Here is a 56,789-nt window from a genome sequence, read left to right on the forward strand (position 1 = left end):
ACGCTCACACAGGCCCGCACCGCCATCACCGCATGGAAGGAGGACTACAACCACCACAGACCACACTCGGCCCTCGGCAATATGCCGCCAGTCGAGTTCGCAATCAAATCCACGCTGGAAAAACAGGCCGCATGAGGCCTAAATCGAAACCCAGGACTCTCCCTCAAGCCGGAGGAGATTGGGGTCTCACGTCACCATCCGTACCGTGCCCATGCCCAAACACTGTTTGGATCGAGTGAGACCGCCCTATCGATGAAGGCCTTGGCGCGACCCTGGTCCCCACACATACTAACCGCTGCGCCTGCCGCAGTGAGGGCCGTGGGATCATCGCCGATCGATCCGGCTGCATCGACGGCACTTAGCGCGTTACTCAACTCCCGCTCCGGGTCGTGGGTCCATAGATAGGCGACGTTCGAATCATGGCACCAGGCCAATGGCTATCGCCTTCCTCAACAGATCGATTGCTTACCTGTTAGCGTCCGTCCGGTGTCCCCAGAGATTGGGATAGGCGCGTATGACGAAATCATATGCTCTGTGGCTGGTCGGCGGTTTCCCCTTCGCGAACTTGATTTCGACACCGCGGATCGTAGGGTGGATGGCGCCTGCGACCTGCGCTGCGATCCGATCCTGAAACTCAATAATGTTTTCCAATGCGCCTTCATGGCGCTCCGACCACAGCTGTGCCAGCGTTTCGGTTTCCACCAATTGAACCGAAATGCGACGCCTGTTCCCTCCTCACCGAACTGTGCACTCCACCACATAGGTCACACCCAATTCTTTGCCGACCTCGCGGACATCGACAAACCGTCCCTTGTAGGTGAAAGCGGATTGTTGTGCGATAACGAAGAAATCCCGTACGCGAGACAGTGCAGCGGTGATTTCCTCCACGACGCCGTCGGCGAAATATTCGTCGTCCGAACCTCCGATATTGTCGAACGACATCACAGCGACGGAGGGTTGATCGTGGCGTTGTTCGCTCGAACCGATGGCCGGAGGCTTCTGCGCCAGCGGCGCCGAGGGACCGGCAAAATGCACGTGCCCAGGGCGTTGATGGCAAAACGGTTGCCTCATATCTGGACCTACTGGTCGATTTACCCTTGGTCCGCCGGCCTTAGCCTTGGCACCAAAACGTAGGAAAACGCCTCGTCAAGTCGCCGCGCGTCTATGTGCGGGACAGCGGTCTCACTCATGCATTGTTGGGTGTGACTACGTTTGAAGATCTTCTCGCCCATCCCGTGGTCGGAGCGAGTTGGGAGGGGTTCGTCATTGAGATGCTCATCTCCGCTGCACCATTTGCAACGAGCACCAACTTCTACCGCACAGCGTCCGTGGGCGATCGAAATCAAACACAGCCTAACGCCAAAGATCGAGAAGGGATTTCACATGGCATGCGCTGACATCGAGACGGTGCGCCGCATTGTCGTCTATCCCGGATCGGACTCCTTTCCCCTCAAGCAGGATATTGAGACAATGCGTCCGCGCATGCTCGCACGAAGATTAGAGCTGGGCTAATCGACGGCCCGTCCTTTGCTTGCCTGCGGTTCCCAGGAATCCTCTCAAAAAGGGCGGTGGCGAGTTCTCCTCCATGTACGTGAGCGAAGACGTCTGCCCAATGGCTCTATCCCGACGCGACGCATCCTGAACTAAAGCCTTTCTATCTTCGTGTCTGGCAAGAATCGTCGATGCTGGGAACAAAACTTCAGGTCTGTGTGGGCGCGGGGGTGTAAGACACGGGGTCTCCAATTACCTCCCGACGGGAATCAACAGGCCGTTTGACATGGGTACACCTACAGCATTAAAACGGCATGCTGGTATAAAAGGTATGCCAAGTGATTGGGGTCCTAATCAAGCAGCGGAAGCTTTCAGACGAGGTTGCAAAACACCTCGAACGGATGATCCGTGACGGTGAGTTGGGTGAAGCCGACCGGTTGCCGCCCGAGCGCGAACTCATGCGGCAGTATGGCGTTGGGCGCCCATCGATCCGCGAGGCGCTCCTGCACCTCAGCAAGATGGGGCTCGTCGAAGTGAAATCGGGCGAGCGTGCCCGGGTTACCCGCCCCACGCCGCAATTCGTGATCGACGCGCTCGCGGGGACTGCGCGCCACATGATCTCCGCGCCGGGCGGCGTCCACGAGTTTCAGGCTGCGCGCATCTTCTTCGAAACAGGGCTGGCGCGAAACGCGGCGCTGAATGCAACCAAAGATGACATCGACGCGCTTGCCGAAGCGCTGGAGGCCAACCGACAGTCGATCGGCGACCTGCAGCGCTTCGAACGGACCGACGTGGACTTCCACTACGTGCTGGCGCTGATGATGCGCAATTCGATCTTCACTGCGATCCATGCCGCGCTCGCCGAGTGGCTGCTGGAACAGCGCCGCACGACTCTTGCCGAAGGCGAGGACGTGAAGGCCTACGAGGCACACAGACTGATCTTCGACGCCATCGCCGCTCGAGATCCGGATCGCGCTGAACGGGCCATGCGCGACCATCTCGACTACGTGGCGCGCCGCTACACGGCCGTTGTGGAGGCGGGTGGTTGAGCGGTTTCGTGATCATCGTGGATTTCCGCCTTAAGGCGGGCGCGCGGGGTGCGTTTCGGCCGCTCATGGACGCCAACGCGATCGCTTCGGTGCGCGATGAGCCGGGATGCCGGCGCTTCGACGTGGTCGAGCCGCACGGCCAATCGGATCGCGTCCTGCTCTACGAAATCTACGACGATGCGGCGGCCTTCGACGCGCATTGCCGCTCGCCGCATTTCCTGAGCTTCGATGCGGCAAGCGCGCCCCTTGTCGACGACAAGAGGATCATCCGCGCGGAGTTGGTCTGCGAGGGATAGGGCTGGACTGTTGGATCGCGTACGACGGAGGAGCGACGCGACCCGGGGGAGGAAAATCGATGGCGGCAAACGCCCTCAGAGACATGGCCACACATCGACGGGTCAAACTTGGCACGCTCGTCGCTGAATTCGCCACGCCGGGGATCGGGCATATCCTGAAATCGGCAGGCTGCGACTTCGTATTCTTCGACATGGAGCATTCCGGCTTCGGCATGGAGACGCTGAAAAGCGCTATGCGCTACTTCGAGGCTGCTGACCTGCCGATGATGGTGCGTGTCCCTTCGCAGGACTACCATTTCCTCGCTCGCGCCATGGACATGGGTGCGGAGGGTCTCATAGCGCCGATGGTCAGCACGGTCGAACAGGCACAGCACATCATCAACTCGATGAAGTACCATCCGGCAGGCACGCGCGGCGTTGCGTTGCAGATTGCGCACGACCGTTACCGGCCAGGATCGGTTGCCGACAAGTTCGATGCCGCAAACAAGCGCTCGGCATTCATCTGCCTGATCGAGACTGCCGATGGCGTCAAGAACGTCGACGGCATCGCCGCGCTGGAGGGGGTCGACTGCCTGTGGGTCGGGCATTTCGACCTGTCGGTGTCGCTCGGCATTCCTGGCGATTTCGCCCATCCAACATTCACGGCTGCAATGGACAAGATCATCGCGGCGGCCAAGAAGCACGGCAAGTCGCTCGGTCGCCTCGTGCCGAACGTGCAGCAAGGCCAGGAATGGTACGGACAAGGCTTCGATTTCATCTGTTACTCCGGCGATGTCTGGGTCTTTCACGATGCGATGGCCGATGCGGTGTCCAAGATCCGCAGCGGGTGCAAGTGAGGACGCGGATCAATGAAGAACGCAAAGTTCAAGGTCGCGCTCTCCGGCGACTTCCGTAAGCCGGACGGGTCTTTCACCTATCCCGACTTCGACATCGAGCCCCTGCGCAACGCGCCGGGCATCGAAATGTCTTTCCTGGAAGCGAGCGATCCGCTGCGTGCGGAGCAGCTCGAGGATTTCGATGCGCTGATCCTGCTTTCACATCGCTTCAACGCCGCGAGCGTGCCGAAAAGTGGCCGATTGGGCGTCGTCGCCCGCTTCGGCGTCGGCTATGACACCGTCGATGTCGACGCCTGCACGAGGGCGGGTATCGCGCTGGTCATCACCCCTGATGGCGTCAGGCGACCCGTCGCCGTCTCCGTCATCACGCTTATGCTGGCTTTGACCGGCAAGCTGATGGTCAAGGACCAGCTGACACGCCAGGGCCAGGACGGATTCAGCCAGCGCGGGCAGCACATGGGCATTGGCCTGGTAGGCCGCACGCTGGGCTCTCTCGGCATAGGCAATATCGGCGCCGAGGTGTTCCGCATGGCAAAGCCCTTCGACATGACGTTCATTGCCCATGACCCTTTCGCGGACAAAGCCGTCGCCGCCGAACTCGGCATCGAACTGGTCAGCCTGGAAGACCTGTTCCGACGCGCCGACATTCTCTCGGTAAGCTGTCCGCTGACGCCTGAGACGCGCCACATGGTCAACGCCGACCGGCTCGCGCTGATGAAGCCGACGGCCTACCTCATCAACACCGCGCGCGGCCCCATCGTCGACCAGAAGGCGCTGACCAAAGTGCTGCAGAAGCGCCGCATTGCCGGCGCGGGGCTGGACGTTCTGGAGCAGGAGCCGCCGGACACCGACGATCCCATCCTGAAGCTCGACAATGTGATCCTCGCGCCGCACGCTCTCTGCTGGACCGATCAGTGCTTTGCCGGCAACGGGGCGGCCGACGTGAAGGCCGTGATCGACTTGCAGCACGGTCGGGAGCCGCGCGGCGTGGTCAATCGCGAAGTGCTTTCGAGCGAGGCCTGGAAAAATCGGCTGGCTGGTATAGCAGCCCGCACAGGCACTTGAGAGGATGGGAATTCGGCGCGCCGCCGCGAGGTTTCGCGACGGCTACGGGAGGACGGCTCGGACGCCGCGCCGCGGACGGGCGTAGATGAGTAGGTGAACGGAAACGGCTGCCGCGTCGAACGGCGGCCATCGGTCGGGAGGACCTATACGATGAATGAAACTGAAAGACGGGATTTTCAGGCCGGCCTCGAAGCGGAGGTCGATGCCTTCATGCGCGGAGAGAACACCCGCCGCGACTTCATCAGGAAGTTCGGCATGGCGACCGGAATGATCGCTGCGTCCGGGCCGATCCTCGGCATGATGACCGACTGGGCGGTGGCGCAGCAGAAGGCCGAAATGGCCGATCCGTCCTCGCCGCTGGGCAAGGCACAACTCGCGGCACTTGAAGCCTCGACCAAAGGACCGGCGGATGGTTCCGCGTTCAGGGCCGTGGAGGCTGCCAAGCAGTTTTCCGGCGTGACGCTCAACCTCACCTCAGAAGCCGGCCTGCAGGCACTCGATCCGCGCAACTTCTCCGGCCCGATGTGGCACGAATTGACGGGCATCAACGTCAACGCGGTCGAGCTAGCCTGGCCCGACCTCTATTCGAAGTCGGTTGCCGAGCACATCGCGACCTCGGGCGCCTATGACGTTCTCGACGTCGCGCCCATGTGGACGCCGTCTCTCGCCGACGGCGGCGTCATTCAGCCGCTCGACGACTACATCGACAAGTACATGAACAAGGCGGACCTCGAGGATTTTCACCCGCTGTACAAGGCGCTGCCGACCTACAAGGGCAAGATCTGGGGGTTCTTCGACGACGGCGATGTGTTCGCCCTCTACTACCGCAAGGACATCTTCGAGGATCCGAAGATGATGGAGGCCTACCAGGCAAAGTTCAACGCCAAGCTTGAGCCGCCGAAGACCTGGAAGGAATACAACCAGATCGCGCAGTTCATCACCGACCAGATGGCGCCCAACACCTATGGCGCCGGTCACTTCCGCAAGGCGGGCAGCCCCGGCAACCAATTCGACTTCCTGCAGCAGTTCCGCGGCAATGGCGGCAAGCTGTTCGACGACAATATGAAGGCGGCGTTGGCGTCCGACGCGGGCGTTGCCACGCTGCGGAGCATGCTGGAATCGAACAAGGCGTCAATCCCCGGCAACAACGAACTGGACGCGGTTTCGCTGTGGGCGGCGTTCCTCACTGGCAAGGTGGCGATGATCTACTCCTGGCCGCCGTCGGGCCGCATGGCGGGCAACTACTCGCAAAGCGCCGCCGCCATCAACTTCATCCCGAAGTCGGAAATCGCGGGCAAGGTCGGCTATGCGGTCGTCCCGGGCAATCCGGAACTGGCAACGGGATTTAACAAGGCGTTGGCTGCCGACTCTGCGAACCCGGAAGCTGCATACCTTCTCATGCAGTGGATGGTATCGCCGCCTGTGTCTCTGGCGCGTGTCATGCTGCCCTACGCGCTGCGCGATCCATACCGGCTCTCGCACTTCAAGTCGGACCTTTACGCGTCGCTCTTCCCGGGGGCGAAAGATTACCTCGTCAATCTCAGCAACTCGGCCAACGTCGCGGTGCTCGACCCGATCATGCCCGGCGCGCAGGACTACTTCCAGTCGATCGACCGTATGTGCACCGCGGTCTGGGCCGGTGCCGATCCCAAGGCCTCGCTGGAAACGGCAGCGGCGGAATGGGATGCGACGACCGACCAACTCGGTATCGACTCTCAGAAGGCGTTCTACGCCGAATACCTGAAGCTGCCCGGCGCGACTGCCGACAACACGGTCGAGAAGCTCGGCATGGCGGTGAAGATGTAACCGAAAGGGCTCTGGCCGGCGTTTATGGCGCCGGCCAGTCGTCTTCGAGGTGGTGCATAAGGCCCGCCTCGCGCCGTCCCCGAGGGAAAGTCTAATTCATGACAGACGTCGTCAGGATCGCCCCGATGCAGGCAGCCGGCAGCCCAAAGCCGCTGTCGCGCCTCGATGCGTGGGCGGACCGGCACTTCAAATGGCTGCTGGTTGCGCCGGCCGTGCTGCTGATCCTGGCGCTATCGATCTACCCGTTGCTGTTCTCGCTGGTGGTGTCTTTCATCAACTATGACTTCCAGATCCCCGGCCACGCCTTTGTCGGGCTGAAGAATTTCGAGCGTGTGGTGTTCGATCCGGTCGCCCGCTGGTCGCTTTTCCTGACCGCGGCGTTGTCCGGGGTCAGTGTCGCCATCGAGTTCGCGCTCGGACTTGCCGTGGCGCTGAGCATGGTCCGCAATTTCCCCGGGCGCGCATTGATCATGTCGATCCTGATCGTGCCGCTCTTCATAAGTCCGGTGATTGTCGGCCAGGCCTGGACGCTGTTGCTGCAGCGGCCATTTGGTCCGACCAACTACGTGCTCAGCCAGTTGCTAGGCTACGACGTCACCATTGGCTGGCTGACCGAGAGTCCCTGGCTCTACATCTCGCTGATCATCGCCGACGTCTGGCAGTGGATGCCGTTCATGTTCGTCATCCTGCTGGCCGGCCTGACGTCGATCCCGCCCAACCTCTACGAGGCAGCCGAGCTGGATGGCGTCAACGCCTGGCAGGCGTTCTGGGCGATCACCCTGCCGCACCTTGCGCCGATGATGCTGCTTGCGATCACTTTCCGGCTGCTCGACGCGATCCGGATGTTCGACACCATCTTCATCATGACCGGCGGCGGGCCGGGTACGAAAACATACACCGCCTCCTACTATCTCTACACGGTGGGCTTCACGCAGTTCCATATCTCGCAGGCAACCGCCGGCAGCTGGCTGTTCCTGATCTTCACGGCGATCGTGGTGACCCTGCTCGTGCGCAGGCTTCTCAAGGTGGAGGCCGTCTGATGGCTGCCGCAGTCCGCTCCGCCCGCCGACCCAAGCGCCGCTCCGTACCGATCGCGCGCATCCTGCTGCTCGGCTTCTTCCTGATCTTCGTACTGTTCCCACTCTACTGGATGTTCAACACGTCGATCAAACCGAGCGACGACTATCTCGCAGTCCCGCCGATCTGGTGGCCGGACGAGCCGACGATGATCCACTATGAGGCCGCGCTCTTCACCTATCGCGGTTTTGAAGGCCTGGTTAACAGCCTGATCGTCTCGATCTCCGCGACGATCCTGTCGGCGCTGCTGGGCACGCTGATGGCCTACAGCCTGGCGCGCTACAATACAGGCGGACAGCATCTTTCATTCTGGGTGCTCTCGCAGCGTTTCCTGCCACCGATCGGTATCGTGCTCCCTGTCTTCCTGATCTACCGCAACATCGGCATCTACGACACGCGCTTCGGTCTGGTCATCGCCTACACGGTATTCACCCTGCCGGTCTCTGTGTGGATGATGTTCGCCTATTTCCGCCAGATGCCGAAATCGATGGAGGAGGCCGCCCTCGTCGATGGCTGGACCCGCTGGCAGGCATTCTGGCGGGTAGCCGTGCCACTCGCCGCACCCGGGATCGTAGCGGCGGCGGTATTCGCCTTCATCGCCTGCTGGACCGAGTTCTTCTTCGCGTTGCTGCTCACCAGCCGGAACGCCTTCACGCTGCCGACTGTCTTCCGGTCCTTCATCGGCTTCCAGGGTGCTCAATACGGCGAGGCGGCTGCGTTGGCGATTGTTTCGCTCGTTCCGTCGATCGCGCTCGGCGTGCTCGCCCAGAAACATCTCGTGCGCGGGCTGACGCTTGGAGCCGTGCGCGGCTAGGAAAGCTTAAGGATATGGCCGAAGTCAGGATAACCGAACTGCACAAGCGCTACGGCGCCTTCCATGCGGTCAAAGGCATAGACCTTCACATTTCAGACGGCGAGTTCACGGTGCTCGTCGGGCCCTCGGGCTGCGGCAAGAGCACGCTGCTGCGCACGATCGCCGGTCTCGAGCAGGCATCGGACGGCACGATCGAGATCGGTGGCGAGGTGGTGAACGACATGCGCCCGCGCGACCGCGACGTGGCTATGGTGTTCCAGGACTATGCGCTCTACCCGCACATGACCGTCGCCAACAATATCGGCTTCGGCCTCAAGGCCCGAAAGATGCCGAAGCCCGAGATCGACCGCCGTGTGTCCGAAGCGGCCCGCATGCTCGGCATCACGCCGTTGCTCGAACGTCTTCCGCGCCAACTTTCGGGCGGCCAGCGCCAGCGTGTCGCAATCGGTCGCGCGATCGTTCGCAACCCGCGCATTTTCCTGTTCGACGAGCCGCTCAGCAATCTCGACGCGCAGCTTCGAGACGAGATGCGCGGCGAGATCAAGCGCCTCCACCAGGCGATCTCGACGACGATGATCTACGTCACCCACGACCAGATCGAAGCGATGACGCTCGCCGACCGCATCGTTCTCATGCGCGACGGCCTGATCGAGCAGCAGGGCGCTCCGCTCGACCTGTTCGAAAGGCCAGCTTCGACGTTCGTCGCCGGCTTCCTTGGTTCGCCGCGCATGAGCTTTCTACCGGGTGTACTCGCGTTGAGCGGTGAAATCCCGGCAATCAGGCTTGGCGAGATGCTGTTGCCGCTGCCCAGGAGCCGCACGCTGAGCGGCGCGTCCGAGGGAATGCCGGTGCTTCTCGGGTTGCGTCCGGAACATCTGACCCGTGCGCGCGACGGTGCGCCGGCACAAGGGTCGCTCCGCTACAATGCGACGATCGACCTGCTGCAGCCAACAGGGTCGCGCAGTTTCGCGACATTCCGCCTTGCCGGTGCGCCGGTCATGGCCGAGCTGCAGGCGCACGATGTCAGCCGTCCCGGCGAAGAATTGCCGATTGACGTCAACATGAACAGGGCGTCGATTTTCGACGCCCTGACCGAGCGGGCGATATGATAGAGGAATTGAGTAGATTGGCTCGCCACCGACGATCGAATCCACAAAACAGATCACGAACGCAATTTGGTAGAACGTTTCTTCAACAATCTCGAGCAGTTCAGAGCCATCACCACTCGCTACGACAAGCTCGCCAGCACCTTTCTCGGCGCGATGCAACTCGTCGCAGCCTTCATAAGCCTCAACTGACGACACGCCCAGCGGACCCATAGTTCTTGTCGCCCAGAATTGCAGAAACAGATATGCGATGGGTATCTCGCTGCCGTCTGCAAACAATCTGTTGTCACACCTCGAATATCACACCTCGGGTATATTTTCCTTGAGAACCAGATGCAGTCGCGGTGGGTGACTTTCATAGGGGAGCCCGCGGATCGCGTGAGTGAGCAGGTTAAGCGCCTCGCGCGCCTCCACCCTGGGGTTCTGATCGATCACCGCATCCATGGTGCCGTCGAGAAGCAGGCGTTTTGCTCCTTCAGTCAGTTCATGGCCGACAAAAAGCGTCGAGTGTTCGCGACCGCGTTCCCGCATCGCCGCAGCGATGCCCTGGTTTCCCGCGCCGATGTTGTAGATCCCTGCCAGGTCGGGGTGCTGGTCCAAAATCGATGACGCCTCGGAATAGGCACGCTCCCGGTCATCCAGCATCTCGCGCAGTTCGACGATCGACAAGTTCGGGAATTCCTCGCCGAGAACGTGGCGGAAGCCCATCTCACGCTCTTGATGTCCACGGTAAGACAGGGAGCCTGCGAACAGCGCAATTTTCTTAGGCGCGTCCGTCCCGAGCAACCGTCCCAGCAGATAGCCGGCCAGCCGCCCCGCCTGCCGATTGTCGATGCCTACATATGCAATCCGGGGCACGTGGAGAACATCGGTCGCCAGGGTCACGACTTTTATGTCTTTTGTCGAAAGCGCGCGGATCGCTTCCCGAACGGTCGGATGGTCTAGCGCCACCACTCCGACACCAAGCGTCTTCTCGCCCAAATCCCGCAACGTAGTGGCCAGCGTATCAGGGTTGAAGCCCTCTATCGCATGGACGTGGACATCGAGCCCGGGACGTGCCGCCCCTTGCGTGCCCAGCTGGTCTAGAAGCATCCGAATGAAGGAGTTCGTCCCGATAGGCAGGACAAAGTCCAGCCGTATCCGTTCCCCGGAAATGGTCTCGGCATTGGCGTGTTCAGCAGGCAGGTAACCTACCTTGCGTGCTACGTCGAAGACGATCTCACGCGTACGCGCCTTCACTCCAGGACGGTTGTTCAGCACACGATCTACGGTCGCGGCCGACACGCCGGCCTGTCTCGCAACCTCCAAAATAGTAGCGCGCATACAATGCCTTCATCGCGATTCTGATGGGAAATGATGTAACGGCGTTTGCTTTGCGAGCAAGCGCACACCCAGTGCCGTCTGCGCTAAGGGAACCTCAAAAAACATCATGTGCGATGCACGCAATTGATATTGCTGTGCGGTAGTGATTTGAGTTTGCATGGTTTTCCTGTTTGGCTGCCAATTTTGATGATTATTGATTGGAAATGATGTTGACATCATCATTTTGCGCCGTCAATCTTCCTCATAGGGGCGACGTACCCCCGAGGGAGGAAATCGATGTCATCTGTGATGCGCATGTCACGGCGCAGTCTGCTCACGTCCGGTGGCAAGGCGGCGCTGTATGTCGGCGCCATTGGAATTGCGCCAAAGTTCATTCGTCCAGGCCGCGCTTTCGCGGCCGACGCTCTTGCGGCAGGCATGATCGGGGGGCCGACCGGCTTCGACGGCGCAGAGCGCTATCAGTACGGCGCCGATACGCCCGAAGGCCGCGCGATAGAAGCCGCCAAGGCCTTCAAGGCCGCCGGCGTCGACAAGATCGTGCTTGGCCTTTCCGATGGGTCGATCGGCCAGCTGACGCAGCCATTCCCCGCCGGCGCCCCCGCGATCAAGGATCTCTGGGAGAAGGAAACCGGGATCACGCTCGAGATCGTCGGCGTGCCGAACGGCCAGGAATTCACCAAGACGATGCAGGACATCTCCACTAAGGGTGGGGCCTATGACATCTACGCCGTTGAGTGGAACCGCCTGGGCGACCTCGCCGAGACGGGCGGCATCCTGAAGCTCGACGACTTTGTCGCCAAGCACAAGCCCGAGTGGGATAATCCCGAGAACGGCTATGTCGGTGGCGCCAAGGGCGTCTCGCTGCTGAACCAGTATCGCGGCTCGACCTACGGCGTGTCGCTCGACGGCGACTTCCAGACCTGGGTCTACCGCACCGACCTGTTCGGCGACCCCGCCGAGCAGAAGGCCTTCAAGGACAAGCACGGCTACGATCTCGCGCCGCCGACCACGTGGAAGCAGCTCGACGAGATCTCGATGTTCTTCCATCGCCCCGACAAGGGAATGCTCGGCTCCACCGACCTGCGCAACCAGGGCTGGGGCTACACCAACTGGTACCAGCGCTATGTCTCGATGGGCTCGCCCAACCAGTTCCTGTTCGCCGATGACGGCAAGGCGCTGATCAATTCCGAGGCGGGCATAAAGGCGACGCAGGAATACATCGACTCGCTCACCTACAAGTCGCCGGACGCGATCTCGTGGGGCTGGCCCGAGCAGTATGGCAACTTCGCCAAGGGCGGCGCTGCCATGACCTGCGCCTTCTCCAACCTGCCCAAGTTCCTCGACAACGCCGCCAACAAGGACTCGGCTGTCACCGGCAAGATCGGCACGATGCTGCCGCCCGGCCGCGAGGTCGACGGCGGGCTGGTTCGCCGCTCTGTGCTCTGGCTCAACCTGTCGGCATCCGTATCGTCGCAGGCAAAGAACCCGGAGGCCTGTTACGTCTTCCTGCAGTGGCTCGGTTCGGCCCGCATCTACGCCTGGATGACGGCAAACCCCGGCGGCTATTTCGATCCGTTCCGCCTGTCGGACTTCTCCGATCCGCTGGTGCGCCAGACCTATCATGCCTACCACATGGATGTGGTGCGCGAGACGGTCGCCCGCACGGTGCCTTCCATCAACTATCCAGGCGCCACGGCCTTCCACAACGCGCTGGACGAGAATCTCATGGCCGCGCTTACCAAGACCAAGACGGCCGAACAGGCGATGGCGGACACCGAGCGCGAATGGAGCCGCATCGCCCGCCGCACCGGCGAGGACAAGCTGCTCGAGGCGATCAAGACCAACAAGGAAGCCTGGCCGACGATCATCGATCCCGTCAGCTAAACCCTGCAAGCCAGCCTTGGGGGAGGGGCGACCAATGTCCCTCCCTTTTTTTGAAGAGCCAGCGTCGCCATCATGCAGCGTTCCATACCCTTCGAGATCTTTCGCTACGCTGCGATCCTCGCCGCGCTCGCGCTCACGCTGATCCCCATCCTGTGGACGGCGTCGATGGCGTTCAAGCCGATCGGCGAGTGGTCCGCCACCGGCGTCGACCTCACCTGGTGGCCGAAGGAGCCGACCCTGTCGAACTTCCGTTTCATCTTCGGCCAGTCGGACTCCAGCCTGATCGTCGCGCTGGACCGCACCGCGATGAAGCCGATCCTGTCGTCCCTGCTTTCAGCGAGCTTCGGCACGCTGATCGCTATGTCGGCCGGCACCGCGGCTGCCTATGGGCTGTCGCGCTTCGGCTCCGGGCAGAACCTGCCTCTGGCCCTGACGCAGCTCAGGTTGTTCCCGCCGATGGCGGTGATGATTCCAGTCATGATCATGTGGGCCTTCCTCAACCTGACGGACACCTGGTGGGGCCTGGCGCTGGTCTACGGCATCGTGACGCTGCCTTTCGCCTTCTGGCTTATGAAGACCTTCTTCGACGACATGCCGCGCGAGATCGAGGAAGCGGGGCTGGTCGAAGGTTGTTCGCGCTGGCGCGTCTTCACGAAGATCACCCTGCCGATGATGCGCGCGCCGCTCGCGTCCGCCGCCCTCTTCGTCTTCATCCTCAATTGGTCCGACTATCTGATCGCGTTGCTGCTGACGACACGCGAATGGGTCACGGTGCCGGTCTACATGGCTTCGCTCTCGTCCTCGATGACCGGCCAACTCTACGGCGCCAAGGCGGCTCTTGGCCTGATCGCCGCCGTGCCGCCCGTCATCATGGGCATCGCGATCCAGCGCCATCTCGTGCGCGGGCTGACGTTCGGGGCGCTGAAGCAATGAGCGTCGCCTCGCTAACGGAGACCGCAATGGCCGCGCAGACCGCAGAGAGCCATGACCCGCAGCGCGAGGAAGCCGCTCGTCTCGGCTTCCGCCTGACGCTGCCGGCTCAGATACTCGTGCTTTTCATCGCGGTCTTCCCGCTGCTCATGCAGCTCTACATCAGTCTCACTGATTGGTCACCGCTCGACGGCACCGGCTGGTGGATGGCCTGGGAAAGCTGGAACGACTTCTTCAACTACAGGGATCTCGTGGCGGACAACCGCTTCTGGGGCGCGTTGTGGCGAACTTTCCTGGTGATGATCGTCTGCGTCCCGGTCGAGTTCCTGCTCGGCCTTGGCCTCGCAACGCTGTTCGCCGACGACTTTCCGGGCAAACGGATCTTCTACTCCATCCTGCTGATGCCGATGATGGTGGTGCCGGCGGTCGCCGGCTATATGTTCTTCATGCTGTTTCAGTCGGGTGGACCGGTCAACGACGTGCTCTCGACGCTGCTCGGCACGCGCGTCGCCATCGCCTGGCTGTCCGATCCGACGCTTGCGCTGGTCGCCGTGATGATCGCCGACATCTGGCAGTGGACGCCGCTGATGTTCCTCATCCTGCTCGCCGGCCTCGTCGGCGTGCCGCAGGACCAGATCAAGGCTGCGACCCTGCTCGGCGCCAATCCCTGGCAGCGTTTCGTGACGATCGTGCTGCCGAAGATGAAGACCATCATCATCATCGCGCTGGCAATCCGCGTCATCGAGAACTTCAAGATCTTCGACACGCTCTACATCATGACCGGCGGCGGCCCGGGCGTCGCGACCGAAACGATCTCCGTCTACATCTACAAGCTCACCACGCAGGACCTGATCTGGGGTTATGTCGCAGCCATCGCGCTGGCGATCCTTATCGTGCTGTCGATCGCGACCGTGTTCGCCATGAAGCGCATGGCCGCCGCCAGGGAGGTGCGGGTATGAGCGAGATCCACCTCCGCAGCCTGGTCAAGAAGTTCGGCAACTTCACCGCGCTCAAGTCGATGGATTTGAGGATCGGCGACGGCGAGTTCATGGCTCTGCTCGGGCCGTCGGGTTGCGGCAAGTCGACGACGATGAACATGATCGCCGGCATGGAGGTACCGACCGAAGGCAATATCCTGTTCGGCGAACGCGACATGGCCGGTGTGCCGATGGGCAGACGCGGCGTCGGCTTCGTCTTCCAGAACTATGCGATCTTCACTCACATGACCGTCAGGCAGAATCTTGCCTATGGGCCAAAAATGCACGGCCGCCCGCCGGCGGAGATCGACAAGCGCGTCGGCGCCATCGCCGAACTGCTGCAACTGACGCCGCTTCTCGACCGCCGGGCGGCAGGCTTGTCGGTGAACATCCTGCAGCGCGTCGCCATCGGCCGCTCGGCGATCCTGGAGCCGGCCATTTTCCTGCTCGACGAGCCGCTTTCCAACGTCGACGCGGCGTTCCGGGCGGTCATGCGCACCGAACTGAAGCACCTGCAGCGGCAGTTCCGCCAGACCATGGTCTATGTCACCCACGACCAGCTCGAAGCCATGACTATGGCCGACCGCATCGCGGTCATGGATCACGGCGTGCTGCAGCAGGTCGGAACGCCGATCGAGGTCTACAACAACCCGGCCAACGTCTTCGTGGCGAAGTTCATCGGCTCGCCGGGCATGAACCTGCTGCCGGGCAGGCCGGCGGAGAGCGACCGCGGGCTGGTCGTCGACCTCGGACCGCTGGGCGTCACTGCTCCCCTGCCTGACCGGTTGGCCAGCACACTGCGCGGCCGTCCCGGCGAGGTGTTGTTCGGATTCCGTCCGGAACAGGCTATGCTGGCAGCCGAAGGCCGCGGCATCGCGGCACCCGTCACCGCGGTCGAGCGCATCGGCGCGCGCACCATCGTCCATCTCGGCCAAGGCGAGATGGCAATGAAGGTCGTGGTCGAGAACGATCAGCACGCCAGCTTCGGCGCGTCCGCGACGGTGGTTCCGAACATGGAAGCCGTCCGCGTATTCGATCGCGTCAGCGGAGCGGCAATCGCCGGGTCGACATATGGCTGAGATCGCTTTCCGCAATGTGAGCAAGCGCTACGGGGATACGGTCGCCGTTTGGGATGCCAGCTTCACCGTGCGCGACAACGAGTTCTTCTGCTTCTTCGGTCCGCCGCTGTCCGGCAAGTCAACGATCCTGCGGCTGGTCCTCGGCCTGGAGATGCCCGACGCCGGCGAGGTGCTGATCGGCGGCCGGCCAGTGAACCGGGTGTCTCCCACCGAGCGCAATGTGGCGATGGTGTTCCAGAACCTTGCGCTCTTTCCGCATATGAGCGCGCGTGAAAACATCCGCTTCCCGCTGGTCGAGCGCAGGACGCCCGAAGTCGAGATCGAGCGCAAGCTCGCCGACGTGGCGGCCAAGCTGCATATCGGTCACATCCTGCACAAGCCGCCGGCGCAGCTTTCCGGCGGCGAGCGCCAGCGCGTGGCGATCGCCCGCGCGCTGGTGCGTGATCCCGCCGCCTATCTGATGGATGATCCGATCTCCGCACTCGACGCGCGGCTGCGCGAGGAAACCCGCGTCGAGTTGAAGCGCATCCAGCGCGAACTCGGCAAGACCCTGATCTATGTGACGCATGACCAGGAGGAGGCCATGTCGGTCGCCGACCGCATGGCGATCCTCGAACAGGGCGCGATCCGTCAGGTCGGCACGCCGCTGGAGATCTACGACCGTCCGGCAAGCACCTATGTCGCGCGGCTGCTCGGCTCACCCATGATGAACATTCTGCCGCTGACAGGCGGCGCGGGAGAAGCGCGCATTGCCGATGGCTCCATCGCCGTTGCAGGCCTTGCCCTCGGCGACGTCGCCGAAGTCGGCCTGCGGCCTGAGGACATCAGGGTGTCACCATGGGATCAGGGCGGCGCGGGACGTCCGGCCAAGGTCTACGAGGTCGAACCGCTCGGCGGCTACACGGTGATCACGCTCGACGCGGGTGCTGCGCGCGTGCGCGCCATGGTGCGCGGGCAACCGGAGATTCGGCCGGACACGCTCGTGGCCTTGAGCTGCGAGGCCTCGCGCGTGCATCGTTTCGCAAGGAACGGCTCGGCGATCAGCCAGCCCGCCGAAACAGTCTAGAGGGAGGATAGGATGGCTGATGCCAACGGGTTCGAGCCCGACGTCAAGATTCGCACGAACAGCTTGAAGATCGGCTGCATCGGCGCCGGCATGATCATGGCCGAGTGCCATCTGGCGGCCTACAAGGAAGCTGGCTTCCCGGTCGCGGCGATTGCCTCGCGGACCAGAGCGAATGCGCAGAAGGTCGCGGAACGCTGGGGCATTCCCAAGGTTCACGACACGCCGGAACAACTGATCGAGGATCCCGAAATCGAGATCATCGACCTGGCCTTCCCGCCGGACCAGCAGCCGGCACTCATCCGCCACGCGCTCAGGCAGAAGCATGTGAAGGGCGTCCTCGCCCAGAAGCCTCTGGCCCTGTCGCTGGAAGAAGCGAAGAAGCTGCGCGACGAGGCCAAGGCCGCCGGCAAGATCCTCTCCGTCAACCAGAACATGCGCTACGACCAGTCGATGCGCGTTCTGAAGCATATCATGGACTCCGGCGCGCTCGGCGAGATCGTGTTCGCCCAGATCGATATGCATGCCATTCCACACTGGCAGACCTTTCTCGAGGGCTATGATCGCCTCACCCTGTCGAACATGAGCGTGCACCACCTCGACGTGCTCCGCTTCCTATTCGGCGATCCCGACGAGATCACCACCCTGACGCGCAAGGACCCGCGCACCAAGTTCGACCATTCGGATGGTATCGTCGTCTCGACGTTGCGGTTCCCGTCCGGCGTGCTCGCGGTTTCGCTGGAGGACGTTTGGTCCGGCCCGCGGCAGGAAGGCTACAAGGACGACCAGCACATCACCTGGCGTGTCGAAGGCACCGCGGGTACGGCGAAGGGCACGATCGGCTGGCCGACGGGCGCGGCCTCGACGCTATCTTACGCCTCGTCGAAGACGACCGGCGGCGAATGGGTTTCGCCGAGCTGGGAAACCATGTGGTTCCCCCACGCCTTCATCGGCGTGATGGAGCAGCTCCAGCATGCCGTCGCCACTGGCACTGAACCTACGCTGCATGTCGCCGACAACGTCAAGACCATGGCGCTCATCGAGGCCGCCTATCGGTCGATCGACGAGGGCCGCACCGTCAAGCTGTCCGAAATTTCCATTAACTGACCAATCCGGGAGGAGACTTAGACCATGATGCAAGCTGGCATTTTCACGGGGTATTTCCCCTACAGCCTCGAAGAGACCGCCAAGAAGATACGCGGGCTCAATTTCAACACCGTGCAGCTCGACCTGCACTTCAAGGATCTCGACCTCGGCGCCGGCCAGATCACCAAGGACAAAGCCAAGAAGGTGCGCGACACCTTCCGCGACCACAACCTGCCGATCTGCTGCATCTCCGGCTACACCAACATCATCCACCCGGACGAGGCGGAGCGCGACAAGCGCGTCGGCTATCTCAAGGAGATCATCCGCAACGCGCGCAACTTCGGCAGCCGCTACGTCATCTCCGAGACCGGCACCTACAACACCGAGTCCGACTGGGTCCATCATCCGAAGAACAAGACGGAAGAGGGTTTTGAGGAATGCCGCAAGGTGATCGCCGATCTTGCACAGACTGCCTATGACCACGGCGCGGTCTTCCTGCTCGAGACCTATGTGAACAATGTCGTCGGCTCGGTCGAGGAGACGGTTAAGATGTTCGCCCAGGTCGACCATCCCGGCCTCGGCCTGCTGATGGACCCGACCAACTATTTCGAGACCCACAACATCGACAGGATGGACCAGATCCTGAACCAGGTCTTCGACACGCTGACCCAGCACATCAAGATCGCGCATGCGAAGGACGTGAAGCGCTCGGGCGACGACAAGACCGAAAAGCACGCCGACATCGGCGACGAGGACGCGCTGGAGAGCCACACCTTCCGCGGTGTCGGGGAAATCGAACTGCCGGCGCCCGGCCTCGGCTCCCTCAACTATGACCTCTACCTGAAGCGCCTGGCGGACAAGCATCCGAACATCGAGGTAATCATTGAGCACCTCAGCGAAGATGACGTGCCGCGCGCCAAGACGTTCCTCGACGGCAAGTTCCGCGCGAACGGGCTCTGAGCGCGGATCGATGACTGCATTGGCAAGGCCAGGCAACTGGGCGAAAGCGGCTCTCAGCCAGCGCGAGGCATCCGTCGCGCTAATGATCCTTGCGCTCGTCATCTTCCTTGCCTTTGCCAATGAGTTCTTCCTGACGCCCCGTAATCTCCTCAATGTGGGGCGTCAGGCTTCTGTCGTGGCGATCGTCGCGCTCGGTCAGGCGCTCGTCATCATCGCGCGCGGCCTCGACCTTTCCGTCGGCTCGGTCCTCGGCCTCTCCGCCGTCGCGTCGGCCTTTGTCGCGCAGGCGACCGGTAACCAGTTGCTGGCGCTACTTTCCGGTCTCGGCACTGGTGCTGTTGTCGGTCTCGTCAACGGCGGGCTGTTCACCGGACTAAATATCAATCCGTTCATCGCCACGCTCGGCACACTGTCGATCGCGCGTGGCCTCGCGCTGCTCATCACCGGCGGCATCCCGATCCCGTTCAACGCGGATTTCGCGAATTTCCTCGGCGCCGGCCGCATCTACACGGTGCCGATCTCGCTGATCCTCATGCTGCTCTTGGCAGTGGCGTTCCATATCTTCGCTTCGCGAACGCGGATCGGCCGCAACATCTACGCCATCGGCGACAGCCCGACCGCGGCACGGCTTGCTGGCATCAACGTCGAGGGCACCCGCCTGCTGGTCTTCATTCTGTGCGGCACGCTCGCCGGGCTGGGCGGAATGATCCTCGGCGGTAACCTTGCCAGCGCAAACCCGGACCTTGGCCGCGGCTACGAGCTCGACGTCATCGCCGCGGTCATCCTCGGCGGCACCGCGCTGTCCGGCGGTCGCGGGTCGATCCTCGGCGTCGTGCTCGGCGCGCTGCTGATGGCGCTGCTCAGCAACGCATTCGTGCTGCTTGGAATGTCGGCCCATTGGCAGGTCGTTTCCAAGGGGCTCGTCATCATCTTTGCGGTCGGCATCGACGGTGTCCGCCGCGGACGGGAAGATTAGAAACAGGGAAGGAGAAAACCATGCTGACAAGAAGACTTCTGCTTGCCGCCGTCGCGCTGGCAGGCCTGACCGCGGGGACTTTGAACCTGACTGCCGCCGAACTGCCTGCAGGCGGGACGGTTGCAGCCGTCGAGAACACCAAGGGACCGCTCAAGATCGCGTTCCTATCGTTCCAGAACAATCCGTTCTGGATTCCGGTGACGGAAGGCGCCAAGGCAGCGGCCGACTATCTCAAGGACAAGAACGTGCAGGTCGACTACGTCGATCTCGGCGATAATCTCAACGCCGAGGTGGTGATCGCCGGCATCGAGAGCGCGGTCGCGCAGAACTACAACGGCATCGTCACCGTGCCCATCTTCGACGGCACCGAGCGCGCCATCAACGAGGCGGTCGACGCGGGCGTGCCCGTCTTCAACATCATCGCCGAAGGCTCGATCGAGTCGAAGCGGCTGGCCTTCATCGGCCAGGACGCCACGGCTGCCGGCCGGCAGCTCGGCGAGTTTATTGCCAAGAAGCTCGACGGCAAGGGCAAGGTCGGCGTCATCACCGGCTACTTCGGCGCGGTGCAGCACACCAACCGCATGAACGGCGCCATCGACTACCTCAAGGCGAACGCCCCGGACATCCAGATCCTCGGCCCGTTCGAGAACCAGGACAAGGCCGAGAGCGCCTATTCGATCGTCCAGGATATGTACACGGCAAACCCGGATCTCGCTCTGGTCTACGTCACGGCGGGCGGCCCGTTCGGCGCCGCCAAGGCTATCAAGGACCTCGGCCTGACCGGCAAGGTCGGCGTCGTCGGCTTCGACCATACGCCGGACAACATGGAGTACATCAAGACCGGCGAGATGTACGCACTGATCGACCAGGCGCCCTTCCAGCAGGCATTCGATTCCACCGTAATGCTCTACAACTACCTGGTGGACGGCACGGCGCCTGAGAAGGTGATCACCGTCAAGGGCAACGTCGTCACGCCCGAAGGCGCCAAATAAGGGAAAGCGCTGCGCCGCGGGGCCGCCCGCGGCGCAGCCGGGAAACAGCATGACCGCGCCCATCGTTGAAATCACCGGCATCCGGAAGAGGTTCGCCGACGTGCCCGTGCTGCACGGCGTCGATCTGACGATCATGCCGGGCGAGATCATCGGCCTCGTCGGCGAGAACGGCGCGGGCAAGTCGACACTGATGAACATCATCGCCGGCAAGCTGAAGCCTTCTTCCGGCACTATCGCGTTCGACGGCCAGCCGGTCGAGCTCGACTCGATCCGGCAGGGCCAGGCTCTCGGTGTCCGCTTCGTCCATCAGGAACTTTCGACGGCGGGTGCGCTCAGCGTGGCCGAGAACATCTTCCTCGGCCGTTACCTCGCCAATCGGGCCGGGTTCATCGATCGCCGCAAGCTGAACGCCGAAGCGCGCAAGGTTCTGGAGCGCGTCGGGGTCGGCCACATCGATCCACGCACGCCGCTCGGCAGCCTGCGCAGCGGCGAGCAGCAACTGGTCGAATTGGCCAAGGCGATCGCCGACGAGCCGCGCCTCCTCATCCTCGACGAACCGACATCGTCGCTGACCCCCGCCGAAGGCAAGCGTCTGTTTGAGCTGGCGCACGAACTCGCCAGCCGGAAGGTCGGCATGATCTTCATCACGCACCGCCTGGAAGAGGCGCTGGAGCATTGCGACCGCATCGTCGTGCTGCGCGACGGCCGGCTGATCGTGGATCTTCCCGCGAAGGGCACGACGAAATCCGACCTCATCCTCCACATGGTCGGCAAGCCGGCGACCTTCGCCTACCGCCCGCACGGCTCGATTTCGGACAACGTCCGCATCAAGGTCGAGAACCTTGCCGACCAGTCGCATCTCGCCGGCATCGACCTTTCGGCGCGCGGCGGCGAGATAGTCGGCCTATTCGGCTTGGTCGGCGCCGGGCGCACCGAATTCCTGGAGACGCTCTACGGCTACCGCGCCGCCCGCTCGGGCACGGTCGAGATCGATGGCTCGCCGGTCAAGTTGGGCAGTGTCACGCACACGGTGCGCGCGGGCCTGTTCATGCTGCCCGAAGGGCGCAAGACGCGCGGCATCCTGCCCACCCACTCCGTACGCCGCAACATCAGCATCAGCGGCCTGATGGACCTCACGCGCTTCGGTTTCGTCGATCGGCTGGAGGAAGATGGACGTACGGGTCGCTTCGCAGATACGCTCAACATCCGCATGGCAAATATTCGCCAGCCCATCACCTCGCTGTCGGGCGGCAACCAGCAGAAAGCGCTGTTCGCTCGCGCGCTCCTGGCTCGCCCCAAGGTGTTGTTGCTCGACGAGCCGACCCACGGCGTCGACGTCGGCGCCAAGGCGGAGATTTACGACATCATCAGCAGGCTGGCGCGTGACGGCACGGCGATCATCGTCGCCTCGTCGGAACTGCCGGAGATCATCGCAATCGCTGACCGCTGCGTCGTCTTCGCGGGCGGCAGTGTCGTCGCGGATCTCGGACGCGCGGATATGACGGAGGGAAACATCCTGGCCCACGCTTTCGCGCTGCAGTCGGCCCACGCCGGAGAGACTCGCACCCATGGCTGAACTTTATGGCCGCAACCTCACTCGTCGCCAGATCGCCGAGCGCGCCGGCACACTTTCGCAATTCGCCGGCGTGCGATTGATGACGCTGGGCGATGGCGTCGAGCGCGGCATCCGTATGCTGGAATTCCGCACCGGCTCCGGTCTGCGCTTCACGCTTCTCGTCGACCGCGCCATGGACATCGCCGATTGCGAGCACAATGGCCGCGCGATCGGCTGGCATTCGGCGAGCGGCTTCCGTCATCCGGCACTGCACGACTATGAGGGTGAGGCCGGGCTCGGCTTCATGCGCTCCTTCTCCGGCCTGCTGGTGACCTGCGGCCTCGACCACACGCTCGGTCCGCAGGTAGTGGCCGCCGACACCTACGACTATCCCGGCCGATCTTCAGTGCGCCATTCGCTGCATGGCCGCGTCAGCTTCATCCCCGCACGTCTAACGGGTTATGGTGAAAGCTGGGACGGCGACCGCTGCGTGCTCTGGGCCGAGGGCATCGTCCAGCAGGCGGCCGTTTTCGGCGAGAACCTGCATCTTGTGCGCCGCGTCGAGGCCGACCTCGGCGGCGACGAGATCCGCATCAGCGACCGCGTTGTCAACAACGGCTTCTCGCGCACGCCGCACATGTTCTTCTACCACATCAATGTCGGTCATCCGGTGCTGGACAAAGGCGCTCGCTATCTCGCGCCGATCGACCATGTCGTGTGGGCCGCACATGGCGAGACCTATCAGGCACAGGGCGTCGGCTACCGCACCGTCCCAGCTCCCGCGACCTCGTTCCGCGAACAAGTCTGGCAGCATGAACTAAAGGCTTCGCCGCGTGGCGAATGTCCGGTGGCGATCGTGAACGACCGCATCGGGCTCGGCTTCGAGGTCACCACCCGCAAGGACGAACTGCCTTGTCTCTACCAATGGCAGAATTTCCATGCCGGCAGCTATGTCATGGGCATCGAGCCTTCGACCCACAATGTGCTGGGCGATATCGCTGCGCGCGAGCGCGGTGAGATGATCTGGCTCGATCACGGCGATAGCCGGTCCTACAGGGCGACTTTCCGCGTCCTCGACGGCAGCGCGGCCATCGCGGCGGCGGAAAAGCGGATTGCCGGTATCGCGCGGCAGCCCGAAGACGATTTCCCGACGCCCTCGGGACGCTTCCCTATCCTCGGAGGACGGTCATGACAGCGACGGAGCAGGCGCAGATGACCTCGGCCAAAACGAAGCGCGACTACAGCCTCGTCGGCGAGGGCACGAAGCGAGCGATCGAGACGGGGCTGGCATCGGCGGAATGGTATCATACCGATGTGGCGCGCAAGGCCATGAAGGAACTCATGCAGCGCAGCGACGGCCCGGCGATCCGCGACACGCTGCTGTGGCTGGCGCTGATCCTGGGTTCGGCAGCAGGTGCGATCTATTTCTGGGGCACGTGGTGGTGCGCCCCGTTCTTCGCGGTCTACGGCGTGCTCTACGGCTCGTCGAGCGACTCGCGCTGGCATGAATGCGGGCATGGCACGGCGTTCCGGACGGGCTGGATGAACGATTTCGTCTACCAGATCGCCTCCTTCATGCTGATGCGCAACCCGGTACAGTGGCGCTGGAGCCATGCCCGCCATCACACCGACACCATCATCGTCGGACGCGACGCCGAGATCGCCGTCATGCGCCCGCCGGACCTGCTGCGTGCGGCTCTTGCCTTCACCGGCCTCCTCGACTTCCGCTATTCGCTGCCCGGCCTCTTCCGCCAGGCCGTCGCCGGGCTGAACGCCGAGGAGAAGAGCTACGTGCCCGAGATGGAATGGAAGAAGGCGGTCGTCGCCGCGCGCTGGCACATGGCGATCTACGTCGCGACGGTGGCGCTAGCGCTCTACAACTGGTCGTTCCTGCCGCTGATGCTGATCGGGCTGCCGCGCCTCTACGGCACCTGGCACATGGTGCTGACCGGGCTGTTGCAGCATATCGGGCTGGCCGACAACGTCACCGACCACCGGCTCAACACGCGCACCGTCTACATGAACCCGGTCAGCCGCTGGATCTACTGGAACATGAACTACCATGTGGAGCATCACATGTTCCCGATGGTGCCCTATCACGCGCTGCCGAAGCTGCATGAGTTGATCAAGCACGATCTGCCGGAACCCAATCCGTCGATGTGGCACGCCTACAAAGAGGTGTGGCCGGTGCTGCTCAGGCAGCTTCGCTATGAGGATTTCTATCTGAAACGCGAACTGCCGCCGACCGCCCGTCCGTACAGGGATGAGTTCCACAAGCTGACGGTCCCGGTCGCAGCCGAGTAAGGCGGCACGTTTTACAGCGCCTTGGTGATGTTCCGAGCTCAAGCGAAATCTGTGGTGAATAACAAAAGACAGGCTTTGAGGTCTGGATACTCACCTCGGCCCGGTCGCCCGTACTCCGCTGCTTCGATCGTCGCAAGCGTGTCGCCGTCGCGTTCGCCGATCTTGAGAACTTCACGTTCCGTTCGCTTGAGGCGCTCGAAATGCTCAAGTTCAGGTGTGGAGAGATGGGCTGCTACCCTCAGGGTTCTGACAAGACGGAGCATGACACTCAAGGCCAAGGCGAGGCGGACGGACACGTTTCTGCAACACGATCTGGCGCTTCCAATAGAAGCGCGGAGCCGCCGTTACCAGCACAACATCAGAACGATCCGCGCCCTCCGCCTTGTCCTGCCGGCGACGCCCTTGCCCGACTCCGTGGGCCAGATGAACGTGCGGCACTCCACGAGAAGGGCAGGCCCGCGCGGATATCGAAGAGAGCCTCGTCAAACAATTCAAGCGCGCCGCCCTGCGTGCGAGAAAGAACTCAGCGCAACTATCGATTGATCGTCAGATCGACGCTGAAGCATTCTTGCTCAAACTAGTCCGCACGACTTAGACGCGATGCGGAAGCGCTCCCTCTTTCGAGCCGCATGATGCCCGGACAATCAGATCGGTCTGCAGGACTATGCGCCGGGTGCGTGGGCCGGCCTTGCCGGAAATCCGCTCGAGCAGAAGCTGGGCTCCCAGACTGCCAAATGTCTCGGCCGGCTGGTCTATTACCGTCAGGAAGGGCGACAGCACGGCGAGGTGCTCGACATCGTCGAAGCAGGCCAAGGCCATGTCTTTTGGAACGATCATATTGCGTTCCCGAAGCGCCTGCATCGCACCCACCACCGTCATGTTGTTGACGGCAAAGATCGCCGTCGGCAGCGGGTCGAGCGAAAGTACCTGCTGGGTCGCGCGATAGCCGCCGATGCGGTCGACGGTCGTGCGCAGTACGTATTCGGACCGATAGGGAATTCCCGCGGCTTCGAGCGCGTCCCTGTAGCCCCGCAGGCGCTCCCGGCCGGTCGATGTGTCCTCGGCGTCAGTGACGTGCGCGATCTCGCGATGGCCGACCGCGATCAGATGCTCAACCAGCCTGCGCGCTCCCGTCGCGCTGTCGCTGACGATCAGGTCGCAGTCGAGATCAGGCAGTGCCCGGTCGATGAGGACCACGGGAAATCCGCGCCGCAGCAGCGGGAAGACACTATGGCGGGAATTGTCGCTGGCTGGCGCGATCAGCAATCCCTCGACCCGATGCGATACCAGGTCGTCGATGTATTCGCGCTCGAGCCGCAGGTCCCCTTCGCTGTTGCATAGGAGCAGCCGGTAGCCCGCCTTGCGCGCTGTGGTCTCCGCGCCGCGCACCACAGGCGAGAAGAACGGGTTGACGACATCCGGGACGATGAGGCCGAGGGTTGCGGTCTTCTGAGAGATCAGGCCGCGCGCGACCCGGTTCGGCACGTAGTCGAGCGCCTCGATGGCGTCCTCGACCTTGCGCTGCGTTTCCGCATCGACGCCAGCGCGGCCGTTGATGACCCGCGACACGGTCATGGCGGATACGCCAGCTCTATTGGCGACATCGCGAAGCGTTATCGGCAATCTCGTCTCCTGTTAGGTAACACTACTTCCCTGTTACATACCTTCATCAGACTTGCAATATTCAATTGCCGCCGCACACTTGACAGCTACTGTTACACATTGTTATCGATAACAGACAATATCAAAAAACGCGAAATCGGGAGGATTTCATGAGAGTCAGTTCGGACACTTTATGATGGATTACAAAGCCTTCTGATCATAAGTCGGATGGAGGCGAGTTTGAGGAAGGCAAGCGCCTTTGCGTTGAGGCATTCCCAGTCCTTGGCCAGGCGCCGACAGCGGTTAAACCATGCGAAGCTGCGCTCCACGACCCAACGTTTCGGCAGCACGACAAAGCCCTTGGCCTGATCGCAGCGCTTGACGATCTCGACGTTCAATTTCTTGATCGCCTTCTCTGCCCCCTCGCGGAACACCGCTCCCTGATAGCCGCCGTCGGCATAGAGCTTGAGCAGGAAGGGAAACAGTCCGAACAGGCTCGCCATCACCAGCACGCCGCCGTCACGGTCCTGGACATCGGCGGCATGGACGAGCGCGTGCATCAGGAAGCCTTGGGTATCGACGAGAATGTGCCGCTTCTTGCCCTTGATCTTCTTGCCCGCATCGTAGCCATGCCGGTCGTGCGGCCCCCCTTTTCCGCGCTTTTGACGCTCTGGCTGTCGATGACGGCGGCGGTCGGGGAAACATCCCGCTCCGCCTGTTCCCGACAGGCGGCGTAAAGGGCGTGATGGATGCGGTCGAGCGTGCGATCCCAGGTCCACAGGTCGAAATAGTCGTAGACCGTCGAGCGCGGTGGCAGATCCTTCGGGATCGCCCGCCACTGGCAACCGGTCGACAGCACATACATCAGCCCGTTGACCACCTCGCGCAGCTTCACGCTCCGCCTGCCGCCGCCCGGCTTGCCCGGCGGGATCAGCGGCTCGATCACAGCCCACTCTTCGTCCGTAAGGTCGCTCGGATAACGCAGGTGATCGCGGTTGTAGCGAGCCCGGTTTTCAACCGTCCACATCGGCGCTTCCTTTCGAATCAGCGCCAATCAGGGAATCATAGCAGACTCAAACCCTACAACCCCAAATCAGCTAACCGATTCCACCGATTCACAAAGCTCCCGGACGGACACTGAGACATCTGAAAAGCTGGATAGTGCTGACCCAAACCCTGGCGCTTTCCGCGGGCATCGCGCTTGGCGTCGACGCGTCGTCGGCACAGGGGTCGTGTACACCCGGCAAGACGAAGAAAATTGCCTTTATGCTGAAGCAGCAGACGGCGTTCCGTTATCTGAACGCCGATATTCCCTTCTTCAAGAAGACCGCCGAGGCTGCCGGTTACGAAGTATTGGTGCAGTCGGCAGAGAATGACGCGCAGGCACAAATCGGCCAGGCGGAGAACATCATCACCCAGGGCGTCGACGCCATCGTCATCCAGCCGGTCGACTTTAATGTCGCCGCCGGCATCGCGGAGATGGCGACGAAGGCTGGCATACCGCTTGCCTCCTACGACGACATGATCCTGGGCGCGGAGCAGGCCGGTTTCATTGGCCGAGATCCCAAGGATGGTGGCGCGGAAGCCGCAAAGGCCGTCCTGGCCAAGGCACCCAAGGGCAACTACGTGCTGATCGGTGGCGACGCCGGGCAGACTGGCTCCACCCTGATGCAGGAAGGCTATCACGTCACGCTCGATCCGGTGGTGGCCAAGGGCGACATCAAGATCGTGATGGATCAGTTCACGCCGGGATGGAAAACCGAGCCGGCGCAAGGCAACGCCGAGAATGCCTTGACCGCCAACAACAATGACGTTCAAGCCTTCCTCGTATCCTATGACGGCATGTCGCTCGGCGTTCTCCAGGCCATCGAGGCCGCCAACATCGAACCCGGCAAGATTCTGGTGACCGGCCAGGACATGGAGATGTCGGCGGCGCAGGCAATTGTCGAAGGCCGCCAGTTCGGCAGCCTGTGGCCGGCCCCGGACGAGATGGCGGTCGCAGGCGCGAATGCGGCAATTGCGATGGCCGAATGCAAGGACATAGGCGCCACCGCCAAAGCGGACAACGGCGCCGGCCAAATACCCTGGGTGAAGACGCCGATCTATCTCGTCAGCCAGGAGGAGATGCCTGATTTCGTCTGCAAGCATCAGTTCTGGCTGAAGATCGACGAGGTCTACAAGAACGTGCCGGAAAAGAAGCCAGTCTGCGAATGACGCCGTCGCGGCTCAGCGGGAGGTCGGCCCGCCGCTGGAAGCAACCCCAATGCATTTGCTCGAGGTCCGCTCGCTGACGAAAGTCTTTCCGGGGGTGGTCGCGGTCGACAATGTCGATCTCGACATTGCCCCCGGCGAGATCGTCGCGTTGCTCGGCCAGAACGGCGCGGGCAAATCCACGCTGATCCAGGTGCTCTCAGGCCTGTACCCGTTCGGCACCTATTCGGGCGACATCATCTTCGCCGGGGCGCCGTTGCGCTGCCGCTCGGTCGCCGATGCCGAGGCTGCGGGCGTGGCGTTCCTGGCGCAGGAGGTCAATGTCGCCCCGGACCTTACGGTCGCCGAAGGCTTGTTCCTCAATAACGAACCTTCGCGCTTCGGCCTTGTCGACGCGCAGTTCCGAATGGCGCGCGCCAAGCTGGCGCTAAAGAATTTCGGCGTCGACATCGACCCGGCACTGCCGCTCGGCGATCTGGATCTGGCGACACAGCAACTTGTGCTTATCGTCCGCGCCCTATCCAAAAATGCGCGGCTGCTGATCCTAGACGAGCCCACCGCCGCCCTGACCGACCGCGAGACGGTGCGGCTCTTCGAGCGCATGCGGGCGCTCAGCGCGCGAGGGGTCGCCATCATCTTCGTCTCGCACAGGCTGGCCGAGGTGTTCGAAATCTCGAACCGTATCGTGATCATGCGGGACGGCCGGATCAGCGGTGCGTTCCGGACATCCGAGACGTCCCGCGACGCCGTGGTGGACCAGATGATCGGGGCCACCCCCACGCATCGGCACGCCAACCGCAAGCCAAGGACAGGCGGCACGGCACTCGAGGCACACGATCTTTCCGTGTTCGACGCAAGCGGGCGCGAAGTCGCCAACCGGCTTGCTCTCGCCATTGGCCGCGGTGAGATACTCGGCCTGTTCGGGCTTCTCGGCTCGGGGGTAAACGAAGCGACCATGGCGCTGTTCGGGGCTTGGCGCGGGGCGGTTTCGGGATCGATTTCCATCGATGGTGTACCGGCGAAGATCGCCTCACCGGTGGACGCCGTCGGGCACGGCGTTGGTCTGATCGCTCAGGATCGGCGAGATGGCCTGTCTGGCGAGCACTCCATCTACGATAATGCGATCCTCGCCAACCTCGATGAACTGAGCCGATACGGCTTTGTCGATGCCGTAAAAGCGCGTCGAAAGGTGATGGATCTGTTCGACCGGCTGAAGATCAAGGCCGGTGATGTCGACATGACCGTCGGCACGCTGAGCGGCGGAAATCAGCAAAAGGTCCAGGTCGTCCGCTGGCTGGCCGCCGGCGCGAAAATCCTGTTGCTGATCGATCCGACGCGCGGTGTCGATGTCGGCGCCCGCGCCGAGATCAAGCGCATCTGGACAGAACTCGCTGACGCCGGCTGCGCGATCCTTCTCGTATCTTCGGACGCCGAGGAGATCGTCGAGATCTGCGATCGCGCGGTCGTGCTGTGCAACGGTCGCATCGCCGGCACCATCGATGGCGCCGATCTCAGCGAGACACGCCTGCTGAAACTCGCCGCCGGCGTTTGACCTCCACGGACAAGAGAGAAAGATGAGCCAAACCTCTGAAATCGCTGCCGTGGATACCGCCGCGCCGGTGATGGTGCAGTCGCCCGTCGCACGGCTGCTTGCGAACCGCTCGATGCGCGACTCGACACTTCTGCTGGTGCTTGCCGCCATCTGGATCTTTTTCTACTTCGCCACCAACGGCACCTTCCTGACGCAACGCAACCTGATCCTGCTTGCGCTTCAGACGGCCATCGTCGGTCTTGCGGCCATCAGTGCCGTGATGCTCATCGTCACCCGCAACTTCGACCTGTCGGTCGGCTCCGCCGTGGCGCTTGTCGGCGTCGTGGTCGCCGTGCTGACGGTCAAGATGCAGGTCAATGCGTTCGTTGCCGTTCTTGTCTGCCTCGTTGTCGGCGTGCTGATGGGGGTCTGGCAAGGCTGGTGGGTGACGAGGATGAAAGTGTCGTCGTTCATCGTCACCCTCGCCGGCATGCTCTATTTCCGAGGCATCTCGATGATCGTCACCAATGGCGCGACCGTTGCGCCGTTGCCGGCGAGTCTCAAGCAGGTTGCGACCGGATTTCTCCCGCCGATCTGGTCCATCCTGCTGATCTCGTTGGCATTCTGTCTGTTTGCCGCTTTCCGCGCATTCGAACTGAAACGTGGGGCCGAGCTTGGCACCGTCGGCAATTTCAAGGCCGCGCTCACCCGAGCGCTGCTGCCGTCACTGGCGGCGGCGGTGGCGGCTATCTGGCTCGCGTCGTCGAAGGGTGTTCCCTACCTCATCGTGCTCGTCGCCATCTGCGCCATTGCGGCCGACATCCTGATGCGGCGGACCCGGTTCGGCGTTCAGCTTTATGCCATCGGCGGCAATCCGGAGGCGGCGCGGCTGTCAGGCATTGATGTCGACCGCGTGATATTCATCAACTTCGTGATCGCCGGCCTGGCCTACGGCATTACCGGCGTCGCGCTGACCGCCCGCGTCAGTGGTGCCATTGCAGGCAGCGCCGGCCTGTTCCTCGAACTCGACGCGATCGCGGCCGCGATCATCGGCGGCACCTCCCTGTCAGGAGGCCGCGGCCGGGTATTCGGAGCCCTGCTTGGCGCCCTGCTGATGGGCAGCCTCAACAATGGCATGAGCCTGATGAACGTGCCCACCTTCTATCAGGATACCGCGCGCGGCGCCGTGCTGTTGCTGGCCGTGGCCATCGACCAGTTCAGCCGCCGCCGGATTGCCACCAGTCGAGCGAGAATCCGATGAACTAGCTGGCGCTGCATCCCGAATTGAAGGAGAACAGCACCACCAGCGCGATCGGCGCGTAGAGGAACAGGTATATGGCGAAGACGAGTGCGCGCATCAGACGAGATCGACCCGACACGTGCCGGCGAACCGCCATGCGATGCGCATGGCGACGGTGAGCACCACCACCACGACCAGCACCAGCGTGACGGCGATGGCCGATCCGAACGGCCAGTTGCGCGATTGCAGGAAGAGGTCGACGAGCGCGTTGCCGATGAAGAACACCTTGCCGCCGCCCAGAAGCTGCGGGATCAGGTATTCGGCGAGCGGTAGGATCGTCACCAGCGCGGTTCCGGTCACTACCACCGGGCATGGAGAGCGGCAGCGTGATGCCGAAAAATGTCGCGACCGGGCGCGCGCCCAGATCGGCGGAACCGTCGAGGAGCCGGCGGTCCAGCTTCTCCAGCGATACGTAGATCGGCATGATCATCAGCGGCAGGTAGCCGTAGACAATGCCGACCAGCACCGCGCCGCGTGTTGAGCATGCGTATGTCGGGCAGGCCGATGGTTTCCAGCAGGTTGGGCAGCCCGTGAGCCCAGAATGTATATCCATGCATAGGTGCGCACTAGGAGACTGGTCCAGAACGGCACCACGATCAGCGACACCAGCACCAGGCGATGGAGTGGGCTCGCGCGCAACGCCAGATAATCGGCGAAGGGATAGGCGACGAGCAGGCAGGGCAGAGCGCCCACGGGGGCGAGCATCAGCGTGTTGCCGAAGGCGATGGCGCGCCGGGAGATTCAGGAACTGCTCGAAGGTGAAGGCGGGCAGATAGCCGCCTTCGGGCGCGCGGCGTCCGAAGGCGAAGACCAGCATGGCGATGAAGGGGAGCACCAGGAAGATCAGCAACCACAGCGCCGCCGTCACGGGGCTCCGTCTCCGTGCCCCCGCCGCTGCCATTCCGCTCAGGCCGACTTGAAGCGGGCCATAACCTCGGCACGTGCCGGATCGGTCAGCGTCACCGCGGCGCCGAATTCGAACGCCGTGAGCGAGGCTTCATCGGGATAGATGATCTTGTTGCCGGTGACTTCCGCCGGCAGCAGAGCCAGCACGCGGCTGTCGGTGGTCGGCGCGCCATTGGCGATATGCTTCTTCGCCGCGCCTCCGGCGTCATCAGATAGTCCAGCAATGCGTAGCCGGCCGCCGTGTTCGCCGCGCTCGCCGCGAACGCCGGAATGGCATAGAAGTCCGACCAGATCTCACCTCCGTCCTTGCCAAGCACGAATGCGATCTCGGGCATGTCGCGGTTGAATTGCGCGCCATCATTCGTCCAGCACATCGTCATCCAGGCATCGGTGGCGCGCATGCCGGGTTGATAATCGCTGTTGATGTCAAACAAGTGCCGCTTCACCTTTATCAGCAGTTCCTCCGCCTTGGCGAACTCGGCCGGGCCAAGGCGCAACGGGTTGCAATAGGAGACCAGAAGCATACAGCACACGGCTGAACATTGGCTGTTGAACGCAACGTGACGGTCGGCCACGCCAGTCCCTGTTAGAAATCGGATAAGAGACTCTCTGCGAAGAAAATCCGGTGTGAGTTGCGATGACAGCGCAGATTGATTTTGAAACTCTATGGTACGCTTCTGAGTGGTTGATCAGGTTCGGCGCGCTTGCAACTGTCCCGCTACGGCGTTCGCCGTCCGCGGCGACGAGTTGGCTATTGCTGATCTTTTTCTTTCCGGCGCTTGGGCTGCTTCTATACCTTTTCATAGGCCGTCCGCGGGTTCCCGTCGCACGCCAGAAACGCGCCCGCGAACTGCGCACCTTCCAGCTTGACGTCGCCCGTAGGCTTAAGAACGACTCATGCGGAGATCGCAGTGAAGCAGCCGACTTCGCCCAAAAGCTGGGGCGAATGCCGTGTGTCGACGGCAATTCGATCGAGCTGATCAGTGACTACGACGCGGTTGTCGAACGGCTGCTCGCGGACATCCGATCAGCGAAGTATGCAGTGGATTTGCTGGTATACATCTTCGCGGATGATGTCGTTGGTAAACGCATCGCGGCGGAACTAGGTGAGGCAGTGCAACGTGGTGTGCGATGCCGTGTGATGTTCGATCCGATTGGGTCACACCGCTGGCGCCGCGGCACGCTGTCTTTGCTTAGAGACGCAGGGGTTGAGACCCGGGAAGCGTTGCCAGTGCATCTGATCTTGCGCCGCACCCGTGCTGATATGCGCAATCATCGCAAGCTTTTTGTGATCGACGGCCTAATCGGCTACGCAGGGTCGCAAAACCTAGTCGCCAAGGATTTCCGGCCGGGCGTCGTCAATCGGGAACTGGTGGCCAGGATGAGTGGCCCCGTCGTTGCGAGCCTCGCTTCCACCATCTCAAGTGACTGGGCGATGGAGGCCCTTGATCGTCCCGATCCGTTTCCCGTTGCGATCCCCGCTGGATCGGGAGAACTGCGAGCGCAGTTGTTGCCGAGCGGAGCCGACTACCCGTTCGAGGGTTTCGAGACTCTGCTGGTTTGGCAACTCCACCGCGCACGACAGCGAGCAGTTTTAGTGACTCCTTATTTTATTCCTGATGAAAGTATCATTGGCGCGATGTGCAGTGCCGCCTCCCGTGGCGTAATGATCGACCTTGTTGTGTCCTCGGTCGTTGATCAACGCATCGTGCATCTCGCTCAATGCTCCTATTTCGAACAGTTACTTGCTGCAGGAATCCGCATCCACCTCTATCGAGAACTCTTGCTCCATGCCAAGAACGCCAGCATCGATAGAGACCTTGGTATCGTCGGGTCAAGCAACGTTGATTTCCGGTCGTTCCAGCTCAACGAGGAAGCGAGCTTACTACTTTACGATCGCTCCATCATCGATCGGCTCATCGAGATTCAGGACGGATACATTCTGGCAAGCGACTCGCTCGCCCTGGATTCTTGGCGATCTCGTCCACGGCTGCAACAGCTGTCCGAAAACATCGCGCGGATTATGAGCCCATTGCTCTAAAGTTGGCAATGTCGACAACAGATCAGTGTCGTAGGACATTAAAGATACCCATAACGCATGCAATACTAAAGCGTCGGGTGAGGAGAGTGAATCGCGGGTTTCGCAGGCATTGAAGTCTCTGATTCCATGGCGGCGGGAGGTGCTTGCCATGGGAAAGCCGATTTCATAGGACTTGAGGGAACGGATCGTACACGGGGTGGAGGCTGGCCAGTTGCGCCGTGCCTTGGCGGCGCGCTTCGAGCTTGCGCCTTCGACGGCGGTGCGTCTTCAGGCGCGCTTCGCGGCGACCAGTTCGGTCGCGCCGGCCAGGCAAGGCCGTCCCGAAGGCTCTGGCAAACCTGGTCCTTCGCGAGGTCATCGTTGGCAAGGTGACGGACAAGCCGGACATCACCATGCCGGACCTCGCTCTCTGGCTGGAGGCCGCACATGGATCAGCTCGACCCGTCGAACCTGTTCAAGTTCCTGTACCGGGAAGGCTTCACATACAAAAAAGCAGCTGCTGGCGCCGAAAAAAAGAACGCAGTTATTTGAAGGCGGCGCGTCGGGAATGGCTGGATCGCCGCCAGCACTTCATGCGCACAGCCATCCTGGCTTGTCTTTATCGATGGTGAGGCAGGGACGCAGCCTGCGGCCAACGACTGTCGGCCGACGCCCTGCTCGGCAAATGGCAGATCCAGACTTTCGTTGCCGGCTTGCGATGCAACGAACCCATCGCCCCCTGCAGCCCTCGGGCAGCCTTCGGGCAGCCCAAGATCCGCCAGCTTGACATCTGCCCTCGATTGTAGACAAAGTTAAGAACACCTGTCATACAGGTTAGGGGCATATCGAGTGACATTGATGAGGAACCACCCGCCGTCGGAGGACACTGGCAACGCCGGATTGGTGAGCACCGCCATCCAGGCCATCACCCAGCATATCCGCGCCGAGAACCTGGGGCCGGGCGACCTTCTGCCAAGCGAAGGGGACATGACGCGCCGGCTCAATGTGTCCAGAACGGTCGTCAGGGAGGCGTTTCGCGCGCTGTCGGCGATGCGCCTCATCGACATGAACGTGGGCCGGCGCGCGAGCGTCGCCAAGCTCGATACCGGCGCCATGTCGATGGTAATCGAGCATGGCGTGACGACGGAACAGATCAGTGTCCAGCAGATCTATGACGTGCGCCGGACCATCGAGATGCGCACCGCGGCGCTTGCGGCGCTCCGACGCACCGATGCCGAAGCTGCCGAGTTGGAGGACCGGGCCCGCCAGATGCGCGAGAATCACCGGATGCCCGCCGTCGTCATGGAACACGACATCGCCTTTCACGAAATGCTCGCCAAGGCTTCTCACAATCCGGTGTTTTCACTCATCGTCAACGCGTTCAGCGGGGTTACGCGCCGCACCTGGGTCATCGGCTGGCGCTCGCGCGCTTCCGAAGAGGCACAGATGGAGATGATCGACGGGCACATGGACATCGCGGCGGCGGTGCGCGCCGGCGACCCGCGCAGCGCCACGGAATCCATGGCAAAACATTTCGACAAGAGCCTCAAGGCACTGATCGAGGCGGGGATCGCCTGAGATGAAGATCCACGCCATCGAGACCATCCGCATTGCGGAGCGGCCCAATTTGATCTGGGTCGTAGTTCACACAGACGAAGGCATCACCGGGCTTGGTGAGACATTCTTCCTCTCGCGCACTGTGGAGGAGTATCTGCACGAATACGTCGCGCCGCGGGTGATCGGCCGCGATCCTTTGCAGATCGACCGTCTTTCGTCCGATCTTGTAGGCTATCTCGGCTTCCGCTCCACAGGCGTCGAGATGCGCGGCAATTCCGCATTCGACATCGCCTTGTGGGATATTTTCGGCAAGACCACCGGCCAGCCCGTCGCGCAGCTTCTCGGCGGGTTCTCGCGACAGTCGATCCGCACATACAACACCTGCGCCGGCACTGACTACATCAAGGACGACAAGGGCCAGAACACTGCGAATTGGGGCTTGGCGGCAAAAACGGGGTACGACGACCTCAATGGTTTCCTGCACCGGGCGGGCGAGCTTGCGCGGGAACTGCTCGAAGACGGCATCACGGCCATGAAGATCTGGCCGTTCGACCATGCCGCCGAAAAATCGCGAGGGCTCGACATCGACTCGGCCGATTTGAAGGCCGCTCTGCAACCATTCGACAAGATCCGGAAAGCCGTCGGCGACCAGATGGAAATCATGGTTGAATTCCACTCGATGTGGCAGCTCCTGCCGGCCATGAAGATCGCCAAGGCATTGGCGCCTTACCGCACCTACTGGCACGAAGATCCAATTCGCATGGACAGCCTCAGCGATCTGAAACGCTATGAGGCGGTCAGCCCGGCGCCGATCTCTGCATCGGAGACGCTGGGCAGCCGCTCGGCCTTCCGAGAACTGCTGGAGACCGGCGCGGCTGGAATCGTCATGCTCGACATTTCCTGGTGCGGCGGGCTTTCGGAGGCGCGCAAGATCGCCGCCATGGCCGAAGCCTGGAAGCTTCCGGTCGCGCCGCATGACTGCACCGGGCCGGTGGTGCTCACTGCCTCAACGCACCTGTCGCTCAACGCGCCCAATGCAATAGTCCAGGAGAGCGTGCGGGCATTTTATCGCACTTGGTATCGGGACCTCGTGACCGCGCTGCCGGAAGTCAGGGACGGCATGATCACCGTGCCGCCCGGGCCGGGTCTCGGGCTCGAACTGAGCCCCGACCTCGGCCGCGCCTACACCGTTCACCGCCGCGTCTCCAACGCGGCTTCCATCTGAAATTTCAACCGGGAGGACGACTTATGAAACGAATGACGGCAAAGTTTATTCTTGGCGCGGCCCTGCTCGCTATGCCCCTGGCGGCGAGCGCACAGGAACCGATGAACATCGTCTTCACACACCATTCCTCGGCCTCAAACCCGTTCTGGCAGGCGGTCAAGAAGGGATTTGACGACGCCTGCGCGAAAATCCAGGCGAACTGCCAGATGGTCTTCACTCAGACCGAAGGTTCGATCGAGCAGCAGTCCGCAAACATGCAGGCCGCGCTTGCGGCAAACCCCGACGCGCTGATCACGTCGATCGTCGACAACAATGCCTTCGACCAGATCATCGCCGACGCGCGCGCCGCCGGCGTCACTGTGATTGCGTCCAATGTCGACGACACCGAAGGTGCGGCGGGCAACGCTCGGCAAGCCTTCATCGGCCAGGGTTTTATCCCCGCCGGTTACGAACTCGGCAAGAAGATGTCCGAGTTCTTCCCCAAGGACGGCAAGATTAAGGCGCTCGTCGGCGTCTCGGCTCCCGGCCAGAACTGGTCGGAGCAGCGCGCGGCCGGCGTGATGAAGTTTTTGGAGGAGTTCAAGTCGGCCAATCCAGGCCGCGAAGTCGTGATCGAGCGGCTCGATACCGGCACCGACGGCGCCGTGGTTGCCGACCGCGTCGGCGCCTATCTGTCGGCCAACCCCGACACCACGGTCTATTTCGATACCGGCCTATGGCATGCCTATGTCGCGCAGGTGCTTGTCGATCGCGGCGTCGAACCGGGCAAGGTGCTGATGGGCGGCTTCGACATCGTTTCGGAGGTCCTTCAGCAGATGGAGGCCGGCTACATCCAGGTCCAGGTCGACCAACAACCCTACATGCAGGGTTTCATGCCGGTCATGGAAGCCTACCTCGCGAAGAATATCGGGCTTCTGCCGGCCGACATCGATACCGGCAAGGGCATCATCGTCAAGGAGGACGTGCCGAAACTGAAGGAACTCGCCGCGCAAGGTGTGCGGTAGGGCGGCGGGAACGTCCCGGCCATCGATCTTCTTCCCGTCCGGACGGTAAGAAGTTCCGGCACGTCCGCAGGTCGGCAGCGCCGGCGTGGCAAGGTAGGCGCCGCCCCTCTGACCGTTACCTCCTCCGGTGAAAAGCAGGAGATGGGTCTTCACCCCGCTGTCAAAGGTCATCCGAAGCATGTCGCAGCCGGAGTGTTCATGAAGCGCCTAATGAAAATCTATCTGGAGAAGCCGGAACTCGCGGCGGTCGTTTTCTTGCTTCTCCTCCTTGTCGTCTTCCAGGTCCGCTCGAACGGCGTATTCCTCAATCCCCAGAACCTGCGTGGAATGCTCGGCCTACTGCCTGAAATGGGGCTGGTTGCCATCGGCGTGACGCTTCTGATGATCTGCGGCGAGTTCGACCTCTCGGTCGGCTCGGTCTTCGCGCTGACGCCGATGACCATGGCAGTGATGCTGGCGGCCGGCGTGCCGTTCGCGCCGGCCTTCGCGGCCGGCTTGGCGCTCGCCGCCCTGATCGGATTCTTCAACGGCTTCATCACGATCAGATTCGCCATACCGAGTTTCATCACCACGCTCGGCATGCTGTTCATAGCGCGGTCGCTGACGGTTGTGATCTCCGGCGGCTTTCCGCCGGTTCTCCCCGCCAATTCGTTGCCGAAATGGCTGTTCACTGTCTATGTCGGCCCCGGCGAGCTCTTTCGAATGTCGTTCTTCTGGTTCCTCGCGGTCGCCATTCTTGTCACGGTGCTACTGTCGCGCACGAATTTCGGCAATTGGGTCCGGGCGACGGGCGGCTTCCTGCCCGCGGCTCAATCCATGGGCATTCCGACCGCCCGCGTCAAAATCGCCTGCTTCATGATCTGCTCGGTGCTGGCTGGTTTTGCCGGCACCATCCAGGTGATGCGGCTCGGCGCGCCTCTGCCCTCAATTGGCGAGGGACTGGAGCTCCAGGCGGTTTCGGCGGCGGTGATCGGCGGCACGTCGCTGCTCGGCGGCATTGGCACGATCTTCGGTGGCATCGTCGGCGCGGCGCTGATCCGCGTCATAGACAATGGACTGGTGCTCTCCCAGGTCGATGCCAACTGGTTCAAGATGGCGATCGGATTGCTCACGATCTTCGCCGTGGTGGTGAATGCCTGGCTGCGCAAGCGTGCCCGCGCGATCAAGGTGGAGACCTAACCATGCCGGCGCCGATCATCGAAATCCACAACCTGCAGAAATGGTATTCCGGCGTTCACGCGTTGAAGAACGTGTCGCTCGACATTTATCCCAACGAGGCGCTGGGCCTGGTCGGCGACAACGGCGCGGGCAAGTCGACACTGATCAACATCCTTTCCGGCACCCAGAAACCAGATGGCGGCGAAATCAAACTTGAAGGCCAGCCGGTGCGCTTCTCAAATCCGCGCGACGCTATGGATCGCGGCATCGAGACAATCTATCAATACAATTCCATGGTTCCAACCATGACAATCGCCCGCAACGTCTTTATCGGTCGCGAGCCCTTGCGCTTCTCGATTGGCGGCATCGGCATTCTCGACCAGGAGAAGATGCGCAGCGAAAGCGTCAAGGCGATTGCCGACGTCGATCTGCATCTGCGTTCGCCTGACGCGCTGGTGGGAGAGCTATCCGGTGGCCAGCGGCAGGGAGTGGCGATCGCGCGCGCCATGCACTTCAAGTCGAAGGTCATGATTCTCGACGAACCGACCAACCATCTCTCGGTTAAAGAAACCAACAAGGTGATCGGGTTCGTGCGCGGTCTTAAGGCACAGAGCGTTACCGGCGTGTTTATCAGCCACAACATGCACCATGTCTTTGAATGCTGCGACCGCATTGTGGCGATGGCGCGCGGAGAAATCGTGCTGGACAAGAGGATCAGCGATACCTCGATCGACGAAATTCACAGCGTCCTGTGATGCCAGGCAGGCGGCAAGTGCAGCCACCTGATTGGATGAGTGATGGCAAGGCCGAAAGTACGGCTGTCAGCGCGTTCGGCTGAAGACCGTGCTCTACTCTGCAGTGAGGAAAGTCGGTTCGGCGCAAAAGCGATATTCGTGAAAACCCCCGCTTTGTGGCCGCCTGGTTTCGCCAGGCGTTCCCGATGCGCACCGTCTGGCCGGACAATGTCAAGGGCATAACAACCGCCGCCGACGCCTCTTCGCCGGGCTCGATGCGGTGGTTCGCCGGCCGGAGCGGAGCCGGAGCATGGCGGCAGCGGCCGACGCTCTCGGCGACCGCGGCCTGCGCGGTAGTCTAGCTGAGGCGGCAAACGAGCTTTTCGCTTGTCCCACCTGAGCCGGCAGTCGCAGTGCAGCAATCACGCGGTGCGCTGCAGCACATGCTTTCCTTGACAGAGAGCGTCGTTTTCCAGATGTTCCTGTTGGGCAAAAAGTTTGCCGCAGAGAAAAGACGGTGAACAATCGCGCGCCTCCGGGGAGGGAACGATGGTCGCAACGTCAGGCCAGCAGGCGAGCGTGCTTACGCTCGATGATCGCATAGACAAGATGCATGCGCGCGACCGGATAGGCGCGATTGCTTTTGTTGTGGTGCTGTGGTTCACGATACTTTTCGCGCTGTTCGTTGTTTGGCCGCACATCACCGTTGGCGGGATCAAGACGATCCTCGTGGTGTCAGGTGCGCTGGTGCTCGCTTTCAATACCGCCGCGATCGTCGCGATGCTGCGCCACTACGCCCACGACAAGCATTTCATCTATGGGTTGGACATTAAGCATCTCGATGACATGCGTAGTCAGCGGCGGATGTAAGGGAGGACGCGATGGCTTATCAGCCCCCTAGACAGGGACTTGTTGCCCAGGTCGTAGATGTCGTTGTTTTGCTCGTCCTCACTGTCGGAGCCCTTTACGTACCGCTCTACCTTGGACTGGCAGGCGCATCCAAGACGCCTAACCCGATCGAGAATCCGACTTGGGAGGCGCTAAACCAGAACGCTGTCGAACAGCAGCAGTGGGCGGCGCTTGGCATAAGCGATCCCGCCGCCGCCAACGATATCGTTACCGCCCGTTTCAACTACGACTTCAGTTGGTCGGCACTGATCATCATGGCCGTGCTTGTGATCGGCTATTTCGTCATGGTGGTACGGCTTTCGGAAAGGGAATACCGCGAAGTCATCGACGAGCGCTTTGGTTCGAAGCGGTAGGGAGCGACGATGGACACCTGGAACATCCTTGAATACGCCGCCTGGGCACTGTCCATCTTTTTCGGGGCGATGATGCTGATCGACGTCGCCAAGATCGACTCCAGCTATGACAACGACCTGCTCACCTCCTCGCGTGAAGGCGAGATAGAAGCTGCGCAGGAACGGCACCAACTCTAAGGAAACGGCCATGGCAAACATAGCGACACCGGCCGCCCCGCAGCGGCTGCAGCTTCTGCGCGTCCTCGGACCGGGCCATGTGTGGGCCTTGGGGGTCGGCATCGTCCTTGTCGGCGAATACATGGGTTGGAATTTCTCGATCGGCAAAGGTGGCATGATCGCCGGGCTGGTGGCGTGCTGGGTGGCGGGTTTGCTTTACACCTGCGTCGCCATGATCGATTCCGAGGTGACCTCGACGGTCGCGGCCGCCGGTGGACAATACGCGCAGGCAAAACATATCGTTGGACCGCTGATGGCGTTCAATGTCGGCCTTTTCCTCGTCATGGCCTACACCATGCTGGAGGCTGGCAACGCCATTACCATCGGCTTTCTGCTCGACACCGTGGCAGGAATGCAGGGCCATTCCGGTCTAAACCAGCAGCCCTTCATTATCCTGTCCATCGTCTTTCTGGCCTGGCTTAACTATCGGGGGGTCTTGGCATCGCTGACATTCAATTTTGTCATCACCGCCATCGCATTCCTGGCCATCATCGTGCTCTTCCTGGTGGTGCAGTTCGGAGGCTCGGCAGTATCGCTGGACTTCTCGGCCGTCGCTGAAGAACCGCTTCCCTACGGCTGGGTCGGTATCATTGCCTCGGTGCATTTTGGCCTGTGGTATTATTTGGGCATCGAAGGAACCTGCCAGGCAGCCGAGGAGGTGCGCTCGCCGTCGCGTTCCCTGCCTTACGGCACGATGGCCGGCATCATGACTCTGCTGATTGCCGCCACGCTGACCTGGTATGTGTGCTCCGGCCTCATCCCATGGGAGTACCTCGGCCAAGCTGGCACGCCGCTTTTCGACGCTGCGCGCGTTACCGGCAGCGCCGGGCTCATGGTGCTGTTGTTCATCGGTACTATCTTTTCGACACTCGCATCGGCAAATGGCTGCATCAACGACGCCTCGCGCGCCTGGTTTTCAATGGGTCGCGATCGCTATCTGCCAATCTGGTTCGGGGCGGTACACCCGGTCTACCGCACACCCTATCGGTCGATCGTCTTCCTGGTCCCGATCGCACTCATCTTCGCGCTGGGCGCGCCGCTCGATCAGGTCGTTACCTTCTCGATCCTTTCTGGCCTTCTTGGGTATACCTTCATGTCGTTCAACATGGTGATGTTCCGCAAAAAATGGCCTCTGGAGACGATCAAGCGCGGATATGTTCATCCATTTCACCCTTTGCCGGCGATCGTGCTGTTGATCCTGTGCGCGACCGCCTATGTCGCAGTGTTTCTCGGCTACGGAACACAGTTGATCGCTATGATGTGCTTCTACATTATTGCTTCGCTGTGGTTCCATTTCTGGCGCTATCGCTTCGTACGTCGCGGTGACCAGTTCACGATGCCTTGGCCTCGGCCGCAAGGATATTGACCGGCTAAGTCGGGCTGAAGGCAGTGGCGTCGGTTCGAAGTCTGCTATGTCGGAGATGACTCTTTTTCTCCTTGCCGTTGCCGCGATGGCGGTGGCGACTTTGTGGATTATAGCTCTCCGCGAGCATAGCAATATCCTTGCACAACGCGCCTCTCTTCTTGACGCGATCGTACCGCTCTTTTCTGAAAGCACCGTCGTCGTGGGGCGGGATGGCTTTCCGGTTCTTGACGGCAGCCTAGGCGCCAGGCGCCGCATCCGCATTGAACTTATAGCCGACACGCTGGTAACGCGCAGATTGCCACAGCTTTGGCTCAAACAGACACTGCTGGAGCCGGGCGAACGGAGCCGACCGTCGATCGGCGCCTTGTCACGGCCGACGGGGGCGGAATTCTACTCTGTGGTGCATGATCTCCCGATGTTTATCGCACCGCCTGACACCGAGCGCCCGATACTTGTGCGCGGTGATGCCGCGATAACAGCCGAAGAGATCGAGCGGGCGAACGCGATGTTTTCGTCGCTTTTTCGCGACCCTGGCGTGAAGGAGGCCGTGATTACACCTCGGGGTGCGCGTTTGATCCGCCAAGTCTCGGAAGGCGATCGCGGTGCTCATCTGATATTGCGGCAGGTCCGCTTCCCGCTCGACCGCATACCTCAGTCGGCAGTCAAGGACGGGCTAGCGGAACTCGAAGCACTTAACAAGGTGTTCGAACGTTGAACGCCAAGGCACTATTGCAGGGGCGGTTGTCTTCGGCGTTGAGCCGATTGGGTTGAAATGGCAAGACGGATAAATCCCTATCTGGTACTCGTGCTGGCTATTCTCCTGCCGGGTGCCGGTCACGTGGCAATTGGAGAGGCGCCCAGGGGACTTGTATTCGCATTCTTTGCGATGTTCTTTGCCGTTCTTACCTATTCGACGACGACGCCTGACCAATCGTTCGTTGCCCGTCACGCGGGCGGACTGTTTATCTGGGCAATTTCGATACCCGACGCTTATCGCCGTGCGCGTGTCGCCTATGCGCTGTCAAAACCAAAGGCAGGCAACAATCGCTAGCCATCTTCAAGCGATACTGGGTGCGGGCGTCCAATTCCCGATCCCGGACGTACAGGGCCCATTTCCGTCCAGAGGATTGCTAAAGACCGAGCCGGTCAGGTTCTCAACCGATCTCTGTGTGTCGCCGGCAGCATTCCAGTGTCGGAAACAGATGGGATTAGACTCCCCGTCAATCCCACCGCCGCGGTGTCGTAAGAGGCTGTGTCGAGGCGAGTCAGGTAAACAGGTTGGCAACGTTGGTTGAAGTAAACGCTCCGACAACAATACCACGCCGATCAGCTACAAACGCCATCTCTGCCCCCTCAGGTCATCGCCCATGCGGTGTCGCTCTACTGCCGACTTCCGCTGAGCCTGGCCGTGTGGAGGAAATGCTGCTGGAGCGCGGAATTGTCGTCACCTATTGAAACAATCCACCGTTGGGGAAAGAAGTTCTGCCCGGACCATGCGCGGCGCGTTCACCTCAAGAAGCCCAGCCGGCATCTTGACGAGCTGGTCATCACCATCGCCGGCAAGGTGCTTGTGGCGCGCCGCTTGATGGACAATCCAGCGTGAAGACACGCAGACGGTGCGATCGCTCTCACCAGTTGTGGCGTTCTCCATGCCTGCCGTGAAAGATGGCACGTCAACGACACTAGGAACGTTCTTGGGAGGCCGACCTCAACGGCCGCATACAATCGGGCAATATCTGGCATCGACGAGACTTTTGTAACGGTGGGCTTGAGCAACGTTAGGAATTCGAGAAGATCTCGCGCAAAGTTTGCGTGGGTCGAGCCTCTAGTTCCAAGTCTTCTTCGATATGATCGATATGCTTGACGATCAGAACCGTCGTCTTCGTCACATCGCGGGCCTCCAGCGCATCGACGATTTCCCGGTGCTCGGAGTGGCCGCATGCTGACGCCCCCGAACGGCCGTAAAGCGCGATGACCAGCGAGGATCGCGCGACGAGCTCTTCCATGAAGCGCAGCAGGATCTGGTTTCCCGCGACGATTGCCAGCAGAAGATGGAAGTCGCCGGACGCCTTGATCTCGGCCCGGCGCGCATCCGGCCCACGCGCCGCGATATGGAGAGCCTCGCGGTCGAGCTGCGCCCGGAACTCATCGATTCTGAAGGCGTCGATCGTCTCGCACGCGGTGGTGGCGATGCCGGGCTCGATCAGACGGCGTGAGGCGAAGACCTGCCGGGCTTCCTCCGGCGACGGATTGGCGACGAAGGCGCCGCGATTGCGCTCGGTGCGCACCAGCCCTTCGAAGGTGAGCATCTGCAAGGCCGAGCGGGCGATCGTTCGGCTGACGTCGAAGAGTGTCCCGACCTCGGCTTCCGAAAGTTTCGCTCCAGGCGTCAGCCGCCGTTCGATGATGGCGTCGCGCAGGCGGTCGCGGATGGCCTGCGCGCGGTCATCGGGCAGCCGGTCGGCAGGGAATTCGGCGGCGAGTGTCATGGCTTCTTTGTAGCTGGAAAATCGAAGCTGGCCAGAGCAATCTTGCGATCGAAATAGCTACTGGATTGCATACGATCCTTGCCCATTTCGAGAACAGAAGCCTAGAATTTGTGCAATGCACAAAACTGCCCGTTTCACAGAAACGGCATAAAGATAGGCAATTCAATCCGTTAATAAGCCGGCTTCGGTTGGCACGCATGATGCATCTGATGTTGCGAACAGAGGTGCAGAATGGCCAAGGCCGCCGAAATAGAAATCGTCTCGGTATCGAAGATCTACGGCAGCACGACCGCGGTCGATGCGATCAGCCTTAAGATCCCGGCAAGCACCTATTGTTGCCTGCTCGGACCTTCCGGCTGCGGCAAGACCTCGACGCTGCGTATGATCGCCGGCCACGAAAGCATCTCGTCCGGAGACGTGCGGCTCGGCAACATGGTCGTCACCGACCTGCCGCCGGCCAAGCGCGGCACGGCGATGATGTTCCAGTCCTATGCGCTGTTCCCGCATCTCGACCTCGTCGACAACGTCGCCTTCAGCCTTCGCATGAAGGGCGTCGAGAAGGAGGAGCGCCAGCGCAAGGCGATGGACATGCTCCGCCTGATGCAAATGGAGGCCTATTCTTCGCGGCGCCCGGCGCAGCTTTCCGGCGGCCAGCAGCAACGCGTCGCGCTGGCGCGCGCGCTGATCACCGACCCGGAAGCGCTGCTGCTCGACGAGCCTCTGTCGGCGCTCGACCCGTTCCTGAAGATCCGCATGCGCGCCGAACTGAAGCGCCTGCAGACGTCGCTCGGCATCACCTTCGTGCATGTCACCCACAGCCAGGAAGAGGCCATGGCACTGGCCGACCTGATCGTCGTCATGAACGACGGCCGCATCGAACAGGCCGCCGATCCGCGCACCGTCTTCAGGCGGCCGGCGACGGCGTTCGTTGCCCGTTTCATGGGCGACCACAACGTCATTTCGGGCGAGGCGGGCGACTATGCCGACGGTTCGCTCACCGTCGAAGTGCCGGGCGGCGCAACCTTTGCCGCCGCCGGCGACAAGCGCGAGCCCGGAGAAAGCACCGACATCGGCATCCGCACCGATCGCATCCGTATCGGCGAGGCCGCGGGCAAGGGGCTGGGTTTCACCGGCATCGTCTCGAATGTCGAATATCGCGGCTCGACCGTAAAGCTCGTCCTGTCGGGAGCAGGCTTCAGCGACTTCACCGCCATCATGCCCGAGGGCGCGTTTTTCGCCGCACCCGCCGCCATCGGCGATGCCGTGCCGCTCTCATGGGACGCGAAAGACGCCATCGTGCTCGGTCGCCTCGATTCTTGATCTCGAAAACGAATGACAACAGGGGAAAAACCTATGAAAGCGACACGCAATTCAGGACTTTCGCGCCGCACATTCCTCAAGACAGGGGCGGCGGCCGCAGGCCTCGCGGCCGGCTCGGGCGCGATTACCGGCTTCCCGACGATCTGGGCGCAGAACCCGATCACGCTGCGCCAGTTCGGCACTGGCGTCTCGAACCTCAACGCCATTGCCGACAAGTGCAAGGAAGACCTCGGCATCACGCTGGAGATGACGGCGACCGATTCCGACGCCGCCGCACAGCGCGCCGTCACCCAGCCGAACTCCTACGATATCGCCGACATCGAATACTGGATCCTGAAGAAGGTCTACCCGACCGGCGTGATCCAGCCAATGGAGACGGCCAAGCTTAAATATTACGACCAGATCGTGCCGCTGTTCAAAACCGGCAAACTGACTCCCGACAGCGTGATCGCCCAGGGCACCGCGCCACACACGGTCGGCTATGTCGAGAAGCCCGGCGACAAGACTTTTGCCAAGAGCGAAACCGGCTTTTTCACCATGGTGCCGACCATCTACAATGCCGACACGCTGGGCATTCGCCCCGACCTCGTCGGCCGCGACATCACCACCTGGGCCGACATCATGGACCCGGCCTTCAAGGGCAAGACCTCGATCCTCAACATCCCGTCGATCGGCATCATGGACGCCGCCATGATCATGGAAGCGATGGGCAACATCAAATATGCCGACAAGGGCAACATGACCCAAGAGGAGATCGACAAGACGATCGACTTCCTGATCAAGGCCAAGCAGGACGGCCAGTTCCGCGCCTTCTGGAAGTCGTTCGACGAGAGCGTCAACCTGATGGCTTCCGGCGAAGTCGTCATCCAGTCGATGTGGTCGCCAGCTGTCGCGGCCGTCCGCTCCAAGGGCATCGCCTGCAAGTACCAGCCGCTCAAGGAAGGCTACCGTTCGTGGGGCGGCGGCCTCGGCCTCGCCTCGCATCTGTCGGGCCCACAGCTCGACGCGGCTTACGAGTACATAAACTGGTACACGTCCGGTTGGGTCGGCGGCTACCTCAACCGGCAGGGCTATTATTCCGCCGCCATGGATACGGCGAAGAAATTCATGTCGGAAGACGAATGGGGTTTCTGGATCGAAGGCAAGGCGGCCAGAGGTGACATTCTGGCTCCCGACGGCAAGGTCATGGAGAAGGCCGGAGCGGTGCGCGACGGCGGCTCCTTCGAGGAGCGCATGGGCAAGGTCGCATGCTGGAACTCGGTCATGGACGAGGACCGCTACATGGTCCGCCGCTGGAACGAGTTCATCGCGGCGTAGCGCAGACGGCGTAGCGGCCGTCTATCGCTGGCGCCGCCCCTCACCCTTGCCCTCTCCCCGTGAGGAACGGGGAGAGGGACCGCCAACGTTGCGGCTGATCCCTTCTCTCAGCTCTAATTGGGGGGAAGGTCCCGGCAGGGGGTCCGAAGGACGGCAGCCGCCCCATGATCGGAGCATCGGATGGCAATCGCGCTGGAACAGCCCGTCACCATCGTCGCGGCGGAGCGCAAGCCGACGACGCGGATATCGTTAGCCGGGATTGCCTCCTATCTCCAGGCGGCGCCGCTGTCGATCATCCTCGGCGCTTTCCTGCTGGCGCCGATCCTGATGATCGCGGTCGTCAGCTTCTGGGACTATGATTTCGCCGGCCTCTATCCTGATTTCGTCACCTTCAACTACACCGAGGCGCTCGGCTCCTGGGTGACGTGGAAAACCTACCTGAACACGCTGAAATTCGCGGCGATCGTCTGGGTGCTGACAACCTTCATCGGCTTTTGGGTCGCCTACTACCTTGCCTTCCACATCCGGAGCTCGGCCATGCAGATGGTGCTAATCCTTGTCTGCACGGTGCCGTTCCTCACCTCCAACATCATCCGCATGATCTCCTGGATCCCGGTGCTCGGACGCAACGGCCTCGTCAACTCGACGCTGGTGCAGATGGGCCTCGTCCCGCAGCCGATCGAATGGCTGCTTTATTCCGATTTCGCCGTGGTGCTGGCCATGGTCCACCTCTACACGCTGTTCATGGTGACTCCGATCTTCAACACGCTGATGCGCATCGACCGCTCGCTGATCGAGGCGGCCCGCGATTGCGGCGCCAATGGCTGGCAGATCCTGTGGACCGTCATCTTGCCGCTGGCCAAGCCGGGCATAGCGATCGGCACGATCTTCGTCGTCACGCTGGTGATGGCCGATTTCTCGACGGTGCAGGTGATGTCCGGTGGCCAGAGCGCCTCGGTCGCGCTGATGATGAAGAACCAGATGTCGCTGCTGCAATATCCGGCAGCCGCCGCCAACGCGGTGGTGCTGCTCGTTCTGGTGCTGCTGATGGTGGCCGGCATCCTGCGCATCGTCGACATCCGCAAGGAACTCTGAGCATGAGCTGCGAGACCCGCACGGTCGAATTCTTCGTGCTGACGGCCTTTTTTGTGCTGTTCGTGCTGTTCCTCTACGGGCCGCTGTCGGCGATCCTGATCCTGTCCTTCCAGGGCGAGAATGGCGGCCTGACCTTTCCGCTGAATGGCGTCTCGCTGCACTGGTTCTTCAACCTGTTCGAAAAACAGGCAGTGGGCGATTTCGGCGGCAGTTTCCGCCGATCGCTTGTGCTCGGCCTGATGGTGATGGTGATCACCGTCGTCGTCTCGTTGCTGGCCGGGCTGGCGTTCCGCCGTAAATTCCGGGGATCCAGCGCGCTGTTCTACCTTGCGGTCGCAAGCCTCGTGGTGCCGTCGATCATCATTTCGCTCGGCATCGGCGTAGTCTTCCAGCAGCTCGGACTTCAGCCGGCCTGGTACACATCCGCCCTCGGCGCGCATCTCACCTGGACGCTGCCCTTCGGCGTTTTGATCATGTTCGCGGTGTTCAACCGTTTTTCGCCTTCCTACGAGGAGGCGGCGCGCGATCTAGGCGCCAACGCCTGGCAGACCTTCTATTACGTCTTGCTGCCGATCATCGCGCCGAGCCTTATCGGGGTCGGCCTGTTCGGCTTCACAATGTCCTATGACGAATTCGCACGCACGCTGATGACGGCGGGCTCCTTCAACACGCTGCCGCTGGAAATCTACGGCATGACAACCAACGTCACGACGCCGGTGCTTTATGCGCTGGGCACGGTGACGACGGTGTTCTCGTTCCTGGTCATCGGCGGCATGCTGGGCGCCATCGTCTATGTCGGCCTTAGACAGGCGCGAGCCTAACCGTTCTCCCCACTGAAAATCCCAACGCAGGCAGTCGCTTCCGTGCATCTTCTCGTTGTCAATCCCAACACCACGGCCTCCATGACCGATAAGATCGGCGCGGCGGCGTGGCTGGCCGCCTCGCCTGGCACGATGATCGAGGCCGTCACATCGACCATGGGACCGGCCTCCATCGAGGGGTACTACGACGAGGTTTTCGCCGTGCCCGGACTCCTGCTGGAGATCGCTAGGGGCGAACGCGAGGGTGCGCAGGCCGCCGTCATCGCCTGCTTCGATGATACCGGCCTCGACGCTGCCCGCGCCATGGCGAGTATCCCGGTGGTCGGCATCTGCGAGGCGGCGCTGTCGCTCGCCGCCTTCGTCGCGCAGCGTTTCACCGTGGTGACGACCATGGAGCGCTCGCGCGTGCCGATCGAACATCTGGTGCGCCGCTATGGCATGGCGGAGCGCGCAAAAGTCCGGGCGGCCGAAATTCCGGTGCTTTCGCTCGAAGACCCTTCATCGGGCTCGACGAGCAAGCTGGAGGCGGAGATCGAGCGGGCGATCGAGGAGGACAAGGCCGAAGCCATCGTGCTCGGCTGCGCAGGCATGGCTGATCTCGCGGCCTCCTACCAGCGCCGCTACGGCTTGCCGGTGGTCGAAGGGGTGGGGGCGGCAGTCAGGCAGACCGAGGCGCTCGTCGCACTCCGGCTTTCCACCAGCAAGCGTGGCTCGTATGGCGAACCGATCAACAAACCTTACACCGGCCTGCTCAAGAGCTTTGGACCTGCCAAGATTTGACGGACGTTTTCGCCATACGGTCGACAGAGCTTGAGCTCAGAATAACGGCCAACGCGCAAATGGCTAAACGGATGCGAGTGCCGGCTCTTATCGCTTTCCGAATTTGCCATATGCCAATGGGTTTCCGATGTCGATTTACGAAGCAGCGAGAACCTCGCCGACGTAGCGGCGCCAACCGCCGAAGCCGGATATATCGGTCGCGCCGTCAAGGCCGGCGCTTTCCGCCAGAAAACCCTTGCAGGTCGAGCCGTCGTTAAGCTCCAGCGTGCCAATGCCGAGCGGGGCCGGAATGGAAGCGACAAAACGACCGAAGGCGGCGGGCTGCAAGCTCCATATTTCCACGTCGATCGACACGCCGTCGCCTTCTTCCGCCCGCGCCAGCCCCGGTTTGGGGACCGCCTGGCCGGCGAGCGCATAGAGCCGATAGGCTGCGGCGGTTCGCGCGGCGCGGCGGAAATCCGCGCCGAGTTCCTGCAATTGGAAGTTCAGCGGCATGCCCGAAAGGTGCGCGCCGACCACCGCCAAGTCGATGGAGTCGTCCCGGCCGGGCTCGCGCGCGGCAGCGGGCGGCAATGGCCAGCCGGTGGCGCCGAGACGGGTTCCAGCGGCAGCATGGATGCGCTCGGCAAGCGAGGCGACAAGCCCGTCCTTGCCCGCAGCCGCGAGCAGTGTGACGCTCATCGGCAATCCGTCGGATCGTCTGCCTGAAGGCACGGCGATGCCGCACATGTCGAGCAGATTGACGAAATTGGTGTAGGTGCCGTTGCGGCTGTTGGTGACGACCGGGTCGGCCAGCACCGCATCGACAGTATAGTGCGTCGGTGCGGTGGGCACGCAGATCAGGTCCACCGAGGCAATCAGCGGCGCCACCTTGGCCTTATAGGCCTGCAGCGCGTAGAGGCCGCGGAACGCATCGGCCGCCGACAATTTTCGCGCGCCGCCGATGATTTTCGCCGTCACCGGATGCATTTCGGCCTCATGCGCGTCCATGAAGCGGGCTATCGCCGCGTAACGTTCGGCAACCCAGGCGCCTTCGTAGAGGAGATTGGCGGTGTTGTAGAAGTCGCCGAAGGGCATCTCGACGATATGGCAGCCAAGCGACTGGAGTTTTGCCAGCGCGGTGTCGAAGCCGGCTTCCATTGCCGTGTCGCCAAAGAACTGACGGTCGGTGTGTGCCGGTACACCGACGGTCAGGACCGGAGGGCTGGACACCAGCGGCGCGACCGCCACGGTCGTCGAATAGGGGTCAGAGACATCGGGCGCCGCGGTCACCGAAAACACAGCATAGGCGTCGTCGACCATCAGGGCGAAGATCGAAACGGAATCGAGGGTTCGGCAGGCCGGCACCACGCCTGTGGTCGAGAGCGCGCCGACGGTCGGCTTCAGCCCGACGATGTTGTTCAGGCCGGCCGGCACGCGCCCCGAGCCGGCGGTGTCGGTGCCGAGCGAAAAAGAGACGATGCCTTGCGCCACGGCGACGGCGGAGCCCGAGGATGAGCCGCCGGGCACCAGCGCCGGGTCGATAGCATTGCGCGGCACCGGATAGGGCGTGCGCACGCCGACGAGGCCGGTGGCGAACTGGTCGAGATTGGTCTTGCCGATCACCAGGGCGCCGGCGGCCTTGAGCCGCGCCACCACCGTCGCATCTTTCTCGGGCGTGTAGGAGAAGGCGGGGCAGGCCGCGGTAGTCGGCATGCCGGCGACATCGATATTGTCCTTAACCGCGAAGGGGATACCCCAGAGCGGTTTTGCAACGGGATCGAAGGCCCCTAGCACCAGAACCTCGGCGAGCAGCGATGTCCTGTCGGCGAGATGGATGAAGATGCCGGGATCGTCCACGGCCACCAGCCGGGCATGGACCGCCTCGACCATCGAGCGGACTGAAAACCCTTGCGCGTAAGCTGCGTGCAGACTTCCGATGTCGAAACGGACTTCGCTCATTTCGCCTACTCCAGGAAAATCACCGGCAGGTCCCACTGGATAAGGACCACGCAACCGTTTTCCGTCCAGACGGAATGGACTGTTCCCACCAGGTTGAGCACCACGCTGCCGGCAGCATAGTCGCCATTCTCGTCCGACTGCGTGCCCTCCAGCACCACGATCGTCTCCAGGCCCGCATGCCGGTGGCGCGGCACGCCGGCGCCGGGCCGATATTTCAGCACCGCGACGGACGGCTCCACCGGGCCGCCCTTGAGCAACCAGTGCACCCCGATACCATCGCGGAAACGCTCAAACGTCAGATCGCGCCAGCCGCCGTCGAGCAGGCCAGCGAAGCTTAAATTAGGCATCCGCTATTCCCTGAAGCACCTCGTCGGTCGTCGCCGTCCAGCCGACGATCGCGCCTTGGGCGCGGATCATCGCCAGTGCGGCCGCCTTGAACTCCGGAAAATAGCTTTCCGTGGCATCCTCGGCGAGCAGGCATTCAAAACCCCGGTCGTTGGCCTCGCGCATGGTGGTCTGCACGCAGACTTCCGTCGTCACGCCGGCAAAGACGAGCTGCTGCGCGCCGAGCCGCTTCAGCTCTTCTCCGAAAGGCGTCGCGTAGAAGGCGCCCTTGCCGGGCTTTTCGATGACGATCTCGCCGGGCAACGGCGCAAGCTCCTCCAGTATGGCCGTGCCCGGCTCGCCGGCGATGAGAACGCGGCCCATCGGGCCCTCGTCGCCGATCCGAATTGAGGGGTTGCCGCGATCGCGCTTGGCCGGCGGCAGGTCGGAAAGGTCAGGCCGGTGGCACTCCATCGTATGGATCACCGGCAGGCCGGCGGCGCGAAAGCCCTCGATCAGCTTCTTCACCGTCGGCACGATTTTTTGCACGCGCGACACGTCGTTGCCGAGGCTCGCGCCAAAACCGCCGGGCTCGGCGAAATCGCGCTGCATGTCGATGACCACCAGCGCCATCGACTTCGGGTCGAAGGTGAACGGGAAGGGAGCGGCTGCGATCTCGGCCATCAGTGGTGACCCGCCATGTGTTCGCCGATCGCCTGCACGCTGGCCGTCGCGATCGGCGTTTCATAGACCAGCACACCGTCGGACATGACCAGGATGCGGTCGGACAGTTCCAGCAGTTCGTCGAGGTCTTCCGACATAAGCAGCACCGCCGCGCCGGCATTGCGGGCTTTCATGATGCGGGCGCGGATTTCGGCCACGGCCGAAAAATCCAGACCGAAGCAGGGGTTGGATACGATCAGCAGATCGACCGCGCCGGTCAGCTCGCGCGCCAGCACGGCGCGCTGGATGTTGCCGCCCGACAGCGACTGGATCGGCGAGGCCAGCGAGGCGGTCTTCACCTTGAACTGCGCGACCAGCTGCGCCGCATAGGCCTTGATTGCGCTAGCCGACACCCAGCTTACCGGCTTGCCCGATTTGCCGAGGTCGAAGGTGCGGAAGGCGATGTTCTCGGCCACCGTCATTTTCGGCGCGCAGGCGTTGCGCAAGGGTTCTTCCGGAATGAAGCGTACGTTGAGCACGCGCGCCTCGCCGCGGCTGGCGCCATAGGGCGCGCCCTTGACCTTCACCTGGCCCGCATCGCGCTGGCGCTGGCCGGCGAGCACCTCCAGAAATTCCTTCTGGCCGTTGCCGGAAATGCCGGCAATGCCGACGATCTCGCCCGATTTCACGTCGAGATCGGCGACGTTGATGGTTTTCAGGCCGGTGCGGTCCGGCGCCTTAAGGCCCTTGACGGCCAGCACCGTCTTCGACGAGCCGTTGAAATGGGTGCGCGTGTCGAGCTTGGCGATCGGCTGGTCGCCGATCATCATCGCCGCCATGGCCTGCCGGTCATGCTCGGAAACTTTTCCGGTGCCGGTCATCTTTCCCTTGCGCAGAACGGTGAAATCATCGGCGAAGGAGGTCACCTCGTGGAACTTGTGGCTGATCATCAGCACGGTGAGGTCGCCGGCAACCGTCATGCCGCGCACCAGTCCCAGCACCTCCTCAGCCTCGCCGGGGGTGAGTACCGAGGTCGGTTCGTCGAGCACCAGAAAATTTCGCCCGAGATAGAGCTGCTTGATGATCTCCAGCTTCTGTTTCTCGCCTGCGGCCATCTCCGCCACCTTGGCGTCGAGCGGCAGCTTGAACGGCATCGTCTCCATGAAGGCGGCGAGCGCCTTGCGCTCCCTGGCCCAGTCGATGACGCGCGGCACGTTCTCGCGCGAGATCACCAGGTTTTCCGCGCCGGTCAGCGACGGGACGAGCGTGAAATGCTGATAGACCATGCCGAGCCCGAGCGCCGAAGCGTCCTTCGGGCTGGCGATCGGCTCCTCCTTGCCGTCGACCATGATCTGGCCGGAGGTCGGATGGTAGAAACCCATAATGCATTTGACCAGCGTCGACTTTCCGGCGCCGTTCTCGCCGAGCAAGGCATGGAAGGAGCCGGCCGGCACATTGATCGACACGTCGTCCAGCGCCGTGAAGGCGCCGAAGCGCATGGTCATGCCGAACGTCTGGACACCTACGGCCTTGTTGTCGCGCGGGGCGGGCGGCGGGATGATCATGGCAACTGCTCCACGAAGGTCTTTGAGTTCGACACCGCGCCGAACACGCCGCCCTGCATCTTGATCATCTTGATCGCTGCGAGGTGGTTGCCGTAGTCGGTCGCGCCGCAGCAGTCTTCCAGCATCACGCATTCGAAGCCGCGATCGTTGGCCTCGCGCATGGTGGTGTGCACGCAGACGTCGGTGGTGATGCCGGTCAGCACGATATTCTCGATGCCGCGCTGGTTGAGGATGAGTTCCAGGTCCGTCGCGCAGAACGAGCCCTTGCCGGGCTTGTCGATGACCGGCTCGCCTTCGACCGGGTAGAGGTCGGGGATGATGTCCCAGCCGGGCTCGCCGCGCACCAGGATGCGGCCGCAGGGGCCGGGATCGCCGATGCCGGCATCGATGCGCCGCGAGCGCCAACGCTTGTTTGCGGGCAGGTCGGCGAGATCGGGCCGGTGGCCCTCGCGTGTGTGGATGATCGTGTAGCCCTTGGCCCGCATGGCCGACAGCACCGACTTGATCGGCTCGATCGGCGCCCGCACCAGCGACAGGTCGTAGCCCATGTGATCGACATAACCGCCGGGGCCGCAGAAATCGGTCTGCATGTCGATGATGATCAGCGCCGTGTTGTCGGGCCTGAGCGCGCCGTTGTAAGGCCACGGGTAGGGATCGGCCTCGATGAATTTCTCGGAGATTTCCGGCATGGCGTTCATCGAAAGGTTCCTATTTGGTGATCGAAAGTTCGCCGGGCGCGCCGGCCAGCGAGCGGCCGGGCGACGAGGTCAGGATCATGATGGCGAGCGTCAGCACGTAGGGCGCGGCGTAGAACAGGTAGTAGCCCTGTGTGACGCCGACGGATTGCAGCGCCGGGCCGAGCGCGCCCGCTCCGCCGAACAGCAGCGCCGCGGCAAAGCAGCCGAGCGGGTTCCAGCGGGCGAAGATGACGAGCGCCACCGCCATCAGGCCCTGTCCGGACGATACGCCTTCGCTCCAGCTTCCGGGATAATAGAGTGAGAGATAGGCGCCGCCGATGGCGGCAAGCGCGCCGCCGGTCGCGGTCGCGAACAGGCGCACCGTGTCGGGATTGAGCCCCATGGCCCGGGCGGCGTCCGAACTGTCGCCGACGACGCGCAGGATCAGGCCGGCGCGCGTATTCTTGAATGCCCACCAGAGGAACACGGCAAGTGCTGCGCCGATCAGGAACAGCACGTTGATGCTGAGCGCGGCCTGCACCTGCGGGATCGATGACCACCAGCCGAACGGGATCGCAGGCAGGTCGGGCGCTGACGGCTGGATGAAGGGTTTGCCGAAGAAGAAGGCGAGGCCCGAGCCGAACAGCATCAGCGCGATGCCGATGGCGATGTCGTTGACCTTCGGGAACTTACAGATCCAGCCATGGAACAGGCCGAAGATCGCGCCGGTAGCCGCGGCAACCAAGACACCGAGCCATGGCGAGCCGGTGAGCACCGCAGTCGCATAGGCGGACATCGCGCCGAACACCAGAGTGCCTTCAAGACCGAGATTGATGCGGCCCGACCGCTCGGTGATCGCCTCGCCGAGCGACACGAAGATGAAGGGGGTGGAGACACGGATCGCCCCACCGAGAATGGCGAGCGGCACCCCCCAGAGGCCTATGTCGACAGGCTCCATCACGCGCTCCTTTTCCAGAGGTCCGGATTGAAGGCCTTGAAGCGGCCGTAGAATGTTTCGCAGAACAGGATGACGATG

General features: G+C 62.3%; 54 protein-coding genes and 5 pseudogenes (1 of these 59 running past the window's edge). 44 read left to right on the forward strand and 15 right to left on the reverse strand.

What is annotated here, in order from left to right; translation table 11 throughout:
• Positions 1-135: integrase core domain-containing protein (locus tag ABMA59_RS37370; protein WP_425475858.1), on the forward strand; the 135-nt coding region annotated here is incomplete at its 5' end.
• A gap of 59 nt (positions 136-194) precedes the next feature.
• Here ABMA59_RS37370 and ABMA59_RS37375 read toward each other — a convergent pair.
• Positions 195-963 (reverse strand): annotated as a pseudogene (locus tag ABMA59_RS37375) (BTAD domain-containing putative transcriptional regulator); the annotation flags it as partial.
• Between the two features lie 203 nt (positions 964-1,166).
• Between ABMA59_RS37375 and ABMA59_RS31265 the strand changes: the two are divergent.
• The 10 genes from ABMA59_RS31265 (at position 1,167) to ABMA59_RS31310 (ending at position 9,732) form a co-directional block, all read left to right on the forward strand.
• Positions 1,167-1,397 carry a DUF4143 domain-containing protein gene (locus ABMA59_RS31265; RefSeq protein ID WP_349009295.1) on the forward strand — a complete coding sequence of 77 codons (231 nt, stop codon included), beginning with the start codon at positions 1,167-1,169 and terminating at the stop codon, positions 1,395-1,397.
• Between the two features lie 432 nt (positions 1,398-1,829).
• Positions 1,830-2,540, forward strand: coding sequence for a transcriptional regulator NanR (gene nanR, locus ABMA59_RS31270; RefSeq protein WP_349009296.1), 711 nt, complete (start codon positions 1,830-1,832; stop codon positions 2,538-2,540).
• On the forward strand, positions 2,537-2,836 hold the full coding sequence (locus ABMA59_RS31275; RefSeq protein ID WP_349009297.1) for a putative quinol monooxygenase: 300 nt from the start codon (positions 2,537-2,539) through the stop codon (positions 2,834-2,836). Before nanR ends, ABMA59_RS31275 begins: the two co-directional genes overlap by 4 nt.
• 59 nt (positions 2,837-2,895) lie before the next feature.
• The gene (locus ABMA59_RS31280; RefSeq protein ID WP_349009298.1) at positions 2,896-3,672 is read left to right on the forward strand and encodes an HpcH/HpaI aldolase family protein; all 777 of its coding nucleotides are present in this window, start codon (positions 2,896-2,898) and stop codon (positions 3,670-3,672) included.
• 12 nt (positions 3,673-3,684) lie between these two features.
• The gene (locus ABMA59_RS31285) at positions 3,685-4,737 is read left to right on the forward strand and encodes an NAD(P)-dependent oxidoreductase (protein WP_349009299.1); all 1,053 of its coding nucleotides are present in this window, start codon (positions 3,685-3,687) and stop codon (positions 4,735-4,737) included.
• Positions 4,738-4,887: 150 nt separating this feature from the next.
• Positions 4,888-6,543 carry an extracellular solute-binding protein gene (locus ABMA59_RS31290; protein WP_349009300.1) on the forward strand — a complete coding sequence of 552 codons (1,656 nt, stop codon included), beginning with the start codon at positions 4,888-4,890 and terminating at the stop codon, positions 6,541-6,543.
• Positions 6,544-6,641: 98 nt separating this feature from the next.
• Positions 6,642-7,583, forward strand: coding sequence for a carbohydrate ABC transporter permease (locus tag ABMA59_RS31295; protein WP_349009301.1), 942 nt, complete (start codon positions 6,642-6,644; stop codon positions 7,581-7,583).
• Positions 7,583-8,434, forward strand: coding sequence for a carbohydrate ABC transporter permease (locus tag ABMA59_RS31300; protein WP_349009302.1), 852 nt, complete (start codon positions 7,583-7,585; stop codon positions 8,432-8,434). The genes ABMA59_RS31295 and ABMA59_RS31300 overlap by 1 nt, the downstream gene beginning before the upstream one ends.
• Before the next feature lie 14 nt (positions 8,435-8,448).
• Positions 8,449-9,543 carry an ABC transporter ATP-binding protein gene (locus tag ABMA59_RS31305; RefSeq protein ID WP_349009303.1) on the forward strand — a complete coding sequence of 365 codons (1,095 nt, stop codon included), beginning with the start codon at positions 8,449-8,451 and terminating at the stop codon, positions 9,541-9,543.
• Between the two features lie 39 nt (positions 9,544-9,582).
• Entirely contained in the window at positions 9,583-9,732 is a 150-nt protein-coding gene (locus ABMA59_RS31310) for a transposase (RefSeq protein ID WP_425476018.1), read from the forward strand.
• 108 nt (positions 9,733-9,840) lie between these two features.
• On the opposite strand, the gene ABMA59_RS31315 is transcribed toward ABMA59_RS31310, so the two are convergent.
• Positions 9,841-10,863: a LacI family DNA-binding transcriptional regulator gene (locus ABMA59_RS31315; protein ID WP_349009304.1), complete on the reverse strand. Its 1,023-nt coding sequence runs from the start codon at positions 10,861-10,863 to the stop codon at positions 9,841-9,843.
• 276 nt (positions 10,864-11,139) lie between these two features.
• On the opposite strand from ABMA59_RS31315, the gene ABMA59_RS31320 reads away from it, so the two are divergent.
• From ABMA59_RS31320 to ABMA59_RS31375, 12 genes are all read left to right on the forward strand, one after another.
• Complete coding sequence (locus ABMA59_RS31320) at positions 11,140-12,747, forward strand: extracellular solute-binding protein (RefSeq protein ID WP_349009305.1); 1,608 nt, start codon at positions 11,140-11,142, stop codon at positions 12,745-12,747.
• 72 nt (positions 12,748-12,819) lie between these two features.
• Complete coding sequence (locus ABMA59_RS31325; protein ID WP_349009306.1) at positions 12,820-13,680, forward strand: carbohydrate ABC transporter permease; 861 nt, start codon at positions 12,820-12,822, stop codon at positions 13,678-13,680.
• A 26-nt stretch (positions 13,681-13,706) separates the two neighbouring features.
• Positions 13,707-14,636: a carbohydrate ABC transporter permease gene (locus ABMA59_RS31330; protein ID WP_349009307.1), complete on the forward strand. Its 930-nt coding sequence runs from the start codon at positions 13,707-13,709 to the stop codon at positions 14,634-14,636.
• Positions 14,633-15,733, forward strand: coding sequence for an ABC transporter ATP-binding protein (locus tag ABMA59_RS31335; RefSeq protein ID WP_349009308.1), 1,101 nt, complete (start codon positions 14,633-14,635; stop codon positions 15,731-15,733). Before ABMA59_RS31330 ends, ABMA59_RS31335 begins: the two co-directional genes overlap by 4 nt.
• Entirely contained in the window at positions 15,726-16,799 is a 1,074-nt protein-coding gene (locus tag ABMA59_RS31340) for an ABC transporter ATP-binding protein (protein WP_349009309.1), read from the forward strand. The genes ABMA59_RS31335 and ABMA59_RS31340 overlap by 8 nt, the downstream gene beginning before the upstream one ends.
• A 12-nt stretch (positions 16,800-16,811) precedes the next feature.
• Positions 16,812-17,903: a Gfo/Idh/MocA family protein gene (locus ABMA59_RS31345; protein ID WP_349009310.1), complete on the forward strand. Its 1,092-nt coding sequence runs from the start codon at positions 16,812-16,814 to the stop codon at positions 17,901-17,903.
• A 24-nt stretch (positions 17,904-17,927) separates the two neighbouring features.
• A complete protein-coding gene (locus ABMA59_RS31350; RefSeq protein WP_349009311.1) occupies positions 17,928-18,842 on the forward strand; it encodes a sugar phosphate isomerase/epimerase family protein in 915 nt (304 codons plus the stop codon).
• Between the two features lie 10 nt (positions 18,843-18,852).
• Positions 18,853-19,818 (forward strand): ABC transporter permease, encoded by a 966-nt coding sequence (locus tag ABMA59_RS31355; protein WP_349009312.1) that lies wholly within the window; start codon positions 18,853-18,855, stop codon positions 19,816-19,818.
• Positions 19,819-19,838: 20 nt separating this feature from the next.
• Positions 19,839-20,810, forward strand: a complete 972-nt coding sequence (locus ABMA59_RS31360) for a sugar ABC transporter substrate-binding protein (protein ID WP_349009313.1) — start codon at positions 19,839-19,841, stop codon at positions 20,808-20,810.
• A gap of 49 nt (positions 20,811-20,859) precedes the next feature.
• Complete coding sequence (locus tag ABMA59_RS31365; RefSeq protein WP_349009314.1) at positions 20,860-22,386, forward strand: sugar ABC transporter ATP-binding protein; 1,527 nt, start codon at positions 20,860-20,862, stop codon at positions 22,384-22,386.
• Positions 22,379-23,557 carry an aldose 1-epimerase family protein gene (locus ABMA59_RS31370; RefSeq protein ID WP_349009315.1) on the forward strand — a complete coding sequence of 393 codons (1,179 nt, stop codon included), beginning with the start codon at positions 22,379-22,381 and terminating at the stop codon, positions 23,555-23,557. Before ABMA59_RS31365 ends, ABMA59_RS31370 begins: the two co-directional genes overlap by 8 nt.
• Positions 23,554-24,669 (forward strand): fatty acid desaturase family protein, encoded by a 1,116-nt coding sequence (locus ABMA59_RS31375; RefSeq protein WP_349009316.1) that lies wholly within the window; start codon positions 23,554-23,556, stop codon positions 24,667-24,669. Before ABMA59_RS31370 ends, ABMA59_RS31375 begins: the two co-directional genes overlap by 4 nt.
• A 38-nt stretch (positions 24,670-24,707) precedes the next feature.
• Here the strand turns inward: ABMA59_RS31375 and ABMA59_RS31380 are convergent, their stop codons facing one another.
• From ABMA59_RS31380 to ABMA59_RS31390, 3 genes and pseudogenes are all read right to left on the reverse strand, one after another.
• Positions 24,708-24,932, reverse strand: a complete 225-nt coding sequence (locus ABMA59_RS31380; protein WP_349009317.1) for a hypothetical protein — start codon at positions 24,930-24,932, stop codon at positions 24,708-24,710.
• Between the two features lie 328 nt (positions 24,933-25,260).
• Complete coding sequence (locus ABMA59_RS31385) at positions 25,261-26,292, reverse strand: LacI family DNA-binding transcriptional regulator (protein WP_349009318.1); 1,032 nt, start codon at positions 26,290-26,292, stop codon at positions 25,261-25,263.
• 170 nt (positions 26,293-26,462) lie between these two features.
• Positions 26,463-27,298: pseudogene (locus tag ABMA59_RS31390) on the reverse strand (IS5 family transposase).
• Positions 27,299-27,432: 134 nt separating this feature from the next.
• On the opposite strand from ABMA59_RS31390, the gene ABMA59_RS31395 reads away from it, so the two are divergent.
• The 3 genes from ABMA59_RS31395 to ABMA59_RS31405 are packed head-to-tail and all read left to right on the forward strand — an operon-like array spanning position 27,433 to position 31,274.
• The gene (locus ABMA59_RS31395; protein ID WP_349009319.1) at positions 27,433-28,485 is read left to right on the forward strand and encodes a substrate-binding domain-containing protein; all 1,053 of its coding nucleotides are present in this window, start codon (positions 27,433-27,435) and stop codon (positions 28,483-28,485) included.
• Between the two features lie 49 nt (positions 28,486-28,534).
• Complete coding sequence (locus ABMA59_RS31400) at positions 28,535-30,034, forward strand: sugar ABC transporter ATP-binding protein (protein WP_349009320.1); 1,500 nt, start codon at positions 28,535-28,537, stop codon at positions 30,032-30,034.
• 22 nt (positions 30,035-30,056) lie between these two features.
• Positions 30,057-31,274, forward strand: a complete 1,218-nt coding sequence (locus tag ABMA59_RS31405; RefSeq protein ID WP_349009321.1) for a sugar ABC transporter permease — start codon at positions 30,057-30,059, stop codon at positions 31,272-31,274.
• Between the two features lie 96 nt (positions 31,275-31,370).
• On the opposite strand, the pseudogene ABMA59_RS31410 reads toward ABMA59_RS31405, so the two are convergent.
• Positions 31,371-32,214 (reverse strand): annotated as a pseudogene (locus ABMA59_RS31410) (ABC transporter permease).
• A gap of 5 nt (positions 32,215-32,219) precedes the next feature.
• Positions 32,220-32,704: pseudogene (locus tag ABMA59_RS31415) on the reverse strand (type 2 periplasmic-binding domain-containing protein); the annotation flags it as partial.
• A 152-nt stretch (positions 32,705-32,856) separates the two neighbouring features.
• Here ABMA59_RS31415 and cls point away from each other — a divergent pair.
• The 13 genes and pseudogenes from cls to ABMA59_RS31480 all read left to right on the forward strand — a co-directional run.
• Positions 32,857-34,260, forward strand: coding sequence for a cardiolipin synthase (cls, locus tag ABMA59_RS31420; protein WP_349009322.1), 1,404 nt, complete (start codon positions 32,857-32,859; stop codon positions 34,258-34,260).
• An 837-nt stretch (positions 34,261-35,097) separates the two neighbouring features.
• Positions 35,098-35,817 (forward strand): FadR/GntR family transcriptional regulator, encoded by a 720-nt coding sequence (locus tag ABMA59_RS31425; protein WP_349009323.1) that lies wholly within the window; start codon positions 35,098-35,100, stop codon positions 35,815-35,817.
• 1 nt (position 35,818) lies between these two features.
• The gene (locus ABMA59_RS31430; RefSeq protein ID WP_349009324.1) at positions 35,819-37,021 is read left to right on the forward strand and encodes a mandelate racemase/muconate lactonizing enzyme family protein; all 1,203 of its coding nucleotides are present in this window, start codon (positions 35,819-35,821) and stop codon (positions 37,019-37,021) included.
• A gap of 23 nt (positions 37,022-37,044) precedes the next feature.
• Positions 37,045-38,025: a sugar ABC transporter substrate-binding protein gene (locus ABMA59_RS31435; RefSeq protein ID WP_425476017.1), complete on the forward strand. Its 981-nt coding sequence runs from the start codon at positions 37,045-37,047 to the stop codon at positions 38,023-38,025.
• A 198-nt stretch (positions 38,026-38,223) separates the two neighbouring features.
• Positions 38,224-39,204 carry an ABC transporter permease gene (locus tag ABMA59_RS31440; RefSeq protein ID WP_349009325.1) on the forward strand — a complete coding sequence of 327 codons (981 nt, stop codon included), beginning with the start codon at positions 38,224-38,226 and terminating at the stop codon, positions 39,202-39,204.
• Between the two features lie 2 nt (positions 39,205-39,206).
• Positions 39,207-39,938: an ATP-binding cassette domain-containing protein gene (locus ABMA59_RS31445; RefSeq protein ID WP_349009326.1), complete on the forward strand. Its 732-nt coding sequence runs from the start codon at positions 39,207-39,209 to the stop codon at positions 39,936-39,938.
• Between the two features lie 528 nt (positions 39,939-40,466).
• Positions 40,467-40,787 carry a hypothetical protein gene (locus ABMA59_RS31450; protein ID WP_349009327.1) on the forward strand — a complete coding sequence of 107 codons (321 nt, stop codon included), beginning with the start codon at positions 40,467-40,469 and terminating at the stop codon, positions 40,785-40,787.
• 11 nt (positions 40,788-40,798) lie between these two features.
• Positions 40,799-41,179: a hypothetical protein gene (locus tag ABMA59_RS31455; protein WP_349009328.1), complete on the forward strand. Its 381-nt coding sequence runs from the start codon at positions 40,799-40,801 to the stop codon at positions 41,177-41,179.
• Between the two features lie 9 nt (positions 41,180-41,188).
• Positions 41,189-41,356 (forward strand): hypothetical protein, encoded by a 168-nt coding sequence (locus ABMA59_RS31460; RefSeq protein ID WP_349009329.1) that lies wholly within the window; start codon positions 41,189-41,191, stop codon positions 41,354-41,356.
• A gap of 10 nt (positions 41,357-41,366) precedes the next feature.
• The gene (locus ABMA59_RS31465) at positions 41,367-42,761 is read left to right on the forward strand and encodes an APC family permease (protein WP_349009330.1); all 1,395 of its coding nucleotides are present in this window, start codon (positions 41,367-41,369) and stop codon (positions 42,759-42,761) included.
• A 46-nt stretch (positions 42,762-42,807) separates the two neighbouring features.
• Positions 42,808-43,476 (forward strand): hypothetical protein, encoded by a 669-nt coding sequence (locus tag ABMA59_RS31470; RefSeq protein WP_349009331.1) that lies wholly within the window; start codon positions 42,808-42,810, stop codon positions 43,474-43,476.
• Between the two features lie 57 nt (positions 43,477-43,533).
• A complete protein-coding gene (locus ABMA59_RS31475) occupies positions 43,534-43,812 on the forward strand; it encodes a hypothetical protein (protein ID WP_349009332.1) in 279 nt (92 codons plus the stop codon).
• A 282-nt stretch (positions 43,813-44,094) separates the two neighbouring features.
• Positions 44,095-44,325: pseudogene (locus ABMA59_RS31480) on the forward strand (IS6 family transposase); the annotation flags it as partial.
• Positions 44,326-44,539: 214 nt separating this feature from the next.
• On the opposite strand, the gene ABMA59_RS31485 reads toward ABMA59_RS31480, so the two are convergent.
• Positions 44,540-45,250 carry a GntR family transcriptional regulator gene (locus ABMA59_RS31485; protein ID WP_349009333.1) on the reverse strand — a complete coding sequence of 237 codons (711 nt, stop codon included), beginning with the start codon at positions 45,248-45,250 and terminating at the stop codon, positions 44,540-44,542.
• Positions 45,251-45,481: 231 nt separating this feature from the next.
• On the opposite strand from ABMA59_RS31485, the gene ABMA59_RS31490 reads away from it, so the two are divergent.
• The 5 genes from ABMA59_RS31490 (at position 45,482) to ABMA59_RS31510 (ending at position 50,583) form a co-directional block, all read left to right on the forward strand.
• The gene (locus ABMA59_RS31490) at positions 45,482-46,570 is read left to right on the forward strand and encodes an ABC transporter ATP-binding protein (protein WP_349009334.1); all 1,089 of its coding nucleotides are present in this window, start codon (positions 45,482-45,484) and stop codon (positions 46,568-46,570) included.
• Positions 46,571-46,603: 33 nt separating this feature from the next.
• Positions 46,604-47,887 carry an ABC transporter substrate-binding protein gene (locus ABMA59_RS31495; RefSeq protein ID WP_349009335.1) on the forward strand — a complete coding sequence of 428 codons (1,284 nt, stop codon included), beginning with the start codon at positions 46,604-46,606 and terminating at the stop codon, positions 47,885-47,887.
• Positions 47,888-48,067: 180 nt separating this feature from the next.
• Positions 48,068-48,982, forward strand: coding sequence for an ABC transporter permease (locus tag ABMA59_RS31500; RefSeq protein ID WP_349009336.1), 915 nt, complete (start codon positions 48,068-48,070; stop codon positions 48,980-48,982).
• A 2-nt stretch (positions 48,983-48,984) separates the two neighbouring features.
• A complete protein-coding gene (locus ABMA59_RS31505; RefSeq protein WP_349009337.1) occupies positions 48,985-49,803 on the forward strand; it encodes an ABC transporter permease in 819 nt (272 codons plus the stop codon).
• A 42-nt stretch (positions 49,804-49,845) separates the two neighbouring features.
• Complete coding sequence (locus ABMA59_RS31510) at positions 49,846-50,583, forward strand: aspartate/glutamate racemase family protein (protein WP_349009338.1); 738 nt, start codon at positions 49,846-49,848, stop codon at positions 50,581-50,583.
• A 135-nt stretch (positions 50,584-50,718) separates the two neighbouring features.
• Here ABMA59_RS31510 and atzF read toward each other — a convergent pair whose 3' ends face one another.
• The 7 genes in view from atzF to ABMA59_RS31545 are tightly spaced (at most 10 nt apart) and all read right to left on the reverse strand, a layout consistent with a single transcriptional unit that may run on beyond the window.
• Positions 50,719-52,524, reverse strand: a complete 1,806-nt coding sequence (gene atzF, locus ABMA59_RS31515; RefSeq protein WP_349009339.1) for an allophanate hydrolase — start codon at positions 52,522-52,524, stop codon at positions 50,719-50,721.
• A 5-nt stretch (positions 52,525-52,529) separates the two neighbouring features.
• Entirely contained in the window at positions 52,530-52,871 is a 342-nt protein-coding gene (locus ABMA59_RS31520; RefSeq protein ID WP_349009340.1) for a cupin domain-containing protein, read from the reverse strand.
• Positions 52,864-53,532 (reverse strand): cysteine hydrolase family protein, encoded by a 669-nt coding sequence (locus tag ABMA59_RS31525; RefSeq protein ID WP_349009341.1) that lies wholly within the window; start codon positions 53,530-53,532, stop codon positions 52,864-52,866. The genes ABMA59_RS31520 and ABMA59_RS31525 overlap by 8 nt, the downstream gene beginning before the upstream one ends.
• On the reverse strand, positions 53,532-55,076 hold the full coding sequence (locus tag ABMA59_RS31530; protein WP_349009342.1) for an ABC transporter ATP-binding protein: 1,545 nt from the start codon (positions 55,074-55,076) through the stop codon (positions 53,532-53,534). The genes ABMA59_RS31525 and ABMA59_RS31530 overlap by 1 nt, the downstream gene beginning before the upstream one ends.
• Positions 55,073-55,774 carry a biuret amidohydrolase gene (gene biuH / locus ABMA59_RS31535; RefSeq protein WP_349009343.1) on the reverse strand — a complete coding sequence of 234 codons (702 nt, stop codon included), beginning with the start codon at positions 55,772-55,774 and terminating at the stop codon, positions 55,073-55,075. Before biuH ends, ABMA59_RS31530 begins: the two co-directional genes overlap by 4 nt.
• Before the next feature lie 10 nt (positions 55,775-55,784).
• Positions 55,785-56,711, reverse strand: coding sequence for an ABC transporter permease (locus tag ABMA59_RS31540; protein ID WP_349009344.1), 927 nt, complete (start codon positions 56,709-56,711; stop codon positions 55,785-55,787).
• Positions 56,711-56,789: the 3' end of an ABC transporter permease gene (locus ABMA59_RS31545; protein WP_349009345.1), read on the reverse strand. The gene runs 1,040 nt beyond the window's last position; the window shows 79 of its 1,119 coding nt (coding positions 1,041-1,119); its start codon lies off the right edge, out of view; the stop codon is at positions 56,711-56,713. The genes ABMA59_RS31540 and ABMA59_RS31545 overlap by 1 nt, the downstream gene beginning before the upstream one ends.

Source organism: Mesorhizobium yinganensis, assembly GCF_040081985.1.
GTDB classification, from domain to species: Bacteria; Pseudomonadota; Alphaproteobacteria; order Rhizobiales; family Rhizobiaceae; genus Kumtagia; species Kumtagia yinganensis.

Bases quoted from the DNA above. Each gene is read 5' to 3' on its own strand.
- ABMA59_RS31280 (WP_349009298.1), top strand. From the start codon at position 2,896: ATGGCGGCAAACGCCCTCAGAGACATGGCCACACATCGACGGGTCAAA.
- ABMA59_RS31285 (WP_349009299.1), top strand. From the start codon at position 3,685: ATGAAGAACGCAAAGTTCAAGGTCGCGCTCTCCGGCGACTTCCGTAAG.
- ABMA59_RS31290 (WP_349009300.1), top strand. From the start codon at position 4,888: ATGAATGAAACTGAAAGACGGGATTTTCAGGCCGGCCTCGAAGCGGAG.
- ABMA59_RS31295 (WP_349009301.1), top strand. From the start codon at position 6,642: ATGACAGACGTCGTCAGGATCGCCCCGATGCAGGCAGCCGGCAGCCCA.
- ABMA59_RS31300 (WP_349009302.1), top strand. From the start codon at position 7,583: ATGGCTGCCGCAGTCCGCTCCGCCCGCCGACCCAAGCGCCGCTCCGTA.
- ABMA59_RS31305 (WP_349009303.1), top strand. From the start codon at position 8,449: ATGGCCGAAGTCAGGATAACCGAACTGCACAAGCGCTACGGCGCCTTC.
- ABMA59_RS31315 (WP_349009304.1), bottom strand. From the start codon at position 10,863: ATGCGCGCTACTATTTTGGAGGTTGCGAGACAGGCCGGCGTGTCGGCC.
- ABMA59_RS31320 (WP_349009305.1), top strand. From the start codon at position 11,140: ATGTCATCTGTGATGCGCATGTCACGGCGCAGTCTGCTCACGTCCGGT.
- ABMA59_RS31325 (WP_349009306.1), top strand. From the start codon at position 12,820: ATGCAGCGTTCCATACCCTTCGAGATCTTTCGCTACGCTGCGATCCTC.
- ABMA59_RS31330 (WP_349009307.1), top strand. From the start codon at position 13,707: ATGGCCGCGCAGACCGCAGAGAGCCATGACCCGCAGCGCGAGGAAGCC.
- ABMA59_RS31335 (WP_349009308.1), top strand. From the start codon at position 14,633: ATGAGCGAGATCCACCTCCGCAGCCTGGTCAAGAAGTTCGGCAACTTC.
- ABMA59_RS31340 (WP_349009309.1), top strand. From the start codon at position 15,726: ATGGCTGAGATCGCTTTCCGCAATGTGAGCAAGCGCTACGGGGATACG.
- ABMA59_RS31345 (WP_349009310.1), top strand. From the start codon at position 16,812: ATGGCTGATGCCAACGGGTTCGAGCCCGACGTCAAGATTCGCACGAAC.
- ABMA59_RS31350 (WP_349009311.1), top strand. From the start codon at position 17,928: ATGATGCAAGCTGGCATTTTCACGGGGTATTTCCCCTACAGCCTCGAA.
- ABMA59_RS31355 (WP_349009312.1), top strand. From the start codon at position 18,853: ATGACTGCATTGGCAAGGCCAGGCAACTGGGCGAAAGCGGCTCTCAGC.
- ABMA59_RS31360 (WP_349009313.1), top strand. From the start codon at position 19,839: ATGCTGACAAGAAGACTTCTGCTTGCCGCCGTCGCGCTGGCAGGCCTG.
- ABMA59_RS31365 (WP_349009314.1), top strand. From the start codon at position 20,860: ATGACCGCGCCCATCGTTGAAATCACCGGCATCCGGAAGAGGTTCGCC.
- ABMA59_RS31370 (WP_349009315.1), top strand. From the start codon at position 22,379: ATGGCTGAACTTTATGGCCGCAACCTCACTCGTCGCCAGATCGCCGAG.
- ABMA59_RS31375 (WP_349009316.1), top strand. From the start codon at position 23,554: ATGACAGCGACGGAGCAGGCGCAGATGACCTCGGCCAAAACGAAGCGC.
- ABMA59_RS31380 (WP_349009317.1), bottom strand. From the start codon at position 24,932: ATGCTCCGTCTTGTCAGAACCCTGAGGGTAGCAGCCCATCTCTCCACA.
- ABMA59_RS31400 (WP_349009320.1), top strand. From the start codon at position 28,535: ATGCATTTGCTCGAGGTCCGCTCGCTGACGAAAGTCTTTCCGGGGGTG.
- ABMA59_RS31405 (WP_349009321.1), top strand. From the start codon at position 30,057: ATGAGCCAAACCTCTGAAATCGCTGCCGTGGATACCGCCGCGCCGGTG.
- cls (WP_349009322.1), top strand. From the start codon at position 32,857: ATGACAGCGCAGATTGATTTTGAAACTCTATGGTACGCTTCTGAGTGG.
- ABMA59_RS31425 (WP_349009323.1), top strand. From the start codon at position 35,098: ATGAGGAACCACCCGCCGTCGGAGGACACTGGCAACGCCGGATTGGTG.
- ABMA59_RS31430 (WP_349009324.1), top strand. From the start codon at position 35,819: ATGAAGATCCACGCCATCGAGACCATCCGCATTGCGGAGCGGCCCAAT.
- ABMA59_RS31435 (WP_425476017.1), top strand. From the start codon at position 37,045: ATGAAACGAATGACGGCAAAGTTTATTCTTGGCGCGGCCCTGCTCGCT.
- ABMA59_RS31440 (WP_349009325.1), top strand. From the start codon at position 38,224: ATGAAGCGCCTAATGAAAATCTATCTGGAGAAGCCGGAACTCGCGGCG.
- ABMA59_RS31445 (WP_349009326.1), top strand. From the start codon at position 39,207: ATGCCGGCGCCGATCATCGAAATCCACAACCTGCAGAAATGGTATTCC.
- ABMA59_RS31450 (WP_349009327.1), top strand. From the start codon at position 40,467: ATGGTCGCAACGTCAGGCCAGCAGGCGAGCGTGCTTACGCTCGATGAT.
- ABMA59_RS31455 (WP_349009328.1), top strand. From the start codon at position 40,799: ATGGCTTATCAGCCCCCTAGACAGGGACTTGTTGCCCAGGTCGTAGAT.
- ABMA59_RS31460 (WP_349009329.1), top strand. From the start codon at position 41,189: ATGGACACCTGGAACATCCTTGAATACGCCGCCTGGGCACTGTCCATC.
- ABMA59_RS31465 (WP_349009330.1), top strand. From the start codon at position 41,367: ATGGCAAACATAGCGACACCGGCCGCCCCGCAGCGGCTGCAGCTTCTG.
- ABMA59_RS31470 (WP_349009331.1), top strand. From the start codon at position 42,808: ATGTCGGAGATGACTCTTTTTCTCCTTGCCGTTGCCGCGATGGCGGTG.
- ABMA59_RS31475 (WP_349009332.1), top strand. From the start codon at position 43,534: ATGGCAAGACGGATAAATCCCTATCTGGTACTCGTGCTGGCTATTCTC.
- ABMA59_RS31485 (WP_349009333.1), bottom strand. From the start codon at position 45,250: ATGACACTCGCCGCCGAATTCCCTGCCGACCGGCTGCCCGATGACCGC.
- ABMA59_RS31490 (WP_349009334.1), top strand. From the start codon at position 45,482: ATGGCCAAGGCCGCCGAAATAGAAATCGTCTCGGTATCGAAGATCTAC.
- ABMA59_RS31495 (WP_349009335.1), top strand. From the start codon at position 46,604: ATGAAAGCGACACGCAATTCAGGACTTTCGCGCCGCACATTCCTCAAG.
- ABMA59_RS31500 (WP_349009336.1), top strand. From the start codon at position 48,068: ATGGCAATCGCGCTGGAACAGCCCGTCACCATCGTCGCGGCGGAGCGC.
- ABMA59_RS31505 (WP_349009337.1), top strand. From the start codon at position 48,985: ATGAGCTGCGAGACCCGCACGGTCGAATTCTTCGTGCTGACGGCCTTT.
- atzF (WP_349009339.1), bottom strand. From the start codon at position 52,524: ATGAGCGAAGTCCGTTTCGACATCGGAAGTCTGCACGCAGCTTACGCG.
- ABMA59_RS31520 (WP_349009340.1), bottom strand. From the start codon at position 52,871: ATGCCTAATTTAAGCTTCGCTGGCCTGCTCGACGGCGGCTGGCGCGAT.
- ABMA59_RS31525 (WP_349009341.1), bottom strand. From the start codon at position 53,532: ATGGCCGAGATCGCAGCCGCTCCCTTCCCGTTCACCTTCGACCCGAAG.
- ABMA59_RS31530 (WP_349009342.1), bottom strand. From the start codon at position 55,076: ATGATCATCCCGCCGCCCGCCCCGCGCGACAACAAGGCCGTAGGTGTC.
- biuH (WP_349009343.1), bottom strand. From the start codon at position 55,774: ATGAACGCCATGCCGGAAATCTCCGAGAAATTCATCGAGGCCGATCCC.
- ABMA59_RS31540 (WP_349009344.1), bottom strand. From the start codon at position 56,711: ATGGAGCCTGTCGACATAGGCCTCTGGGGGGTGCCGCTCGCCATTCTC.